The sequence below is a fragment of the Spirillospora sp. NPDC029432 genome (genome assembly GCF_040703975.1).
Lineage (GTDB): Bacteria > Actinomycetota > Actinomycetes > Streptosporangiales > Streptosporangiaceae > Spirillospora.
Genome location: NZ_JBEZWH010000022.1, coordinates 57,672 through 115,342, shown reverse-complemented (window position 1 = coordinate 115,342; position 57,671 = coordinate 57,672). Strand labels below are relative to the sequence as shown.

43 protein-coding genes and 1 pseudogene (2 of these 44 cut by a window edge) are annotated in these 57,671 nt (G+C 70.9%); 21 read left to right on the top strand and 23 right to left on the bottom strand.

All coding sequences use genetic code 11. The features are described from left to right. From AB0881_RS19640 to AB0881_RS19580, 13 genes and pseudogenes are all read right to left on the bottom strand, one after another. Positions 1-122, bottom strand: partial view of a response regulator transcription factor gene (locus AB0881_RS19640; RefSeq protein ID WP_366618442.1) — the beginning only. Its footprint begins 529 nt before the window's first position; 122 of the gene's 651 nt are visible here — the first part of the coding sequence; its start codon is at positions 120-122; the stop codon falls past the left edge of the window. Then, the gene (locus AB0881_RS19635) at positions 113-1,303 is read right to left on the bottom strand and encodes a histidine kinase (RefSeq protein WP_366618440.1); all 1,191 of its coding nucleotides are present in this window, start codon (positions 1,301-1,303) and stop codon (positions 113-115) included. The genes AB0881_RS19640 and AB0881_RS19635 overlap by 10 nt, the downstream gene beginning before the upstream one ends. Continuing rightward, positions 1,287-2,207, bottom strand: a complete 921-nt coding sequence (locus tag AB0881_RS19630; protein ID WP_366618438.1) for a DedA family protein — start codon at positions 2,205-2,207, stop codon at positions 1,287-1,289. The genes AB0881_RS19635 and AB0881_RS19630 overlap by 17 nt, the downstream gene beginning before the upstream one ends. A 116-nt stretch (positions 2,208-2,323) precedes the next feature. Then, positions 2,324-2,569, bottom strand: a complete 246-nt coding sequence (locus AB0881_RS19625) for a hypothetical protein (protein ID WP_366618435.1) — start codon at positions 2,567-2,569, stop codon at positions 2,324-2,326. A 73-nt stretch (positions 2,570-2,642) separates the two neighbouring features. Further along, complete coding sequence (locus AB0881_RS19620) at positions 2,643-3,905, bottom strand: HAMP domain-containing sensor histidine kinase (RefSeq protein ID WP_366618432.1); 1,263 nt, start codon at positions 3,903-3,905, stop codon at positions 2,643-2,645. Positions 3,906-3,984: 79 nt separating this feature from the next. After that, positions 3,985-4,665 (bottom strand): annotated as a pseudogene (locus tag AB0881_RS19615) (response regulator transcription factor); the annotation flags it as partial. A gap of 30 nt (positions 4,666-4,695) precedes the next feature. Beyond that, on the bottom strand, positions 4,696-5,643 hold the full coding sequence (locus AB0881_RS19610) for a trypsin-like peptidase domain-containing protein (protein ID WP_366618430.1): 948 nt from the start codon (positions 5,641-5,643) through the stop codon (positions 4,696-4,698). Between the two features lie 28 nt (positions 5,644-5,671). Next, on the bottom strand, positions 5,672-6,619 hold the full coding sequence (locus tag AB0881_RS19605) for a VWA domain-containing protein (RefSeq protein ID WP_366618428.1): 948 nt from the start codon (positions 6,617-6,619) through the stop codon (positions 5,672-5,674). Next, positions 6,616-7,515, bottom strand: a complete 900-nt coding sequence (locus AB0881_RS19600; RefSeq protein ID WP_366618426.1) for a DUF58 domain-containing protein — start codon at positions 7,513-7,515, stop codon at positions 6,616-6,618. The genes AB0881_RS19605 and AB0881_RS19600 overlap by 4 nt, the downstream gene beginning before the upstream one ends. Positions 7,516-7,715: 200 nt before the next feature. Beyond that, positions 7,716-8,738: an AAA family ATPase gene (locus AB0881_RS19595; protein ID WP_366618424.1), complete on the bottom strand. Its 1,023-nt coding sequence runs from the start codon at positions 8,736-8,738 to the stop codon at positions 7,716-7,718. Beyond that, positions 8,735-8,989: a hypothetical protein gene (locus AB0881_RS19590; RefSeq protein ID WP_366618422.1), complete on the bottom strand. Its 255-nt coding sequence runs from the start codon at positions 8,987-8,989 to the stop codon at positions 8,735-8,737. Before AB0881_RS19590 ends, AB0881_RS19595 begins: the two co-directional genes overlap by 4 nt. Before the next feature lie 86 nt (positions 8,990-9,075). Next, on the bottom strand, positions 9,076-12,294 hold the full coding sequence (locus AB0881_RS19585) for an FtsK/SpoIIIE domain-containing protein (protein WP_366618420.1): 3,219 nt from the start codon (positions 12,292-12,294) through the stop codon (positions 9,076-9,078). Continuing rightward, positions 12,291-12,539: a hypothetical protein gene (locus AB0881_RS19580; RefSeq protein ID WP_366618418.1), complete on the bottom strand. Its 249-nt coding sequence runs from the start codon at positions 12,537-12,539 to the stop codon at positions 12,291-12,293. The genes AB0881_RS19585 and AB0881_RS19580 overlap by 4 nt, the downstream gene beginning before the upstream one ends. Here AB0881_RS19580 and AB0881_RS19575 point away from each other — a divergent pair. Both AB0881_RS19575 and AB0881_RS19570 read left to right on the top strand, forming a co-directional pair. Further along, positions 12,532-13,053, top strand: a complete 522-nt coding sequence (locus tag AB0881_RS19575) for a hypothetical protein (protein WP_366618416.1) — start codon at positions 12,532-12,534, stop codon at positions 13,051-13,053. The two genes, AB0881_RS19580 and AB0881_RS19575, sit on opposite strands and share 8 nt — an antisense overlap. Before the next feature lie 109 nt (positions 13,054-13,162). Continuing rightward, a complete protein-coding gene (locus AB0881_RS19570) occupies positions 13,163-13,393 on the top strand; it encodes a DUF5999 family protein (RefSeq protein ID WP_366618414.1) in 231 nt (76 codons plus the stop codon). 40 nt (positions 13,394-13,433) lie between these two features. Here AB0881_RS19570 and AB0881_RS19565 read toward each other — a convergent pair whose 3' ends face one another. The 3 genes from AB0881_RS19565 to AB0881_RS19555 form a co-directional block, all read right to left on the bottom strand. Next, a complete protein-coding gene (locus AB0881_RS19565; protein ID WP_366618413.1) occupies positions 13,434-15,596 on the bottom strand; it encodes a molybdopterin-dependent oxidoreductase in 2,163 nt (720 codons plus the stop codon). Between the two features lie 129 nt (positions 15,597-15,725). Further along, positions 15,726-15,971 carry a hypothetical protein gene (locus AB0881_RS19560; RefSeq protein WP_366618411.1) on the bottom strand — a complete coding sequence of 82 codons (246 nt, stop codon included), beginning with the start codon at positions 15,969-15,971 and terminating at the stop codon, positions 15,726-15,728. Positions 15,972-16,051: 80 nt separating this feature from the next. Next, positions 16,052-16,621 (bottom strand): YdcF family protein, encoded by a 570-nt coding sequence (locus AB0881_RS19555; RefSeq protein WP_366618410.1) that lies wholly within the window; start codon positions 16,619-16,621, stop codon positions 16,052-16,054. A gap of 189 nt (positions 16,622-16,810) precedes the next feature. On the opposite strand from AB0881_RS19555, the gene AB0881_RS19550 reads away from it, so the two are divergent. Further along, the gene (locus tag AB0881_RS19550) at positions 16,811-17,137 is read left to right on the top strand and encodes a hypothetical protein (RefSeq protein ID WP_366618408.1); all 327 of its coding nucleotides are present in this window, start codon (positions 16,811-16,813) and stop codon (positions 17,135-17,137) included. A gap of 48 nt (positions 17,138-17,185) precedes the next feature. On the opposite strand, the gene AB0881_RS19545 is transcribed toward AB0881_RS19550, so the two are convergent. Beyond that, positions 17,186-18,229, bottom strand: coding sequence for a hypothetical protein (locus AB0881_RS19545; RefSeq protein ID WP_366618406.1), 1,044 nt, complete (start codon positions 18,227-18,229; stop codon positions 17,186-17,188). Positions 18,230-18,533: 304 nt separating this feature from the next. On the opposite strand from AB0881_RS19545, the gene AB0881_RS19540 reads away from it, so the two are divergent. The 4 genes from AB0881_RS19540 (at position 18,534) to fxsT (ending at position 26,231) form a co-directional block, all read left to right on the top strand. Then, positions 18,534-18,926 (top strand): hypothetical protein, encoded by a 393-nt coding sequence (locus tag AB0881_RS19540; protein WP_366618404.1) that lies wholly within the window; start codon positions 18,534-18,536, stop codon positions 18,924-18,926. Next, the gene (locus AB0881_RS19535; protein WP_366618402.1) at positions 18,907-20,394 is read left to right on the top strand and encodes a hypothetical protein; all 1,488 of its coding nucleotides are present in this window, start codon (positions 18,907-18,909) and stop codon (positions 20,392-20,394) included. The genes AB0881_RS19540 and AB0881_RS19535 overlap by 20 nt, the downstream gene beginning before the upstream one ends. A 159-nt stretch (positions 20,395-20,553) precedes the next feature. Then, positions 20,554-21,705 carry a MoxR family ATPase gene (locus AB0881_RS19530; RefSeq protein ID WP_366618400.1) on the top strand — a complete coding sequence of 384 codons (1,152 nt, stop codon included), beginning with the start codon at positions 20,554-20,556 and terminating at the stop codon, positions 21,703-21,705. 83 nt (positions 21,706-21,788) lie between these two features. Beyond that, positions 21,789-26,231 carry an FxSxx-COOH system tetratricopeptide repeat protein gene (fxsT, locus tag AB0881_RS19525; RefSeq protein ID WP_366618398.1) on the top strand — a complete coding sequence of 1,481 codons (4,443 nt, stop codon included), beginning with the start codon at positions 21,789-21,791 and terminating at the stop codon, positions 26,229-26,231. 33 nt (positions 26,232-26,264) lie between these two features. Here the strand turns inward: fxsT and AB0881_RS19520 are convergent, their stop codons facing one another. Then, positions 26,265-26,471, bottom strand: a complete 207-nt coding sequence (locus AB0881_RS19520) for a DUF397 domain-containing protein (protein ID WP_366618396.1) — start codon at positions 26,469-26,471, stop codon at positions 26,265-26,267. Between the two features lie 437 nt (positions 26,472-26,908). Beyond that, positions 26,909-27,124: a DUF397 domain-containing protein gene (locus AB0881_RS19515; RefSeq protein ID WP_366618394.1), complete on the bottom strand. Its 216-nt coding sequence runs from the start codon at positions 27,122-27,124 to the stop codon at positions 26,909-26,911. A gap of 516 nt (positions 27,125-27,640) precedes the next feature. Here AB0881_RS19515 and AB0881_RS19510 point away from each other — a divergent pair. Then, positions 27,641-28,453 (top strand): SAM-dependent methyltransferase, encoded by an 813-nt coding sequence (locus AB0881_RS19510; protein ID WP_366618392.1) that lies wholly within the window; start codon positions 27,641-27,643, stop codon positions 28,451-28,453. A 97-nt stretch (positions 28,454-28,550) separates the two neighbouring features. Here the strand turns inward: AB0881_RS19510 and AB0881_RS19505 are convergent, their stop codons facing one another. Continuing rightward, positions 28,551-29,333, bottom strand: coding sequence for an SGNH/GDSL hydrolase family protein (locus AB0881_RS19505; protein WP_366618390.1), 783 nt, complete (start codon positions 29,331-29,333; stop codon positions 28,551-28,553). Positions 29,334-30,372: 1,039 nt separating this feature from the next. On the opposite strand from AB0881_RS19505, the gene AB0881_RS19500 reads away from it, so the two are divergent. The 3 genes from AB0881_RS19500 to AB0881_RS19490 all read left to right on the top strand — a co-directional run bounded on the left by AB0881_RS19500 (position 30,373) and on the right by AB0881_RS19490 (position 34,286). Next, on the top strand, positions 30,373-30,864 hold the full coding sequence (locus tag AB0881_RS19500) for a hypothetical protein (protein WP_366618389.1): 492 nt from the start codon (positions 30,373-30,375) through the stop codon (positions 30,862-30,864). 350 nt (positions 30,865-31,214) lie between these two features. Next, positions 31,215-32,060 carry an SAM-dependent methyltransferase gene (locus AB0881_RS19495; RefSeq protein ID WP_366618387.1) on the top strand — a complete coding sequence of 282 codons (846 nt, stop codon included), beginning with the start codon at positions 31,215-31,217 and terminating at the stop codon, positions 32,058-32,060. Between the two features lie 150 nt (positions 32,061-32,210). Then, a complete protein-coding gene (locus tag AB0881_RS19490; protein ID WP_366618385.1) occupies positions 32,211-34,286 on the top strand; it encodes a UvrD-helicase domain-containing protein in 2,076 nt (691 codons plus the stop codon). On the opposite strand, the gene AB0881_RS19485 is transcribed toward AB0881_RS19490, so the two are convergent. Continuing rightward, positions 34,283-35,803 (bottom strand): serine/threonine-protein kinase, encoded by a 1,521-nt coding sequence (locus tag AB0881_RS19485; protein ID WP_366618383.1) that lies wholly within the window; start codon positions 35,801-35,803, stop codon positions 34,283-34,285. The genes AB0881_RS19490 and AB0881_RS19485 overlap by 4 nt on opposite strands. Before the next feature lie 176 nt (positions 35,804-35,979). On the opposite strand from AB0881_RS19485, the gene AB0881_RS19480 reads away from it, so the two are divergent. The 10 genes from AB0881_RS19480 to AB0881_RS19435 all read left to right on the top strand — a co-directional run bounded on the left by AB0881_RS19480 (position 35,980) and on the right by AB0881_RS19435 (position 53,579). Next, positions 35,980-36,336, top strand: a complete 357-nt coding sequence (locus tag AB0881_RS19480; protein ID WP_366618381.1) for a nucleotide pyrophosphohydrolase — start codon at positions 35,980-35,982, stop codon at positions 36,334-36,336. Between the two features lie 135 nt (positions 36,337-36,471). Further along, positions 36,472-38,373, top strand: a complete 1,902-nt coding sequence (locus AB0881_RS19475; RefSeq protein ID WP_366618379.1) for a DUF2075 domain-containing protein — start codon at positions 36,472-36,474, stop codon at positions 38,371-38,373. Positions 38,374-38,553: 180 nt separating this feature from the next. Further along, complete coding sequence (locus AB0881_RS19470; protein ID WP_366618377.1) at positions 38,554-40,521, top strand: DUF2075 domain-containing protein; 1,968 nt, start codon at positions 38,554-38,556, stop codon at positions 40,519-40,521. 230 nt (positions 40,522-40,751) lie between these two features. Next, positions 40,752-42,389, top strand: a complete 1,638-nt coding sequence (locus AB0881_RS19465; protein WP_366618375.1) for an integrase — start codon at positions 40,752-40,754, stop codon at positions 42,387-42,389. A gap of 442 nt (positions 42,390-42,831) precedes the next feature. Continuing rightward, positions 42,832-44,721 carry an ATP-dependent endonuclease gene (locus AB0881_RS19460; RefSeq protein ID WP_366618373.1) on the top strand — a complete coding sequence of 630 codons (1,890 nt, stop codon included), beginning with the start codon at positions 42,832-42,834 and terminating at the stop codon, positions 44,719-44,721. A 57-nt stretch (positions 44,722-44,778) separates the two neighbouring features. After that, complete coding sequence (locus AB0881_RS19455) at positions 44,779-45,048, top strand: hypothetical protein (RefSeq protein ID WP_366618371.1); 270 nt, start codon at positions 44,779-44,781, stop codon at positions 45,046-45,048. A 20-nt stretch (positions 45,049-45,068) separates the two neighbouring features. Next, positions 45,069-47,213 (top strand): AAA family ATPase, encoded by a 2,145-nt coding sequence (locus tag AB0881_RS19450; protein WP_366618369.1) that lies wholly within the window; start codon positions 45,069-45,071, stop codon positions 47,211-47,213. 5 nt (positions 47,214-47,218) lie between these two features. Next, positions 47,219-48,415 carry a hypothetical protein gene (locus tag AB0881_RS19445; protein WP_366618367.1) on the top strand — a complete coding sequence of 399 codons (1,197 nt, stop codon included), beginning with the start codon at positions 47,219-47,221 and terminating at the stop codon, positions 48,413-48,415. Between the two features lie 88 nt (positions 48,416-48,503). After that, entirely contained in the window at positions 48,504-51,551 is a 3,048-nt protein-coding gene (locus tag AB0881_RS19440) for an AAA domain-containing protein (RefSeq protein WP_366618365.1), read from the top strand. A gap of 153 nt (positions 51,552-51,704) precedes the next feature. After that, positions 51,705-53,579 carry a DUF2075 domain-containing protein gene (locus AB0881_RS19435; RefSeq protein WP_366618363.1) on the top strand — a complete coding sequence of 625 codons (1,875 nt, stop codon included), beginning with the start codon at positions 51,705-51,707 and terminating at the stop codon, positions 53,577-53,579. Positions 53,580-53,744: 165 nt separating this feature from the next. Here the strand turns inward: AB0881_RS19435 and AB0881_RS19430 are convergent, their stop codons facing one another. After that, positions 53,745-57,047, bottom strand: coding sequence for a DUF4132 domain-containing protein (locus AB0881_RS19430; protein ID WP_366618362.1), 3,303 nt, complete (start codon positions 57,045-57,047; stop codon positions 53,745-53,747). A 41-nt stretch (positions 57,048-57,088) separates the two neighbouring features. Continuing rightward, positions 57,089-57,671: the final stretch of a globin domain-containing protein gene (locus tag AB0881_RS19425; RefSeq protein WP_366618360.1), read on the bottom strand. 623 nt of this gene lie beyond the right edge of the window; the window shows 583 of its 1,206 coding nt (coding positions 624-1,206); the start codon falls outside the window, past its right edge; it ends in the stop codon at positions 57,089-57,091.

Sequence of the window (57,671 nt, the reverse complement as noted above, 5' to 3'; positions counted from 1 at the left end):
ACCGCCGCCAGCAGCGCGGCGGCGTCGCCGACCGCCGCGACGATCTCGTGGCCCTCCTCCGCGAGCAGGCGGACGAGCCCCTCGCGCAGCAGCGTGGAGTCCTCGGCGAGGATCAGGCGCACGGCAGCTCCGCCGCCACCACGGTCGGGCCGCCGGGCGGGCTGTCCACCCGGAAGGCGCCGTCCAGCGCCGCGACCCGCCGGGCCAGCCCGGCCAGCCCGCCGCCCGCCGGGTCGGCCCCGCCGCCGCCGTCGTCCTCGATCCGCACGCCGATCATCCTGCCGCCCGTCCCCTCGTCCTCGCTCACCCGCACCGCCACCCGCGTCGCCCCGGAGTGCTTGGCCGCGTTCGTGACGGCCTCGCAGACCACGAAGTACGCGGCGGTCTCCACCGCGTGCGGGGCCCGGCCGCCCGGCTCGTACTCGATCGCGACCGGCAGCGCGGAGCGCTCCGCCACCGTCTCCAGCGCCGCCCGCAGGCCCTCGCCGTCCAGGGCCGCCGGGTAGACCCGCCACGCCACCTCGCGCAGGTCCGCCAGCGCCCGCTGCGACTCCTCGTGCGCCTGGCGCAGCAGCTCGCGGGCGCGCTCCTCGTCGCCCGCCCGCCGGGCCCGCCCGATCAGCATGCCGAGCGCCACCAGCCGCTGCTGGACGCCGTCGTGCAGGTCGCGCTCGATGCGGCGGCGCTCGTCGTCCACGGCGTCCACGACCTCGGCCCGCGACACCGACAGCTCCGCGATCCGCCGCTCGTACGCGGCCAGCGGGCTCGGCCCCAGGCAGCGGCGGGCGATCTTCCGTTCCAGCGCCACCACCCCCGCCAGCCCCTGCACGGCGACGAACAGCAGGACGGCTCCGGCGATGCCCGTGTACGCCACGATCCACGGCTCGGGCGGGATGCCGTCCAGGTAGTCGCCGGTGATCCACCAGCTGACCGCCAGCCCGGCCGTCATCACCGCGCCGTACGCGATCAGGAACAGGACGGCGCCGCCGAGCAGCCCGATCGGCGCCCGCAGCGCCAGGTACGCCAGTGCCCGCCCCGGCCCGAACTCGGCGGCCTCGCGGTACCCGAAGAACACCGCGAGCCTGCGGCGCTCCAGCCGCGCCGCCGCCATCGCCGCCGTCGCCGCCACGCCCGGCACCTTACGGCGGCCCCCGGGGGACGCGAACGCGTACGCCATGAACGGCGCGGCCGCGGCCAGCAGGACGAGCCCGGCCCCGGCCGACGCGGCGCCCAGCAGCAGCCCGGCCGGCGCCTTCAGCAGGCGCCGGGACGCGCCGCCCCGGCCGTCACCAGGTCCCGTCACCCTGCCATTCCCGCCCGCCGTGCCCGCTCGGAGGCGCCGCGTGCCGGCCCTGCGGCGCGGGGGCCCGGCCGTACTGGGCCTGCTGCCCGTAGCCGTTCTGAGGGCCGCCCTGCGGGCCGTTGTGGCCGGGCCCCGGCGGCATGCCCTGGTCGGGCCGGATCACCGGGAAGCCGTCCACGCGGGTCTCCACGGCGGCCTGGTCGCCGCCGCCCGGGCCACCCGGGCCGCCCGAGCCGTCCGACCCGTTGCGGCGCGACTTCACCACGCGCATGACGATGAACACCACGACCGCCAGCGCGACCAGGGCGACGATCGCCTTGGAGTAGACGCCGACGTACTCCTCGACCTTGTGCCACTGGTCGCCGAGGCCGTACCCGGCCATCACGAAGATCGTGTTCCAGATGGCGCTGCCCAGCGTGGTGTACAGCAGGAAGAGCGTGACCGGCATCCGCTCGACGCCCGCGGGCACCGAGATCAGGCTCCGGAAGATCGGGATCATCCGGCCGAAGAAGACCGCCTTGCCGCCGTGCTTCTGGAACCAGGCCTCGGTACGGTCCAGGTCCTCCAGCTTGACCAGCGGCAGCTTGGCCGCCAGCGCGCGGACCCGGTCGCGGCCGATCACGGCGCCGATCCAGTACAGCGCGAGCGCGCCGACCACCGAGCCGACCGTCGTCCAGATCAGCGCGGCGATGAGGTTCATGTCGCCCTGCGAGGCGGTGAATCCGGCCAGCGGCAGGATGATCTCGCTGGGAAGGGGCGGGAAGAGGTTCTCCAGGGCGATGGCCAGCCCCGCGCCGGGAGCCCCGAGCTTCTCCATCAGATCGGTGGCCCAGCCCGCGATCCCTCCGACCGGTTCACCGCCGTTGGCCGCGGCGGCGACCGCCATCTGTGTCGTAGTGAGCATGGATAGCAAACTATGAGATGGCGGGACCGCTCACCACGAAGGCCACCGCCGATGTGACCGGGCGCACACCCCACCCGTCACCCTGCGGAAAACCGCACCCCCGCCGCACCGGCGATTCAGGCGTGCGCCGGGCGCGCGCGGTCGCGTGTCGTCAGGTACGTGCCGCGCTCGTTCTCGTCCGCGAACTCCAGGACGGTGACCGTCCGGGGCCCGCCGCCCGCGCCGGCGGGGACGATCAGAAGATACGGGACGCCGCCGCGCTCCGCGAGGTAGGTGATGCGCTCGCCGTCGTGCTCGTACGACCGGGCGCCCGGGAAGCGGGCCAGGACCTGGTGGTCGTGCGGGAAGGTCTGCTCGCGCATGAGGGCCCTCTGGTCTGTCGGGTGCGCCGTGCCGGTTGCCCTCATTCCCTCATGCCCGTGTGACGGACCCGTGTCACCGTGGTGACGCGCCGCCGAACGCGGGGTCATCGCGGCGGGCGAGCGGGTTCGCGGCCGGCGGGGCCTGCGGGGCGGCGGCCTCACCGGCGGAGACGGGGAGCCACAGGACGAACGTGCTGCCGACGTCCGGGGTGGAGAACAGCCGCACGTGGCCGCCGTGGGCCTCCACGATGTGCCGGACGATCGCCAGGCCGAGGCCGGTGCGGCGCTCGCGCGAGCGTCTGGTCTCGCCGCCGCGCCAGAACCGGTCGAACACCCGGGCCTGCTCCTCCTCGCCGATGCCGGGCCCGGCGTCCTTCACCGCGATCCACTGCCAGCCGTCGAGGCGGTCGGCGGCGACGGTGATCCGGGAGCCGGCGGGCGCGAGCCGCACCGCGTTGGACAGCAGGTTGCCCACGGCGCGGCGCAGCGCGTCGTGATCCCCGATGATCACCAGGCCGCGGCGCAGCTCGCGGTCTATCGCGATGCGCCGGGCGGCGGCCAGCGAGTCGAACTCCTCGGCCGCCTCGCGGGCGACCACGGCCAGGTCGACGTCGGTGTCGTCGAACGCGGGCGCCGAGCGGCGGGCGGTGGCCAGCAGGTCCTCGACCAGGCGGGTCATCCGGGTGGTGGCGCGGTCCACCACCTGGACGCCGCGGCGGCGGTCGGCGTCGTCGGCGTCCGGCGCGGTGAGCACGGTGTCCAGATTGGCCCGGATGATCGCCAGGGGGCTGCGCAGCTCGTGCGAGGCGTCGTCGATCAGCTGCCGCTGCGCCCGGAACGCGGTGTCGAGCCGGTCCAGCATCGAGTCGATGGTGTCGGCGAGGTCGCGCAGCTCGTCCTTGGGGCCGGTCAGCCGGATCCGCCGGGACAGGTCGGTGGCCTGGATCTCGGCGGCGGTACGGGCGATCGACCGGACCGGTTTGAGCGCCCGCCCCGACAGCACCCAGCCGATGCCGAGGCTGGCCGCGAACAGCCCGGCCAGCATGATCAGCGAGTAGTTCTGCAGCGCCTGCTGGGTCTCGTAGTTGACCGCCTGCTCGACCTGCTGGACCTTGACGACGTCGACCTCGCCGAGCTTGGTCGTGGTGCCGTCCGGGAAGCGGTAGAGCTTGTCGGCCTTGGCGGTCTCGGTGATCGGCTGGGCGTCGGTGCTGGCCGCCACCCCGGCGTAGATCCCGCCCAGCACCAGCGCGGTGAGCACGAACAGCAGCGTCGAGTACATCACCGTGAGCCGGAACCGGATCGAGTGCACGAACCCCGGCAGCCTGCGCGTCATGTCAGTCGCTCATCTCTGGCGTCCTGGCGCCGTCCGCGCCGGTGTCGGCCCCGTCGCCGCCGTCGCCGCCGTCCTCGCGCAGCCGGTAGCCCTGCCGCACGACGGTCTCGATGAGCTGCTCCTCGGGCTCGACGGTGAGCTTGCGGCGCAGCGTCCCGATGGTGACGCGCACGGTGTTGGTGAACGGGTCGGCGTGCTCGTCCCACACGTGTTCGAGGAGGTCCTCGGAGGAGACGACCTCGCCGGGCCGGCTCATCAGGTAGCGCAGCACCGCGAACTCCTTCGGCGTCAGCTGGAGCCGCCGCTCGCCGCGGAACGCCTCGTGCCGCCCGGTGTCCAGCCGCAGCTCCCCCACGTCCCAGACGGCGGAGGCGGCGGTCCCGGCGTCGCGGCGCAGCAGCGCGCGGACCCGCGCCAGCAGCTCGGGGAACGCGAACGGCTTGACCAGGTAGTCGTCGGCGCCCAGGTCCAGCCCGTGCACCCGGTCGGCGAGCCGGTCGCGCGCGGTCAGCATGAGGATCCGCAGGTACGGGCCGCTCTGCCCGTCCAGCTCGCCGCGCCGGATGGAGCGGCACAGGTCCATGCCGTCGCCGTCGGGCAGGTTCAGGTCGAGGATCATCAGGTCGTACGCGGCGGCGTAGAGCTTCTCCGACGCCTGCGCGATGTCGTAGGCGACGTCGACGGCGTAGTCGGCGCGGACGAGCCCGTACCGGAGCGCCTCGACGAGGTCCTCCTCGTCCTCCACCACCAGAACGCGCATGGACGCCCCCTTTCGGTCGGTTCGATCCTGTCAGCGAATGAGGCGGCGCGCCCCGTCCACGGCCCGGTCGACCGGGATCGCGAACCCGATGCCGATCGATCCGCCGCTGCCGCCGCCCCGGCTGAGCGTCGCGATCGCGGTGTTGACGCCGACCACCTCGCCGCGCGCGTTGACCAGCGGGCCGCCGGAGTTGCCGGGGTTGATGGACGCGTCGGTCTGCAGCGCCGTGCGGCGCTCGCCGTCGCCGAGCCGGACCTCGCGGTCCAGCGCGCTGACGATGCCGCCGGTGACCGTCCCGGCCAGGCCGAGCGGGGAGCCCAGCGCCATCACCGGGTCGCCGACCCGCACGTCCGCCGAGCGCCCGAAGACCAGCGGCGCCGGGCTGTCGCCCGGCGGGATCGCCAGCACCGCCAGGTCCTGCGCCGGGTCGGCGCCCAGCACGCGGGCGGCCACGCGGCGCCGGTCGGACAGGATCACCTCGACCTCGCCGGCGCCCTCCACCACGTGCGCGTTCGTCAGGACGTGCCCGGCGCGGTCGAAGACGAAGCCCGAGCCGCCGTTGCGGCCGCTGCCGGACCGCACCTCCACCGACACCACGCTCGGCTGCACGCGCGCCGCGACGTCGCTGAGGTCGCCGGGCCCGCCGACCGGACCGGCGCCCGACTGCGCGATCGGCGCCGCGGTGCGGTCGCCGGCGAACCACCCGGCGCCCGCGCCGGCGGCGCCGCCCGCCAGCGCCGCCACCAGCACCGCCGCGACCAGCACCCGCGGCCCCTTCGCGCCTCCGGCCCCCGCCGCCCGCCCGGCCTTCCGGAGCGCCGCCGGTGCCGTCCACGGGGCAGAGGGCACGAGCGGCGCGAGGAACGGGTCGGTGTCCCCGGAACGGGGCGTCCACGGATCGGGCGGCGGGGACGGCGCGAAGTCGGGGCCGCGCGGCTCCCCCAGCCCGAACATCGGGTCGGCGCCGTGATCGTTCATCTGACTCCTTCACGTCCTTCCGGGCCGCTCACGGCAGCCGCGAGAACCACAGCAGCGAGGCCCCGGCCGTCACGCAGGCCAGCAGCAGCCCGGCCGCGATGAACCACGTCCAGACCTCGCGGCGCTCCGTCCGGTAGCCGACGCTGCTGCCGATGTCCTGGTAGACCTGCCGCAGCTCGCCGCCGGTGGCGGCCTCGTAGAAGCGGCCGCCGGTCTCGCGCGCGAGGCGTTCCAGGGCGGGTCCGTCGACGGGGACGGGGACCGCCCTGCCGTTCTGGTAGAAGACGCCCTCGGCCGTGCCGTACGCGATCGTCGAGACGGGGATGCGCGCCTGCCGCGCCCGCTCCGCCGCCACCTGCGGGGTGCGGCCGGCGGTGTTGGTGCCGTCCGACAGCAGCACGACCCGTCCGGGCGGGGCGGACTCGCCGTACTGCGCGCCGAACGCCGTGATCGCCTCCAGCGACGCGATGACGCCCTCGCCGATCGCGGTCCGCGGGCCCAGCGCCAGCCGGTCGATCCCGGCCCGCAGCGCGCGCCGGTCGGTGGTCGGCGGGACCGCGACCGTCGCCGCCCCGGAGAACGACACCAGCCCGACGTTGAACCGCGCCGGCAGGTCGTCGAGGAACGCCCCGGCCGCCCGCTTGGCCGCCTCCAGCCGGTTCGGCTGCACGTCCGCCGCCTCCATCGACTGGGAGACGTCCACCGCGACCATGATCGTCGCCTGCTCGCGCGGCACCCGCACCTCGGTGGCCGGCCGCGCGAAGCCGGTGACGAACAGGCCCAGCATCAGCAGGAACGCCGCCGCCGGCAGGTGCCGCCGCCAGCCCGGCGTCACCGGCGCCACCTTCTCCAGCAGGGCCAGGTTCGTGAACCGCACCGCGTACCGGCCGCGCCGCACCTGCACGGCCACGTACGCGGCCAGGAGGAGCAGCAGCGCGATCAGGAGGAGCAGGCGGCCCGGCGCCAGGAAGTTCACCCCGCACCTCCCCGAAGCGGCGCGGCGGCCGGGGCGGGGGCCGCGGCCGCGGCGGCCGTGCGGCGCTGGGCCAGCACGTGCTCGACGATGTCGCGGATCCAGTCGCGGTCGGTCCGCAGCCGCAGATGGGCCGCCCCCGCCCGGCGCAGCGCCGCGCCGATGAGCGACCGCTGCTCGGCCGCGGCCAGGGCGTACCGCTCGCGCAGGCGCGGGTTCGCGGTGGAGATGTCGCGGCGGCGGCCCGTCTCGGGATCGACCACCGGCAGCAGCCCCACGTCCGGCAGGGTCAGCTCGCGCGGATCGACGACCTCGACGGCCAGCAGCTGGTGGCGGTGCGCCAGCAGCTTCAGCGACCGCTCCCACGACTCCACCGGCTCCAGGAAGTCCGAGACGACCACGGCGAGCCCGTGCCGCGCCGAGGTCGTCCGCAGCATGAGCTCCGCCCCCGGGCCCAGCCGCGGCCGCTCCGCGCCGCCGGGCTCGCCGCGCGGCACCTCCAGGAGCGCGCGCAGCAGCCGCAGCACGTGCGGGCGTCCCGACCGCGCCGGTACGTTCCGGAGCCCGCCGCCGTGCAGGATGTGCGCGCCGACGCGGTTCCCGGTGCGTTCGGTGAGGAACGCGACCGCGCCGACCGCGAACACGGCCAGGTCGCGCTTCTCCACGCTTCCCGTACCGAAGTCCATGCTCGGCGTCGCGTCGACCAGCGCCCACGTCTCCAGCTCACGGTCGGCGATCCGGTCGCGGACGTGGGGCACCGGCATACGGGCCGTGAGGTTCCAGTCCATGGCCCGCACGTCGTCGCCCGGCAGGTACTCGCGCCCCTCGGCGGACTCGGTGCCCGGGCCGGGCAGCAGCCCGAGGTGGTCGCCCTGGAGGAGGCCGTCCAGCCGCCGCACGATCAGCAGTTCCAGTGCCGTGGGGGGGGACGACCCCCCTCGCCCCCCGAACCCGGGGAGGGCGCCCTGCGCTCGTTCCTCGCTCCGGGCACCCGCCCCGGGGCAGGGGGCTCCGCCCCCCGCGCCCCCCGCTGGGGACTTCGTCCCCTCGACCCCCTCTTGGGGCTTCGCCCCTCGCCCCCATACCTTGCTTCGCTCTGTCATGCCGCCTCGCCCTTGGCCAGGTCTTCGCGGTCGTCGTCCTCGTGGGGGGCGATCCGGGGGGCGGGCACCGCCGACACCACCCGCGCGACGATCGTCCGGGCGTCGACGCCGTCGGCGAGCGCGTCGAACGACAGCACCAGCCGGTGCGCCATCACGTCCTGCGCCAGATCGCGCACGTCCGGCGGCAGGACGTAGTCGCGGCCGCGCAGCAGCGCCAGCGCCCGCGCCGCCGCGACCAGCCCGAGCGTGGCGCGCGGCCCCGCCCCGTACGCGATCAGCCGCTCGGCGCCGTCCGCCCCGTACGCGACCGGGTCGCGGGTCGCCGCCACCAGCCGTACCGCGTACCGGGCGACCTCGTCGTGCACGAACACCCGCTCCGCCGCGCGCCGCAGCCCCGTCACCAGCTCGGTGTCCAGGACGGGGGACGGCGCCGGCGGGTTCACGCTCATCCGGTAGAGCATCGCCAGCTCCTGCTCCTCCGTCGGGTAACCGACGTCGATCTTCAGCAGGAACCGGTCGCGCTGCGCCTCCGGCAGCCGGTACACGCCCTCGGACTCGATCGGGTTCTGCGTGGCCAGCACCAGGAACGGCGCAGGCACCGGGAACGTGCGCCCGCCGATGCTCACCTGCCGCTCGGCCATCACCTCCAGCAGCGCCGACTGCACCTTCGCCGGCGCCCGGTTGATCTCGTCGGCCAGCACGACGTTCGCCATCACCGGGCCGGGCTCGATGTCGAAGCTCTCGGTCGAGGGCCGGTAGATGCGGGTGCCCATGATGTCCGCCGGCACCAGGTCGGGGGTGAACTGCAGCCGCGCGAACGTGCCGCCGGCGACCGTCGCCAGCGTCTGCGCCGCGAGCGTCTTGGCGACGCCCGGCACGCCCTCCAGCAGGCAGTGGCCGCCCGCCAGGACCGCGACCAGCATGCGCTCGATCATGCGGTCCTGGCCGACGATGATCCTCTTCATCTCGAAGAGGGCCCGCTCGGCGAGCGCGCTCTCGGCGACCTCCGGCCGGTTCATCGGCCGTCGGCCGCCTGCGCCGGCTCGGGGGTGGCGGTCCGCTCCGGGCAGTCCTTGCCGGGGTCGTGCGCCGTCCAGCCCGCCTCGGCCCCGGTCTGCGGGGCGTCGCGGTGGCCGCTGACGATCTGCAGCTCGACCCGGCCGCCGTCGCCCGGGTCGGCGAACGCGACCGCGCCGCCCGTCCCGATCGCCGCCGCACCGGCCACCCCCGCCACCGCGATGGCGATCCTGGTACGCGTCCTGAGAGCCATGCCCGTTTCCTTCCGTCTTCGGAACGACAGGCACGATCACAGCAAGCGGGAGCGAAAGCGGACTTAAGGACCGCCGGGCGGCCCCGTCACGACCGGGGTATCCGCACGGCCCGCGTCCGGCCGTCCCGGCCGACGAGGCGGCCGGAATCCGTCAGCAGGCACGGCCGGATCGCCGTGAACGCGTCGTCGCCTCCGGCGGCGGCGACCACCAGGTGCAGCCCGATCTCCCGTGCGTGCGGCAGCAGCGCGGCCAGCGGCTCCAGCGGGTCGCCCTCCGGCGCGGCGACCCGGTCGCGGTCGGCCACGACCACGAACAGCTCCGCGCCCGTCCACGCCTTTTCACCGGACGCGGCCAGCCGCCGGTCCATCGACGCGCGGATGTCGTTCACCAGCGACGCAGCGCCGAGCGCGGTCGCGGCGTACCCGATCCGGTGCGCGGTACCGGCCGCGTCCACCAGCGAACGGCCGTAGTCGATGAAGACGATCCTGGCCCGGTCGGGCGCGTAGCGCTCGGTGATGCCCTCCGTGATCCGGCGCAGCACCGCGGTCCTGCCGGGCCCGGCGCTCCCCCTGACGAGCAGGTGCGGGTCCTCGGCGAAGTCCGCGTACACCGGCCGGCCGGTGCTCCCGAGCGGGATCGCCATCGGGGACGCGGGCTCCCTCCACAGCTCCTCGACGTCCGCCGTCGCGACGCGGAAGTGCGCGCCGTCGCCCGCCAGCCCGCGGCCGGGGCGCCCGGCCGGGACGTCCCGCGCCCGCTCCGCGTCGACGCCGGACCCGTCCGGGTCGGGGAGCCGCAGCTCGACGCGGGAGCCGAACAGCTTCCGGACGTCCTCCCCGAAGTCGTCCCAGCAGGCGGCCGACGCGACGACGTGGACGCCGTACGGGAGGCCGCGTGCCGCCAGGTCGGTCACCGTCCGCGCGACGGGTTCGAAGTCGCGGGACAGCGCCCGCCACCCGTCGACGACCAGGAACACGTCCGGCCCGCGCGCACCGCCGTCCCCGCGCTCGCGGGCCTCCAGAACGGACCGGACCTCCTCGACCGTGCGCCGCGGCCGTTCGGGATCGAACCCGGTCGTCACACCGGCCACGTGCGGCAGCACGTCCAGGTCCGCGAGCGCGCCGCCGCCGAGGTCGACGCAGTGGAAGCGCACCTCGTCCGGGCCGCGGGTCAGGGCCAGCGAGGCGACCAGCGTCCTGATCGCGGTGGTCGTCCCGCTCCTGGGCCCGCCGACGACGGCCACATGCCCGCCTTCGCCGGAGAGGTCCAGCCAGTACGGATCGCGGCGATGCTGGAAGGGCCGGTCGACCAGCCCGAGAAGGGCCCGCAGGCCATCGCCGTCCGCGCCGCCGTCGTGGGCGTCGAGCAGCTCGTCCAGCGGGGGCGTCTCGTCCAGCGGCGGGGTCCAGATCCGGTACGGCTCCTCCGCACCCGGCCCGGACAGCTCCTCCACGAGCGTGCCGAGCAGATCGCCGGGGGCGGCGACGGCCCTGAACCACGTGGCGGGTCCCGCGCCGTGCCTGAGGAAGCCCTCGGCCGCGTCGCCGGCGGTGGCGGGGCCGTCCGGCGGCGGGCCGCCGAGCAGCGCCAGCGCGTCCGCCTCCGGCGCGGTCCGCAGGGCGATCCGGTAGCCCAGATGGCGGTGCACGCCGTGCAGCCGGGCCTCGTCGTACCGTTCGGTGCCCGCCAGCAGGTGGACGCCGAGGGCGGCGCCGGTCCGCCCGACCCGCGCGAGCAGCCCGCCGAGATCGGGCCTGTGCTCGACCGTCGCCGCGAGGTCCTCGACGACCACGAGCAGATCGGGAAGCGCGGCCAGGGACGCGTCCGTCTCGCGGGCCTTCGCGTAGTCCCGTACGGAGGGCAGGTCACCGGCCGCGCGCAGCGCCTCCCGGCGGCGCGCCAGCTCGCCCGACAGCGCCTCGCACACCCGGACGGCGTTCGCGTCGCCCACCGCGATCCGCGCCGTGACCTGCGGAAGCGCGTCCATCCCGGCGGTCGCCGACAGCCCGTCGTGCGCCAGCAGCAGGATGTTGAGCGCCTCGGGCGGCCGGGTCATCGCCAGCCCGAGGACGACCGCGCGCAGCAGTTCCGCGTTGCCCGCCCCGACGACCAGCCCGTGCTCCTCCAGAGCGATCTCGGCCGGCCGTCCCCGCTCGTCCACCCCGACCGGCACCGCCCGCCGCTCCACCGACCAGCCCGCCCGGCCCTCCCCACCCGGCGGCAGCAGCCGAAGCAGGGTCGCCTCCTCCCGCTCCCGGCCAACCTGCGGCACCGCAGCGGCCATGAGCTCCGCCGCCTGGTCACGGCCGTCCGCCGGCACCTCCGCGAGCAGCTCCTCCCGGGGCTCGGCGAGCAGTTCCTCGCGTGCCTCCACGAGCAACTCCTGCCCAGCTCCCGCCGGCGACTCTTCACGCGCCGATGCCAGCGGCTCTTCATGAGCCCCCGTCAGCAACTCCTCGCGGTCCCCCGCCAGCGACTCATCGCGCACCGACGCCAGCAGTTCCTCGCGAGCCCCCGCCAGCAACTCCTCACGCACCGAGCCCAGCAACTCTTCGCGAGCCCCCGCCAGCAACTCCTCACGCACCGAGCCCAGCGACTCCTCGCGGGCCCCCGCCCGCAAGTCCTCCCGGACCGACGCGAGCAGTTCCTCGCGAGCCCCCGCAAGCGACTCCCCACGCACCGACGCCAGCAGCTCCTCGCGGGCCCCGGCCAGCAGCTCCTCGCGAGCCCCCGCAAGCAGTTCCTCGCGAGCCCCCGCAAGCAGTTCCTCGCGGACCGAGGTCAGCAGCTCTTGGCGTGCCTCGGCGCGTAGCTCGTCGCGGAGTTTCGCCAGCAGTTCCTCGCGGACTTTCGCGATCATCTCCTGCACCGGGCCGGGAGTGACCACCGTGCTGTCGGCGTTCGGTGCGCTGCTCTGCAGGGCGTCGTTCAGCGTGGCGTCCGGGTCCAGGTCCGGCGGCAGCGGGAGCGTCATCTCGCGCGTCGTGCCCGACCGCGTTCCGGTCGCCGCGCGAGGCGTTCCGTGGCGGGCCGCGGCCGCCAGCCAGGGGCCGGTGCGGCCTTCCGGTACGCCGCACGCCCGCAGGAACGCCGCCAGTCCCGCCTCGTCCGGGAACCGCCGCCCGGTCAGCAGGTCCGAGATCGCCTGTCCCGGCAGCCCGCTGCCCGCCTCCAGCTCCCGCATCGACCGGCCGGCCCGATGCCGCAGCTCCAGCAGCAGCCCGCCCAGCCGCGCCGCGGTGGAGACCGACGCCAGCGCCGCCTCCAGATCATCGGTGCGCGGCCGCCCCGCCTCCTGGTTCACACACGCCCCTGTCCGAGAGCATCCGAATCCGCCCCAACAGCGTAGAGGTCGGGACGATCATGGACATCCATCTCCCGGGGACCCGGGGTTTCGGACATCCCTAACGACACCGCCGCCGCGAAGATTCTTTCGAGATCGACTTTTCCGTAAACAGCCTTTCTTGTAGCGTTCGCAGCGTTTTGTGAACGGAATTCATGATCCGCCCCGCCCGAAACAAGATCATGAAAGGAAGCCACGATGGCCACGGCGACAGGCTTGGCCGCCACCGCGCTCCTGTGCCTGCTCGTGCTGCTGGCCAAGGCACGGCGCAAAGGACAGGCCGCCGCCCCCGCGGCGGCGCCCGCCGCGGACGGTGCGGCCCGGCATCCCGAGTCGCTCACCGCGGTCCTCGATCCGGGTTCCGAGGAGTACCTCGCCTGGCTCGCCGACCACCTCTGGCCCGCGGACGAGTATCTTGACCTCGAACTGGAGTGGCGGAACGAGTACGCCTCCACCGAGCTTCCCGAGCCCTACGAGGAGCCCCTGTGCCCGCACTGCCGGCTCCGCCGCGAGGACGTGTGGCCCTGCCACCAGTGCGGCCGGCTCCTGCACCCCTCCTGCGGCCACGGCATGCGCCGGCGCCGTCTCACGCACCCGTACCGCACACAGGCACCCGATCCCGAGGCCGTCATCGCCGAATGGATCTGCACGGGCTGCCTGTCGATCGTGGGACTCGACGTCGACCATGGCGACGAGGCCGACGACGATCTCCGCCGTTGATCGTTCTCACAGCGGAAAAGTAAAGAATTCCCCATCCACTTGCATATTACGGTCACCCGTAGGCAAGCTGCACTGTGTCCTAAATCAGGGCGCAGTGGAGGTTCATCCGATGTCGACCCGACCGATCGATCGTTCCGAGTCCGCGTCCGCCGGCTGCCGGCACCAGCCGCCGTGCCCCGCGCCGTACGGCCGGGACCGCGAGGCCGCCCGCATCGTCGCCAGCCATCCCGAGCAGGGCTGGAGCCTCCTCTGCAACGGCACCGTCCTCTTCGAGGACACCGGCGAGCTGCTCCCCGACGGTCGCGTGATCGCCCCGCACCGGCCCGTCCAGCCCGCCTGACCGCCCGTTCGGAGGCGGCCGCCCGCGGCCGGACCCTTTCCTAGTCCTCCCGGGATTCCGCCGGCGCGATGGCGACCGGGACGGCGTTGAGGTGGGCCATGCCCGCCAGCGGTTCGAGGCCGTGCGGGTCGGGCGAGGCGAGCAGGTTCACGTTCGCTCCGCCGGACGCGTTGGCCAGCTTCCAGCCGCCCTTGTGGCCCCAGCCGTGCGGGACCGCGACCGTGCCGGGGGTCATCTCGTCGGTGACCCTGGCGGGCAGCTCGATCTCCCCGTGCTCCGAGGAGATGCGGCACAACGCACCGTCCCGGATCCCGTACTCGGCGGCGTCCTTCGGATGGACGCGCGCCGCGTGCTCGCGCCGGCCGCTCATCAGCCCCGGGGCGTTGTGCATCCACGAGTTGTGCGAGCGCAGTTCCCGCATACCGATCAGCCGCAGGGGACGGCCGGGCGGCGGGGCGGGGGCCGCCGCGAGCCGTTCGATCTCCGCGGTGATCTCGGGCGGGGCGAGGTGGACGCGCCGGTCCCCGTGCACGATCCGGCGGCGGAGCGTCCCGGTCCGGTGGTGGTCCGCCAGGACGACGCCGTGCGGATTCCTCCTCAGTTTCCGGATGCTCAGCCCGCCGGGGCGCAGGCCGTACCAGTCCCCGCGCGGTCCCGTGCGCAGCAGCGCGTCGACCAGGAGGCGGGGCGACGGCCGGACGCCGAGCCGGTGGGCGAGCCGCTGGACGGGGAAGGCGCCGATGCCGAGCCTCATCCGGCGCGCAAGGGCGTCGACGATCTCCCATTCCTGGCGCGCCTCGCCGCGCGGGCGCACGACGGCCTCGGTCCAGGTCACGTAGGGCGTGAGGTGGTTCTGCAGGAACGGCAGCGGGAAGTCCTCGCGCTCCAGGAACGTCGTGGCGGGCAGGACGTAGTCGGCCTTGCGGGCGGTGTCGGACACGTACAGGTCGATGCACACGAGCAGGTCCAGCTCGTCCAGCGCGGCGTCGAGCGCGGCGCTGCCCGGAACGCTCTGGACGGGGTTGCCCGCCGAGACCACCAGCGCCCGCAGCCGCCCCGGCCCCGGCGTGGTGATCTCCTCGGCCATCACCCCGGCCGGGAAGGTGCCCAGGACGTCCGGGTACGCGCCGACGCGCGACCGCGTCCTCCCGTACGTCGCGAGCCCGGACAGCCGCAGGATCTCGTCGACGCGCAGCGGCGACGAGCCGAAGATCCCGCCGCCCGGCCGGTCGAGGTTGCCGGTCACCAGCGTCACGGCGTCGATCAGGAACGCGGTCAGCGTGCCGTACCGGCCCAGGCAGGTGCCGGTGCGCCCGTACACCACGGCGCGCCCGGCCGCCGCCAGGTCCCGCGCGAGCCTCCGCGCGTCCTCGGCCGGTACGCCGCTGTGCTCCCGCGTGCTCTCCGGCGTGAAGTCCGCCGCGAGCCGCCGCAGCGTCTCCGCTCCGCTCGCCTGCCGCTCGCACGCGGCGCGGTCCTCCAGCCCCTCCTCGAAGATCACGTTGAGCAGGGCGAGCAGCAGCCAGGCGTCGCCGTCCGGCCGTACCGGCAGGTGCTCGAAGGCGCGCGCGGTCTCGGTACGGCGCGGGTCGCCCACCACGACGCGCCCGCCGCGCCGCACGATCGCCGCCAGGTCCTCCCTGATCCGCGGCGCGGAGATGATGCTGCCGTGCGAGACCAGCGGGTTCGCGCCGAGCATGAGCAGCAGGTCGGTCCGTTTGAGATCGGGGATCGGGACCAGCGCCGGCGACCCGTACAGCAGCGCGCTCGCCGCGAACCGGTTGTTGACGTCCTGCGACCCGGCCGAGTAGAGGTGCGGCGACTTCAGCGCGGCCATGAACGAGTTCAGCCACAGCGGATGGCTGTAGGAGAACGTGGCGGGATTGCCGAAGTACCACCCGATCGCGTCGCCTCCGTACCGGCGGCGCAGCGCGTTCAGCCGCGCGGCGATGCCGTCCAGGGCCTCGTCCCAGCTCACCTCCTCGAACCCGCCGCCGGGCCGGCGCCGCAGCGGCCGCACCACGCGGTCCGAGTCGTTCTGGATCTCGGTCATCGCGATGCCCTTGGGGCAGGCGAACCCCTTGGACAGCGGGTGCCCGCGGTCGGGGCGGATCCGCTGGACGGCGCCGTCCTCGACGGTCACCTCCAGCCCGCACAGCGGCTCGCAGATCCGACAGTAAGTGAACACTTGCCTCGTCCCCATGCCGCCGATTGTGCCCGTCCCGCCTCCATCCGGCCAGTGCCGCCGGGCGCCGCCGTCACCGGCGCGCGGCACCGTGGCGTCGGGGGCGCCGTCCCGCCCCTGTCTGGGACGGCGCCGCGGGCAGGCGGGTCAGGCTGCGATCAGCTGGTGGCAGGGGGCGTAGGCGCGGTCGACGGTGTCGAGGGCCCAGCGCATGCGCTCGGCGTACTCCTGCGGGTGGTCGCCGGCCTCCTGGGCGACGTACGCGGCGAAGCGGGCCGGGTCGCCGGCGCGGAGCCGCTCGCCGATCGCCTCGCGCACCCGCTCGTCCGTGGGATGCTCGGACGCCTGCAGCGTCGTGGTGAACAGAACCTGTGCCAGATCCGAGGCGTTCATGGTGGCCTTCTCTCGTGGCGTTCGCTCTACCCGGAACGCTATCCGGCGGGTCTGACATTTTCGGAGGCGCCCGCCCTCGCTCACCCGGTCAGGTAGCGCCCGTACCCGAGCCTCGCCAGTTCCTCGTGCGCCGCCCACGCCTCCTCCGGTACGGGCATCGGGACCTGGAAGCCGCGCTCGGCGTACACCGCCATCCGCCGCAGGTCGCCGACCATGAGTTCGAGGAAGCGGCGGCCGTCCGGGCCGTCCGCGTGCGCCTCGTACCCGACCTCGGGCGCCGAGGCCAGCCACTCGACACCGGGCCACTGGCGCATCGCGGTCGCCAACGAGCGCCGCGTCATGTACGGCTTGGCGACGAGGATCCCGCGGCGGATCTCCCGCCCCTCCAGCAGGCGGCGGGTGGCGGTGATGTTCTCGCCCGTATTGGTCGCGGTCTCCTCCAGCAGCAGCGCGTCCTCGGGCACGCCGTGCTCGCGTACGGCACGGGCGAACACCCGCGCCTCCGTCTCGGCCCAGCCCGACGTCACCTTCCCGCGCCCGCCCGACACCACGACCAGCGGCGCCCACCCCTCGTGCCACAGCCGCGCGGCCTGCACGGCGACCCGCACGTCGTGGCAGCCCATCGCGAGGACGACGTCGGCACGCGCCATGGGGGTCACGAAGACCAGGTAGTCCCAAACGAGGCGCCCCAGCTCGCGCGCCTCCCGCCAAGCGGGAGAAAACTTCCCGGCATCACTCTCCCCCGCACGCGGCATGTCGTTGCCCTTCCGAAACATCCGGCTAGTAGCTTTCAACTGCTTTGCTCCTTACGAAAGGCTCTTACGGAAGGACAGCGTGGTGTGATCACGGCCCTCGTTCTCACCTCCCTGGCCGGCCTGCTCGTCCTGAGCCTGCCACGCCGGATCCGCCGCCTCCGCCGCTCCCGCGAGCCCGGAACGGCGCGCCCCGGCCTCGCCCCGCGCCCCGCTCCGCCGGACCGCCGCGCGGCGGAACCGAAGCCGCCCGGCCCGTACCCCGAGTCGATGACGGCCGAGCTGGAGCCCTGGGAGGAGGAGTACCTCGCCTGCCTGGCCGACCACCTGTGGCCGGAGGACGAGTACCTCGACCAGGAGCACCGCCTCGACCACGACGGCGACGGCGACTGCGGTGGCGGCCTGTGCCGCTGATCCCGCCGGGCGCTTCCCCGCCCGTGCGCGTGCCGCCCGGACCGGCGGCTACATGCGGCGCAGCTCGTCCACCATCTTCTCCAGCCTGCCCAGGCTCTGGGTCGGCCCGGCGAAACCGCGCAGGACGGCCAGCAGCTCCTCGATCCCGCCATGGTGGTCGAGGCACGTCCGCACCAGGGAGTAGGCGTCCATCCGCGGATCGGGCTGGCGCCTGACCGTCCGCGCGATGTCCTCCCGGAGCGCTCCGATCACCTCGCTCCGCTGCTGCTCGGTGGCCATCACCGGAAGGTCGAGGAGCTGCTCGGAGATCGCGAACAGCACCCTCGGCGGGATCCGGACACCCGGTTCCACGAAGCCGCCCTCGGGCACCTCGGTCCCCGGCCAAGCCGCCGGGTCCGGGGCGGCGGGCGTCGCCGCGGGCTCGGATCCGGTACGGGGCGCCGGCGCGCGCTCCGCAGGCTCCGCGCCGTTCCCCGTGCCGAGCAGGCGGTACCAGCCGGTCGTCTCCGTCTCCTTGGAGGAGACCGCGAGCCGCCGGTACTGCGCGGGATCGATCAGCCCTTCGCCGTGCTGGACGATCTCGTCGTGCAGCACGGCCGAGACGATCAGCGCCACCCGCGGGCGCTCGGCCGCGACGACGGACTTGAACGACGGCGCGTCCAGCAGCCGGAACGTGTGGTCGACCGCCTTCCCCACGATGCCGTGGCCGTCGTGGACCACCTCGCCCGCGTGCAGCGCCACCCGCAGCCGGATGGCCGCCAGGTCGCTGGCGACCTCGTGCTGCCGCCGGAACTCGGCGTCCAGCCGTTCGGTCAGCGGCGAGATCAGGACGGCGGTGGGCACCTCCGGCGGCGGGACGACGACGGCGCCGTCGCCGCGGTCCTCGACGTAGCAGCCGTCGAGCGGCACGCCCGCCGCGCCGAAGGACCGGCCGAGCCGCTCGTACAGCTCACCGCGCAGGTGCCGCTGGATGTGGTTCACCCGCCGCGGGTCGCCGAACGAGGTGATGTCGCAGGCGAAGACGGTGCGCCTGCCGGAGGGGAGCCGGCCGGTGCGGGCCTCGTTGGTGCCGCTCGCCATGGTGGTCGTCACGCCTCCTCGCGGTGGCCGGGGGCCGGGGAGCCACCCTCACTGTGCCGCGCGCTCCGGGGCGGGGCAAGCGACGGCGCACCGGCACGGTCGCAGCGGAACGGCGGCGAAACGTCGCCGGAACCGTGGCGGGGGACACAGAAATTCCGGTGATCATGCCGTTGGCTGGAAAGAGCAGGTTCTCCCGATCTTCCCATCGGTCATGGTTCACTGTCGGGCATCGGGCCGGCGCGTTCGGCTCCGACCGTTTCGCACGATTTTCATGAGCACGATTCCCATGAGCACGATTCCCATGAGGACGAACGTCGTGACAGATACGGCACACCCCGGACCGCGCGGCGGCGCGGGACCGCCCGCCGCGCCGGCGCCGGGGGACGTGCTGTTCCGCCTCGTCGAGGCGGTGGCGGCGCTGCCGGCGTTCCAGCGGCGCGACACCCGCGAGCTGGTCACGGGATCGCTCCGCCCCGACATCGCCATGGCGGCCCGCCAGGACGAGCGCCCGCTGATCGCCGCGCTCGGTCTCGTCCAGGCCTGCCTCGACCGGGAGTCCGGCCTGCGCGAGCTGCTCGAGACGCTGCACCTGGTGGAGGGCGATTCCGAGCCGATGCGGCGGGTGGTCGAACTGGCGCTGGCACTGCCGCCCGAACGCGGGCGGGCGGAGCCGCGCGGAGGGGACGGCAATGGAGGCGAACGCCCTTGAGATCGCCGATGCGCTGACCCAGGTACGCGACCTGCAGGACGAGCCGGGTCGCGCCGCCTTCGTGCAGCTCATCGGCGAGGCGCTGGGCGCGCCGCTGTTCGTCCCCTCCGCCACGAGCCCGAAGATCTTCCTCTACAACCTCGTCCGCGCGTGCCTCGACCAGGTCGGCGGCATGGACGCGCTGCTGCGGGCCGTCGACTTCCTCGCCGGCAGCACGCACGCCGCCGCCCTCGTACGCCGCCACGCCGGCCCGGCGCGGGAGCTCCTCCAGCCCGCCGCGGAGGTCCGGATCAAGGAGGTCCTGCAGGGCCTCACGCTGCCGTCGCTGGCGCGCATCCACCACGTGGCCGCGGGGACGGCCGTCGCCGCGTCCCCGCCGCGGCTGGAGGACGCGTGGCAGGCGTTCTGCATCCTGCTCGACACCAACACCGGGCCGGACGGCGTCCCGCCGCACCTGCTGTTCGTCGAGCTGCTGATCCGGGCGCTCGACCGCGAGGCGGCGTCGGACGCGCCCCGCCCGCACGCCGCCGGATCGGCCGCGCGGCTGCGGATCTGGATGGCCGGTGAACTGGACGCGCTCCGCGCGGAGGGGGCCGAGGCGGTCGTCGAGCAGCTGGAGCGGATCAGGTCCGAGAAGGAGCTGCAGGTGGTCAAGAACGACCTGCCCATCCACCTGATCATCCAGCTGGAGCCGGTGGACGGCCGCACCCCGGGGCGCAGCGAGATCCGCGTCTCGCACTGGCGGCAGTTCCACCCGTTCGAGTGGCGGCCCGTCCGTGGAACGGACCGGATCGTCGCGCGCGAGGACGTCCACGATGAGGTGCGCGCGCTCGTCCAGGAGGCCGAGGGCGGCTGGGCCAACCAGCTGGACGACTCGCTCGTCCTCGAGTTCGTCCTGCCGTACGGGCTGCTCCATCTGGCTCCGGACGAGTGGACCCGCGATCCCCCCGCCGAGCCGTACCCGACGCCGCTCGGCACGGAGTACGAGGTCATCGTCCGCAGTTACGAGCGCATGTACGACCTCACGATGCACCGTGCGTGGCGGCAGCGCTGGCGGGTGCTGCTGGAGGCGATGGAGTGCCTGGTGCACTGGCCGGAGGGCGACCGCCCGGCCGAGCCGCACCGGTTCCGCAACCGCCTCATGAGCCAGCGCAACGTCGTCGCCTGCGTGCTCGGCTCGCCTCCCGACCGTGAACCGGGACGCACCCAGCTGCGTATGGCCATCCGCACGGGAGTCCCGGTCGTGCTGTGGGACCGCGGCGAAATTCCCATCAAGGAGCTGAGGGATGTGCTCAGCGAAGTGATAGAACGCCCGGATATGAGGTCGCTTCCGACCGATCTCAAAAGATTGCGCCGGGAACGCTCGGTGGCCGCCGAAAGTTCGGCCGGAGTCGATTCGGTGTCGCTTATTTTTGACGACCCGGCCCATTTCCTGGACGAGGTCCAACGCTTCCGTCCGCCCGAGTGAAAGGCGTCCAGGTGCAGACACATCCGGTTGTCCGCGATTGGGCAGTGAACTCTTACCGGGCGGGCCTTGCGCACCGGCGCCGATGGGGAGGATGCTCTTGGGGGACTCTGCGGCGTGCGGGCCAAACCACCGTCCGGCCACCCACGAGGGGCGTCTTCGATGAGCGCTGACGAGCGACCCGACATCCCGGCCCCGGGTGATGGCCGACGATTCGACGGCAGCGCGGCGGAGGCGTCCGCCGATGGGAAAGCGCCGGCCTGGTGGATCTATCGCGGCACCGGACGGCCGCTGCACGATATCGATCTGCGCGCGCTGCTGCCGCCCGCTCCGCCGTGGCGGCGTTTCGGCGGCTCCGAAACGCAGCCGCCGCCGGCCGAGGACGACGAGGACCTCGCCCGCCGGCTGGGGCCGGTGGACAACGTGCGGGGCGTCCCGGCCGATCCCCGCGAGATCGACGCGGTGAACGCGGCCCTGTATCTCCGAAGGCCGCTCCTGGTCACCGGAAAGCCCGGGGTGGGCAAGTCCACCCTCGCGTACCGGATCAGCCGCGAGCTGCGCCTCGGCCGCGTCCTGCGGTGGCCGATCTCCAGCCGCAGCACGCTGCGTTCCGGCCTTTACGAGTACGACGCCATCGGCCGCGCCCAGGAGGCCGCGGCCTCGCGAAGTGCGGGCGATTCACCCGGCCGGCCCGACGAGGGTTCCGGAATCGGGAGCTATCTGCGGCTCGGCCCGCTGGGAACCGCCCTGCTCCCGTACGAACTGCCGCGCGTGCTGCTTATCGACGAACTCGACAAAAGCGATATCGATCTGCCGAACGACCTGCTCGACGTCTTCGAGGAGGGCGAATTCACCATCCCCGAGCTCGTCAGAATAAGCTCCCGCGAGCCGACTGTCAAGGTCCACACGGCCGATCCGGAGGTAAGGGCTTCGGTTCGAAACGGACATATTCGCTGCCAGGCCTTCCCGGTTATCATCATCACCAGCAATGCCGAACGCGAGTTCCCGCCCGCCTTTCTCCGTCGATGTCTGCAGTTCCATTTGAGGGAGCCCGATGAGGAACGGCTCGCGAGCATGATCGCCGCCCACTTCGCCGATCGCGCCGATGAGCATTCACTGGAGATGGTCTACGAATTCCTCACGCATCGCCGGCTCCACGGCGGGCTGGCGGCCGACCAGCTGCTGAACGCCGTTTACCTGGCGACGTCCGGCGCACACACCGCCGGCGCGTCCTGGCAGCGGATCCTCGACCTGCTCTGGCAGCGGCTGGACCAGGGACAGCACGAAGGCCGCCCCGAGGCGGTCGCCGAGTGAACGAGTGGGCCTACGATCTGCCGCCTCCGGGCCCGGCGCGGGCACCGGGGCGGGAACCCGTCGCCCGGCCCACCTCGCGCGAGATGGCGGACTCCCTGTGGCTGGCCGCCGTACAACACGCCGCGGAACGCGCCGCCACGGCCCGCCCTGGCGGCTCCGACCCGCCCGGCCAGAGCAAGGACCGTCCCCCTAAGGACCCGGACACGTACCACGCCCCCACCGGCCCGACGCCGCCATGGCCGGAGGGGGCCACCCCCCACGCATGGCCCCGCCCAGGTGTTACAAGAGACTCTTCTGTTGGCGGAGAGACGTCTGGGGACCAAGAGGCGATGCCGGAAACGGTCGGTCTCCGGCCCGTACAGGGCCGGTCGTGGGCGGCGTCGCCCGCCCGCCCCCCGGCGTCGGTCTCCGTACTGCGCGCCCCCTCCTCGCTCCCGGACCTCCTCAAGGGCGTCCCGCCGCTGCTCGAACGGCGCGCCATCGCCCGCGCGATGCGTCCCCTCAAACGCGCGGCCGAGTCCCGGACGGGCGAGTGGGAGTTCGACGAGGAGGCGACCGCGCAGCAGGCCGCCGAGGACGGGCTGTGGCTCCCCCGCACCAGGCCCGCCCGGGAACGCTGGCTCGACCTGGACATCGTCATCGACGACGGCCGCTTCGCGAACCTGCACCGGCCGGTGTGCGACCAGCTCGTCGACAGCATCACCGCGTCCGGCGCGTTCCGGGACGTGCGGATCCACCTCCTCGACACCGACGTCTCCCACGTCCGCGACCTCCGGCTGCGCGGCGCGGCCCGTCCCGGCGGCGCCGGACCGGGCCGGCCGGCCTCCGCGCTGACGCACGACGGCCCGCCCGGCCGACGCCTGCTGCTGGTCCTCACCGACGGGGTCGGCGAGGCGTGGCACTCGTCCGCGGCCCAGCGCGTCCTCGCGCACTGGGGACGGACCCGCCCGGTCGCCGTGATCAGCGTCCTGCCGCAGCGCCAGTGGCGCCGTACCGGCCTCGGCACCCGGGCCGCCTGGCTGACCGCGCCCGCCGCCGGCGCCGGCAACGGCCGCTACAAGGCCGAGTTCCCGTCCTCCCCCGACCGTCCCGGCCACGAGCCCGCCCGCCGCCTCCCGCCCGGCCGGGTCTGCGTCCCGGTGCTCGAGATCGCCCCTTCCCAGCTGCGGCGCTGGGCCGCCCTGGTCGCCGAGGACGGCCATCGCTGGTACGGCCCGGTCGCGACCTGCGGCGGCACTCCCGTCGAGGCACCGCCGCCGCCCGGCCCCGACTCCGTGCCGTCCCCCGCCGAGCTGGTGAGCCGCTTCCGGGCGACCGCCGAGCCCGCCGCGTTCGCCCTGGCGGTCCATCTCGCCGCGGCGCCCCTGAACATCCACGTGATGCGGCTCGTGCAGCGCGAGATGCTCCCGCACTCCCGGCCCGCCGACCTCAGCGAGCTCATGGGCAGCGGCCTGCTGCGCCGGACGACGGCGCGCGCCCGGCCGGCGACCGCGGAGTCGCCGGACGAGATCACCTACGACTTCGTGGACGGCGTGCGCCCCGAACTGCTGGCCGCCGGCCGCCGTTCCGAGACGGCCAGGGTGCTCACGACCCTGGGCGCCCACCTGGGAGAACGGATCCGGGTCCTCGGCGACCTCGCCGACACGGTCAGGGCACCGGCCGACGCCTCACCGCCGACCCTCACCCGCGAGAACGCCGCCTTCGCCGAACCGGCGATGCACGCCCTCCGCGCCCTCGCCGGGCCTTATCGGCATCCGCTCCGAGAACTGGAAAGGTCCCTTTCCCGTGTCCACAAAGGGACGTCCCGCGAAGAGAAACTTTCGGCAATTCCAGACGGCGGCTCGGCAAAGTCGGACGTGCCCGGATCCGACCAGGGTACCGGTGCAGGCATGATCAACAACACGCTCGGCCGCGCGCGCGACACCACCCGCGACGCCATCGAGATTCGCCCGAACACCGACCGGCCAATCATTCCCCCGGGAGTCGGCGTGACGATCAGGAATACCCCCCTCGCCCCCGAACGAGGCCCGAACGATCCGCCGCCGGTCTGGGGAAACGTCCCCGCCCGGAACATCAATTTCGTCGGCCGCGAGAAGATACTCGACGACCTGCACCGCCGCCTTTCCAAGGGCACCACGGCGGTCCTGCCCGAAGCATTGCACGGAATGGGCGGCGTGGGCAAATCCCAGATCGCCATCGAATACGTGCACCGGCACACCGCCGATTACGACCTCATTTGGTGGATCCCGGCCGAGCGCACCGGCCAGGTCCAGCAGGCGTTCGTCGAACTGGCCGCGCAATTGGACCTCAAGGTGAGCCAGGAGGTCAACGTCGCGGTACCCGCCGTACGCGAGGCACTGCGCCTCGGCCGCCCCTTCCGCAACTGGCTGCTGGTCTTCGACAACGCCGAGCAACTCGACGAGATCCGGCAGTTCTTCCCGACCAACGGCCCCGGAAAGATTCTGGTGACCTCCCGGAACCAGGCATGGACATCGTTCGCCAGTTCACTGGAGGTCGACGTCTTCCAGCGCGAGGAGAGCAAATCGCTGCTCAATCTCCGCGGCCCCGAACTGAGCGACGAGGACACCGACGAGATCGCCACACTGCTCGGCGACCTGCCGCTGGCCATCGAGCAGGCCGCGGTCTGGCTGTCGGAGACCGGAATGCCGGTCGCCGAATACCTGACGCTCTTCAAAGAAAAGCATGAAAGGGCCGCCGAACTTCTCGGCGGCGTCGCCCCGGCGGCCTACGAACTGCCCGTGGCGGCCGCCTGGAACGTCTCTCTCGACCGGCTGCGCGAGTCCGATCCGGCCGCCCTCCAGCTGCTGCAGGTATGCGCCTTCTTCGCGCCGGAGCCGATCTCCCGCCGGCTGCTTTCGGGCGCCCGCGACATCGAGGGCCCGCCGGAACTCATCGAGGCGCTCGGCGACCCGATCAAACTGGCGCGCGCCATGCGGGCCATCAACCAGTACGCGCTGGCCAAGATCAGCCACCGTACCGGCACCCTCACCCTGCACCGCCTCGTCCAGCGGGTGATCGTCGGCCAGATGTCGCAGCAGCAGCAGGCCGAATTCCGGCACTGCGGCCACCAGTTGCTCACCAGGTTCGACCCCGGGTCCCCCGATCTCAAGCAGCAGTGGACGCAGTACGCCGAGATGCTCCCGCACGTGCTGTACTCCGAGATCGTCGAGTGCGACGACCAGTGGGCCCGCCAGCTGGTGCTCAACCAGATCGACTTCCTCTTCCACTGGGGCGACCACCAGGGCTTCCTCGACCTGTCGCAGCAGGCCGTGGAGGTCTGGACCGCCAGTCTCGGCGAGGACGACGAGCAGACGCTCTCGGCCCGGCTCCGCCTAGGCCGCGCGCTGCGGATCCTGGGCCGGTACAACGAGGCGTACGACCACCACCTGCGCGCACGCGACATCTTCCTCGGAAAGCACGGCCCCGAGGACGAACGAACGCTGGAGGCGCAGCGGCTGCTCGGCGGCGACCTGCGCTATCTGGGCCGGTTCGAGGAGGCCCGGGAACTGGACAGCCACTCCTTCGAGGTCATCCGGCGGCGGTTCGGCCCCAGCGAGCCCATGACGCTGGACCAGGCCCATCTCTACGCCATCGACCTGCGGCTCACCGGCGACGCCGCGGGCGCGCTCGAGATCGACACCGAGACCGCCCGCAAGAGGGGCTTCGAGCTGGGCGACGACCATGTAGGCACGCTGGGGACACGCCTGGCCATGGCCGTCGACGAGCTGGAACTGGGCAACTACTTCGAAGCACGCAACCTCGCGCTCCAGCTGGAGTCCCGCTACCGGACGCTGTACGGCAACGAGAACCCTGGGACGATCGAATGCCAGACCGTCCTCTCGGTCGCGGAACGCAAGACCGGTTCGCATGAGCGGGCCCTCGAGCTGTCGGCGCAAGCCCTCGCCAGTTCCCGGCAGCGGTACGGCGCCAAGCACCTGAGCACGCTCTCCGCGGCCCTGAACCACGCGATCAACGTGCGCCAGAACGGCGACCTGGCGGGGTCCATCCGGCTCGCCGAGGAATCGCGGCAGGACTACGTGGACCTGTTCGGGCCCGACCACCCGAACTCGCCCACCTGCGATGTCAACCTGGCGGTGAGCCTCCGGCTGACGGGCCAGGCCGAACGCGCGCTCGAGATGGACCGGGCCGCGCTCGCCAAGCTCACCGACCTGCTCGGCGCCGACCACCCGCGGAGCCTGGTCTGCGCCGTCAACCTCGCCAGCGACCTCGCCGCCACCGACCGGCGGCAGGAGGCGCTCACCGTGGGCGAGGAGACGATGGAACGCCTTCAGAACACGATAGGCCAGGACCACCCGATCGCCCTGGCCTGCTCGCTCAATCTCTCCCTGGACCTGCGCGCCAACGGCGACGACGCGGCCGCCAAGCCCCGTTTCGCCGACACGCTCACTCGCTATCGCAACGTCTTCGGGGACGCCCATCCGGCGACGGTCGCGGCAGGGCAGAGTATCCGCGCGGACTGCGACATCTTCCCCATTCCGGTGTGAGTTCCGCCCGCCGAACGCGAAAGGGCGGTCCGCTCACATGTCGTGGTCGCCGTCCTTGATGGCCTGGACAAGCTCGCGGAACGCCGGCACCCCGAGGATGACGGTGCGCCGGCCCCGGTCCTTACTGTCCCTGATGGCAGCGAATCCCCGGATCACCGCAACGCTCACACAACTCGAACCCGCCTCAGACCTGGTGCTCTTGCGCCATGTGACACGATCCAGTTCACCGTGGCTGATCATTTACCTCTTCCGCCCTACCGTGAGGTGTAGTCGACCAAGTGAATAAAGGACGCCGCTGTCCATGTCGCGCACCCGCTGAGGCGCGCGCTCTTTTCAGTTGGAACGATCAAGTTCCAGGGGTGGCCTGCAAACTTCTAATGCACATAAGGATATTCGGGTCAACGAATAACATATTTCCGTCCACTGTAGGACGCCCTGATCGCCTTGTCCAGTATTGGAGGTCAAGTCTTACTTGACAGGGCTATGTAACGGGCGGCCCCAAACCCCGTATTTCATTGAGCCCGCAATGGCGGTATTGCAAGGTCGTTCCTGGTCGAGTGGCGAATGGCAGCGCAGGGACATTCGCGTCTCCGCCCCCCCTGATCGAGGCGGGGCCAGCCGGGAGGAGGTACGGACATGGGCGCCCTTCCTCCCGGCCTTGCGCGGACGAACCGGAGCTAGAGTTCGCCGGACTTGATGGACGTGATCAGGGTGCGCAGCTCGCTCACCGAGAACGTCAGCATCGGACCGGTGGGGTTCTTGGAGTCGCGAACGGCACGCGAGCCGTCCATCGCGGCGACCTCCACGCAGGTACCGATCGACGGGTCGCCGCTGTAGGTGCTCTTCCGCCACTTGAGCCCGGCCACGCCGGCGGATGTCGCCCGAACCACCATGATTCTCCCCTTTTTGACAAGGGGTGCCCGGAACCATTCGGGCACCCCGTACACACTCTGGCGCCGGACAATCTACAGCCGCCATGGTGATCGCCGAGCGGAATCCACGGACGACACACCACCTCCAAAATCCGCAGGCCCAGGGATTATGAAACCGGATCATCTCTCACATTTACCCAGAGACATTCCCCTCAATGAGGACTTCTCCGGCGAGGCTCACGAGCCAGCGACACACCAAAACCAAATCCCCCCACATCCCCCCTTGCTCAACATTTTCCTTGCAAAGGAATTTCAACCACTATCCAGACATCAACTCCAAGTCTCTCCTCGCCGCCGTGCCCGCAACCTCACTGCACGCGATCGGCCGTGCGCATTCAGGCCGGATCCGGTAACCGTCGGCCGCACCCCAACGCGAACCGCCAACCGATCACCCCCACTTGCACAATGTGGCCAAACCGCCCCTTCCGTACCACTCCGCGGCTAGAGTGATCGCCCCGGCCGTCCAGGAACGGAGGAATGGTGGACACCCAAGGGGCACCCACCGACCTGCACACCGACCGCCCCCACCCGGCGCGCGTCTACGACTACTGGCTGGGCGGGAAGGACAATTTCGCCGCCGACCGGGAACTCGCCGAGCGGATGCTCCAGGTCAGCCCGCTCATTCCAGGCTCGGCCCGTGCCAACCGCGCGTTCCTGCGCAGGGCCGTGCGGAAGCTCGTCGAGGAGGCCGGCATCCGGCAGTTCCTCGACATCGGCAGCGGGCTGCCCACGCAGGAGAACGTTCACCTGGTGGCCCAGCGCCTCGCCCCCGAGTCGCGCGTCGTCTACGTCGACAACGACCCCATCGTCCTCTCCCACGGCCGCGCGCTCCTGCAGAGCACGTCCCAGGGCAGGACCGAGGTCGTACACGGAGACGTGCGCGACCCCGACGGGATCCTCGGCGATCCCGTCGTCCAGAGCGCGCTCGACTTCGACCGCCCCATCGGCGTGCTCATCAACGCGGTCCTGCACTTCGTCTCGGACGACGAAGATCCCGCGGGCCTCGTGGCGCGCTACCGGGACGCGGTGGTTCCCGGAAGCCACCTCCTCATCGCCCAGTCGTCCTGGGAACTCCACCCGCCGGAATCCGTCGAGGCCGCGCAGCGGGAGACCCAGAGAACCGGTTTCACCGTCCGCTTCCGGGACCGCGACGAGATCCTCCCGTTCTTCGACGGCCTGGAACTACTGGATCCCGGCCTGGTACCGATCTGCGACTGGCATCCCGACGGCCCCGTCCCCGACGACCACCGCCTGGCGACCCTCTACGGCGGCCTGGCCCGCGTACCGTGACTCCCTCGTCCCACCACACACCGGCCACCAGCGAACGCCTGCTCCCCGGAACGGGAACTCCGCGGACGACCCGAGGCGCTGACCTAGCGGCGGCGGGCTAGGACTCTTCGTGGAGGGCCAGCGAGCGCCGGGCGGCCGACTTGAGGGCGGGCAGGTAGCCGTTCGCATGGCCGCGCGCGGTCGGGTGGTACGAGTCGCCGATGGGAAAGGTGACCGAGTTGAGCCAGCCGTCGCCCGAGCACAGTTCGTGCCCGGAGAAGTCGTCCCGTACATCGGAGAAGACGAAGCCGGCGCGCGCGACGGACTTCTCGATCGATGTGTTGAGCGTGTCGGCGGCCCGGTTGAGAACGGTCCGCTTGGTCTGGTTGAGCCCGACGCACCCCGCACTGTTCTTCAGGTACAGCCGGGGGTAGCCGAGGACCACGACGCGCGCCGACGAGGCCCGGGAACGGATCTTCCCGTACAGGGAGTCGAGCTTGCCCGGAAGCGTGTCCTCCATGTAGCCCTCGGCGTTCTTCACCGCCGTCTCGCACGAGGCCGTCGACCGCAGCACGCACGTCTCCATCACCTTGGCGAACCCGGCGTCGTTCCCGCCCACGGTGATGCTGACGAACGTCGTGGACGAGCTCAGCGCCCCCAACTGGCCACTGGTGACGGTCGAGGTCGTCGCCCCGGAGCAGGCCACGAACTTGAACGAGTCGGGCGAGTTCGCCGCCGCCCACTTCTTCGGGTATGCGTTGGCGCTCCGATTGCAGGCGCCGGCACCCGGGTCATAACTCCCCGCCCCCGTTCCTGAAGAGTACGAATCCCCCAACGCGACATAGTTCGTCGCGGCCGCCGCCGCGGCCCCGGAGACGACGACAGAACCAGAAGTGAGCATGAAAGCACTCACGGTGACAACAGTCAGGCGGGAGGCGTACATAGAAGCTCCAAGGGGACGGGACGTTTGCTCACCTCCGCTTATACCCGTGCCGCCAAATACCGATACCCCAAGATGATCAGCAAGTTTTGTCAACCTTCGCCGTTTATATCCCTCAATTTACCTGCATGCCGATCACCGTCCCAGCAACGCATAGCGGAACACCCAGCCGACTTCCACCACTCCCAAGGAGCTCTCGAGAGCAAGGACGCACTGTCGAGCACGCCATGAGACGATCCCGCTTCGCTCTCTGACCCCAAGAAGCCCCGCTGCTCACCACGTCCGGCTATGCCCGCTCTGCGACGGACGCTGATCTGACCGGACGCTGACAAGCCGGTTGCGCGCATGCTCGTAGAGGAAGAACCTTCCCCTGACTGTGAACGTTCCGGGGCGTGACGAGTCAGGCGCTGGACGCCTGCGGCACCCGCAGGCTTCTCCCGGCAACAGCCGCGCTCAGCCTGGAAGCGCGAAACCACACCGGCGCCCTGCATGTCTTGCCAATGGAGATGTCACTGATTACAGCGATGCCCAAAAGCGCGGAAGATGCCGTATCTCACCCGCGCTTCACCGTCTCGCGCGCGTGCTAGCGACACATCAGGACAATCAGTGACGATCACCCCATACCAGCCGCCCCGGAACCTACCGGCGCTCTCAATGGCCATCCTTTTCGCGACGAAGACTGGACAGCCATGCTGATCGCGCACTACGGTCATTGCCCGGATTGACACGGCAAGTCATGACTTGGATCTACTCACCCCCACCACGGACCAGCAGAAGTCTCGGTCTGTCCAACTTGGGTGGTGCTCATACCCGGAGCATTTGCCAGCGACTGCCAGCGACATTGTCGACAAGAACAAGTGGAATCATGACCCTAACTAGGCCGGCCCAGCCACGCAGCCTCACACAGTGGCCCATCCAGGCGACGTTCATGGCACTTGCCGTCTTGGCGAGTGCCAGTGCATGCAGTGACGCTGGCGAGACGGAGGCCGCATCGAGGTTCGTGGACACGAAGATCACTGTGCCCGACCCGTGCAGCTTGATCAGTTCTCCTCTTTCCGAGGAACTGATCGGTGCCGCCTCCGGTACCCGAGAGAAGGAAGGAGACTCGCCAGGGAACACTCAGCCGAGCTGTAATTGGAAGGTTCGACGTTCAAGCGGCACGGCTTGGAAAGAAGAGTCCATCGCCGTCCATGTGTCCGCCACAACGAAACGACTGAGGCACGGCGACAAGTTCCTCGCGCCCAAGGCGGCCTACAACGCCCACTCTTCAGGGAAGAGCTGCAAGAAGATCCAGCTCCCCGCGACCGAGTCGTGCTGGTATCACAACGCCAACTTCGACCTCGCACTGGTCCTGCGCAAAGAATATGTGGTTGCGTGGGCATACGTCACGGGGGAACACTCTCCTGCTCTCCGACAGGACAGTCTCGAAGCCACCGCACAGCGGATGGCGGCAGATATCGACAAAGGCCTTTCCCAAGCCCAGAAAGAGTAAGTTGACGTCCCCGGTTGGCTCGTCACAACATGGTGGTTCACAGGCTTCGCCTGGAATGCAGTCTCCTGGTTCGCCGGGCGAGCGGATCTCTCGCAGGCAAGAGAAGCGGAAGATGACCGTGGCGCTTCGCCGCCCTCCATCTCACGCACTCCAATGCAATGAGCCGGACATAGACTGCTCGGACATCTCAGCCACGATGTCCCAAGCGTCGACTCCCCCGCCAAGCCCAGACCCGTCAGGTGCCGTGCCCTCGAAGTGCTTCACCAGTACGCGCCTTTTTGCTGCCGGTTGTGCGGTTGGCTCTGTAGCCTGCCCGTGTCCGAATCTCCAGCGGAAGCAGGTGTCACGCCTTGGCCACTGAGAGTTCCATTCCCGAGATCCCCACGGACGTCCCGACATCGGCGCGGATCTACGGCTGGATGCTGGGCGGCAAGGACAACTACGAAGTCGATCGGGAGCTCGCGATCGCGGGGCTGCCCGATTTCCCGGAGATGGTGGACGTCGCCCGGCAGAATCGGCTGTTCCTCTATCGTGCCGTCCGTTACCTGGCGGTCGAGGCGGGGATCCGGCAGTTCATCGACCTCGGGTGCGGGCTGCCGACCGACGACAACGTCCATCAGGTCGCCCAGCGGTTCGTCCCCGACGCCCGTGTGCTCTATGTGGACATCGACCCGATCGTTCTGGCGCACGCCCGGGCCCTGCTGGCCGGCGACGGTTCCACCACGGTCATCACCGCCGACATGCGCGACCAGGAGGCGATCCTCGCCCATCCCGAGACCCGCCGCCTGATCGACTTCGACGAGCCCGTGGCCGTGCTGTTCCTGTCGATCGGGCACCATCTGTTCGATTCCGACGATCCGCGCCGGGTCCTGCACACGATCATCGACCGGGCGGCGCCGGGAAGCCACCTGGCTTTCACGCAGGTCGTCGGCTCCACTCCGGAACGGGTCGCGGAGTTCAACGCCAGGACGAACGAGGCGGGCATCCCCTGGCAGACCCGCAGCCGCGAGGAGGTCGACGCGTTCCTGGAGGGACTGACCCCCGTCGAACCGGGCCTGGTCGACATCTCCGAATGGCGCCCCGACCCCGACCAGCCGCCGCTGGCGCCCGTCCCGGAGGAACTGGCGCAGTTCGCCGGAGCGTCCAGGTTCGGGGCGGACCTCTACGAGTACGGCGGCGTCATGATCAAAGCCTGAGCTCCAGGGCCTCGCGGGCGGCGGTCATGACGGCCACGTTCCCGTGTCCGGGGGTGGACAGGGCCGCGGGGGCCGGGACGAAGTTCGCGCCCATTTTTCGCTTCTAGGATGTGAGCGACATCCGGTCGGGTGGTTGAGGAGGCGCGCGTAGTGGCGCAGCTGGCTGTCGCGGACTCGTTCATGCCGCAGTACGCGAAGCTGGAGCCGAAGGTGCGCAAGGGGGTCGAGGCGGCGTTCGCGAAGTTCGCGGAGCACTCGCACGCCGGGCTGCATCTGGAGAAGCTCAGCGGGGCGCGGGATCCGCGGATCCGGACGATCAGGATCGACCTGTACTGGCGCGGAGTGGTGCTCGCGCCCGACAAGGGCGACGTCTACTGCCTGCTGTCGGTGCTCCGGCACGATGAGGCGATCGCGTACGCGAAGAGCCGGAAGTTCACGGTCAACCAGGCGATCGGGGTGCTGGAGGTCCGGGACCAGAAGGCCCTGGACGACATTTCGCCGGCGCTGGAGAAGGCGGCGGAGAGCAGCGAGTACCGGCTTTTCGAGCACCTTTTCGACAAGGACCTGCTGAAGCTCGGAGTCGACCGGGAGCTCGTTCCACTGGTACGGCTGATCACGACCGAGGCGCATCTGCAGGCGCTGGAGAAGTATCTGCCGGAGCCGCAGTACGTCGCGCTGCTGGCATTGGCTCAGGGAATGACCGTGGACCAGGCGTGGGGCGAGGTCGCCAAATGCCTGCCGGCCGAGCAGCCGCCGCCCATGGTGGATCCGGACGACATCGTCACGGCGATGCGCCGTACCCCGGAGCGGGTCGCTTTCGTGAACGGGCCGGAGGAACTGCGGGACATCCTGGCGCACCCGTTCGACACCTGGCGGATCTTCCTCCATCCGGTGCAGCGGAAGGTGGCGCTGCGGCCGTCGTACAGCGGTCCGGCGCAGGTCACCGGGGGTGCCGGTACGGGCAAGACGGTGACGGCGCTGCACCGGGCGCGCTTTCTGGCGCAGGCGGATCCGCGGGCGCGGATCCTGCTGACGACCTTCACGAAGAATCTCGCGCAGGCGCTGGAGAAGCAGCTCGCCCTGCTCATCGAGGACGCGAAGGTGCGGGACCGGATCGAGGTCGTGAACGTCGACCGGGTGGCGTACGGGATCGTCGCACGGCATCACCGGCCGGGAATCGCCGGCGCGGACGTGGTGGATCCGCTGTGGGAGGAGGCGGCCGAAGGGCTGCCCTTCTCACCGACGTTCCTGCGGCGGGAATGGGAGCACGTCGTACTCGCTCAGGAATTGGCGAGCGAGGACGAGTATCTGGCGTGCAGCCGCGTCGGCCGCGGCGTTCCGCTGGGGAAGGCGCAGCGGGCGGTGGTGTGGAAGGCCATCGACCAGGTGGTGACCTCGCTCAAGGCGGAGCGGAAGTCCACCTTCCCGCAGTTGGCGAACGAGGCGGCCGATCTGGTGCGGGCGCCCGAGTACGACCACGTGATCATCGACGAGGCGCAGGACATCCACCCGACGCAGTGGCGGCTGCTGCGGCGCCTGGTCGCGGAGGGGCCGGACGACCTGTTCATCGTCGGGGACCCGCACCAGCGGATCTACGACCGGCACGTCTCGCTGGCGGGCCTCGGGATCAACGTGCGAGGGCGCAGCGCCAAGCTGAGGCTCAACTACCGGACCACGCAGGAGATCCTCGGCTGGGCGGTGCCGCTGCTCGGGCTCGTTCCGGCGCAGGGCCTGGACGACTCGGCGGACACCCTGGACGGCTACCGCTCCCCCATGCACGGCCGGCGTCCCGTGGTCAGGCGGTACGAGGACGTCGACGGCGAGCTGGACGGCCTGGTCGAGCAGGTGCGGGCCTGGCTGGACGACGGCGTCGAGCCGAGCGCGATCGGTGTCGCGGCCCGCTACACGTACCTGGTGAAGAAGGCCGCGGGCCGGTTGAAGGCCGCCGGGATCACGGCGTTCCAGGCGCCGAGCAAGTCCGACGGCGTGCAGATCGGGTCCATGCACCGGATGAAGGGGCTGGAGTTCCGGTGCGTCGCGGTGATCGGGGTGGACGAGGCGTCCGTCCCGTCGCCGTCGGCGATCGCGGCCGAGGAGGAGGACCCCAAGGCGCACGCGCAGGACGTGCAGATGGAGCGGTGCCTGCTGTTCGTCGCGTGCACGCGGGCGCGCGACCATCTGTACGTGTCGTACGCGGTGGCGCCCAGCGCCTTCCTGCCCTCCTAGCCGGGGAGTTCGGCTAGGAGTTCCACGAGTTCCGGGACCTGCGGGTGGTCGTCGCCGTAGTGCGAGCGGATGTCGGCCAAGAGGGCGGAGAGTTCGTCCCTGCTGCCGGTGCCCGCGGCCAGGCGGAAGCGTCCGGTGCGTACGCGGAGGCGTAGGGAGAGGTCGTCGTACGGGTCGGAGATGTCCGCGAGCAGGGCCTCCTGTAGACGGATGGCCTTGTCGGTCTCTCCTAGCTGGGCCTCGCAGACGGCTTCCTGCTCGCGGCAGTGCAGGACCTTGTCGTCGTGCGGGCCGTACCACTCGGACAGACCTTTGGCGGCGACCCGGTAGGCGGGTATGGCGCGGCGGTAATCACCGCCCTGGTAGAGCACCTCGGCGAGGTCGAGCCGCAGGTGCAGGACCTCGGCGTCGTCGTCGCCCAGGGAGAGCTGGGCGGGTTCGGCCAGGTCGGAGAGGAGTTCGGCGGCCTGGGTGAAGCGGCCGGCGGAGGCGAGGTCGGCGGCCTCGACGCGGGCCCGGGACACCTCGCCGTGGGACGGCAGCCGCACCGGCCCGGCGGCCCGCGGCGGAGCCGGCGCGGGCCGCGGCGTGTCGGCGACCCGGATACGGGCCTGCGCCCGGCCGTACAGGGACGGCCGGGCCGCCGTGTCGACGGCGCCCGGGAGCGGCTCCAGGTCGGTGACGAACTCCAGCACGCGCTCGTACGTCTCGTGCGCGTCGGCCGGCCGGTCCGGGGACTGCTTAGCCAGCATCTGCAGTACGAGCGAGTCCAGAGCGGCCGGGACCTCCGGCCGTAGCTCGCGCAGGGAGACCGGTACGTCGTCCTCGTGGCGGCGCATGACCTCGTACGGCGTCTCCCCCGGGAACACCGGCCGTCCCGTCAGCAGCTCGTAGAGAACGCAGCCCAGCGAGTAGAGGTCGCTCTGCGGCGTGGGGCTGCCGTACATCTGCTCGGGTGCGGTGTAACCCGGCGTGTACGGGGCGCCCGCTCCCGTGGACGTCCTCCGTACGTCATCCGGCGCGAGCCCGACCGCGACACCGAAATCGAGGACCTTCACCGAGCCGTCAGGGCACAGCATGAGGTTGCTGGGCTTGAGGTCCCGGTGCACCAGCGGCCGCTGATGCGCGACCGCCAGTACGGCGCAGACCTGCGCTCCTATCAGCGCGGCCCAGGAGACCGGCAACGTTCCATGCAGGTCGATGAGATGGTCCACGGTCATGCCCTCGACGTACTGCATCACCAGGTAGAGGGAGTGCCCGCGCACGTCGTCGTCGTGCTCGCCCAGGTCGTACACCGCGGGCACGCCGGGGTGGTCCAGCCACGCGGTGCTGCGGGCCTCCTGCTCGAACCGCGCGATCAGGTCGCCGCCGGCGTCGCCGGGGTGCACGAGGATGAACTTGACCGCCAGCCGCCGGTCGAGGAGCTGGTCGTACGCCCGCCAGACCTCGCCCATGCCGCCGCGCCCGATCGCCTGGTCGAGTTCGTAACGCCCCGCCAGCACGAGCCCCCGCCGCACATCCGCCTCCTCCGGCCCGCCGGCCCCGCGCCCAGTCTCCTCCCCACCCGCCCTCCGCGCCACAAGACGTTCCCGTAAGGCCCCGGCGCCAGACGGGCGTGCGGCAGCCGTGACACTGGCCGGCCCCTGCGGGAACGCCGCAGTAAGGCCCTTCCCCGTGCGTCTAGCCTGGCGGGATGGAGGAGATCAAGCAGCTGGCGGAACGGCTACGCGAATTCGCGGCCGAACGGGACTGGGAGCGGTTCCACACGCCCAAGAACCTGACCATGGCGCTCAGCGGTGAGGTGGGCGAGCTGGTCGCGGAGCTGCAGTGGCTGACGCCCGAGGAGTCCACCGAGGTCATGAAGGATCCCGAGGCGGGCGCGCGGGTACGCTCCGAGCTGGCCGATGTCTTCATCTATCTGACCCGACTCGCCGACATCCTCGGCGTCGACCTGTTGAGCGCCGCCGACGGCAAGATCCGAGAGCACGAGCGGCGCTATGGCGTGGAGACCCATCGCGGATCCGCCCGTAAGGCTCCTCCGTTGTTCTGACTCGTTATGTCAGCAAGTGTCGATAGTCTGCTCCCACAGTTCGCGGCCCGACGGGCTTCCGCCGATCGGCTCTTCGACCGGTACCGGACATGCCCCCTACCGCACGAGAATTCCGTGCTGCATGGGAGTAGGTCTTTGTCGGTCTTCCGCCGTACCGCCGAGTCATTGCTGTCGCCGGTCGAGAGCCGTTTCGCCGATGTTCTCGCCGAGCAGATGAGGATGCGGGACGGCATCACGGTCTCGGCGTCCGAGCGGCGGTCGTGGGAACGGAGCCTGCCCGTCCTGGCCGAGGACCTGGTCGAGGCCGGGCTGGGCCAGGTCGAGATGCTGATCGAGTACCGGCTGCCGCTGACCAGCAAGCGGGCGGACGTGGTCCTCGCGGGCGTCGATCGGCGCACCGGCGGCGACGCGTACGTGATCGTGGAGCTCAAGCAGTGGAGTCGCGCGGAAGTCTGGGAGGAGGACCCGACCCGCGTGCTGGTGCACAACATGTCCGGTAAGCCGAAGCTACACCCCGCCCTGCAGGCGAAGGGCTACAGCGACTACATCTACGACTTCGTCAGCGTCCTGGCCGATCACCGCGACGCCGTGCACGCGGTGGCCTATCTCCACAACGCGGCGAAACTCGACGTCGTCGACCTCTACGACGCGGTGGTGGACGACCGCACGAGGCTGTTCACCCAGTCCACCCGCGGCGCACTCGTCGACTACCTGCGGGACCGGTTCGCACCACAGCCTGGAGCCCCGGCGGCCGATCGACTGCTGACGAGTGCCGTCCGGCCGTCCAAGCAACTGCTGCGATATGCGGCGGAGGAGATCAAGATCCGTGAGCAGTTCGTTCTGCTGGACGAGCAGCGGCTCGCGTTCGAGATGGTCAGGCACGCGGTCGACCAGGCACGCCGCGAGGACTTCAAGACGGTCGTCGTGATCACGGGCGGTCCGGGCAGCGGCAAGAGCGTCATCGCCCTGTCGCTCCTGGGGGAACTCTCCCGCCAGGGCTACTCCGTACTGCACGCCACCGGCTCGAAGTCCTTCACCGGGACGATGCGGCGCTACGTGGCCAAGGGATCGCCCAAGACCAAGGCCATGTTCAAGTACTTCAACAACTTCATGGAAGCCGACAAGAACGAACTCGACGTACTGATCTGCGACGAGGCGCACCGCATCCGCAAGGTCTCGGCGAGCCGTTTCACGCCCGCCCGGCTCCGCACCGGCCGCCCGCAGGCGGTGGAGCTGATGGACGCCGCGAAGGTGCCGGTCTTCCTGCTGGACGAGCACCAGGTCGTACGCCCCGGTGAGATGGGAACGCTGGCACAGATCCGCGAGCACGCGAAGGCCAAAGGCCTGACGGTGCGCGAGGTGTCGCTGGCGGAGCAGTACCGGTGCGGCGGCAGCCGCAAGTACGAGGAGTGGGTGTTGCGCCTCCTCGGGCTTGACGGCGGCCCCCCGGAGCCTTGGACCGGCGATGACGGCTTCGAGGTGACCTTGGCGGAGTCCCCGTACGACTTGGAGGCGCTCCTTCAGGAATGGTCGGAGCGCAAGGACCCGGGCGATGGCACGGTGCGCAGGTACACCGCCCGGATGACCGCGGGTTTCTGCTGGCCGTGGAGCGATCCCCAGAAGGACGCCACCGGACGGTCGTTCTCTCTGGTGTCGGACGTGATCATCGGCGAGTGGGCGCGCCCTTGGAACGTGAAGGGCGACCGGGCCGTGGGCGACGCCCCGCCCAGTGAGTTGTGGGCGACGCACGAGGGCGGCTTCGGGCAGGTGGGCTGCGTCTACACGGCGCAGGGCTTCGAGTACGACTGGAGCGGCGTCATCATCGGCCCCGACCTGGTCTACCGCGACGGCCGGCTGACCACCGTCCGAGCCGCGAGCAAGGATCCGGCGCTCAAGCCGCGCACCGTGTCCGACGAGGAGGCCGACCGGCTGATCCGCAACACCTACAAGGTGCTGCTGACGCGCGGCATGGTCGGCACGGCCCTCTACTCGGTCGATCCGGAGACCCAGCGATTCCTCGCCACCCTCGTCCGCTGAACCACCACCACACCTCGCCACCGGCAGGAGACCGGTCCGGCTTCCATCCCGCGTCGGAGATCAATTCCGCTGCGCCTGGCTGACCAAATCGGTAATGTCCCCCATGTCCTAATACGTGACCGCATGGGGGCCTCCAGTGTGCACTGGAGTCGGACGGGTCCCCCGGCATGGGGGTGGATCGTGACAGTGGCGCCTCAGCCTGCGTACCGGGCGTCTGCCGAGAACCTGTACAAGGACCTGAGTAATCCGGACTCGGCGGCGGAGAGGGCCTTCGTCGACGCTCTGACCGAGAATCTGAAGAAGAAGGCTCAGTCATCGCGCAAGGTGACCAGGGCCCAGAAGCTGGCGTGGCAGAACAGCCTGACCGCCCTGGTGCACACGATCGTGGACGCCGGCCTGGGAGGAATCGAGGTACTGGTCGAGTATCCGATGCCCCACCAGAAGAACAGCCAGGCGGACGTCGTCCTCGCGGGAGTCGACCGCCATTCGGGCGGCGACATCTTCCTCGTCGTCGAACTCAAGCAATGGGAGTCGGTGGAGTTCTACAACGGTGACGAGCACCAGGTCCAATGGGACCGCCGCCGGAAGCCCGTCGAGCATCCCGCCGACCAGGTGGCAGGCTACCGCGATCAGATCTTCGCCTTCTGCCAGGCGGTGGAATCGCATCCGGACTCGGTACGCGGGCTCGTCTTCATGCACAACATGGCGGCTCACGAGGCCGCCAAGCTGCATGGGCTGGCCGACGAGCTGGACGTCGGCCTGTTCACCCAATCCGATCGCGACGACCTCATACGCCACCTTCGCGGGCGCTTCTCCCCCGCCGGCGGAACGGCGGCCGCGGACCGCCTGCTCAACAGCCGGATCAAGCTCCGTCGCGGTTTCATCGAGCAGGCGGTGGAGGCGCTCAACGGCCGGGACGGCTTCAACCTCCTCGACCGGCAGATCGCGGCCTACCGCGCCGTGCTCCATGCGGTCGAGGAGGCTCATCGGGCGCCAACGAAGCGGGTCATCGTCATCTCCGGCGGGCCGGGCACCGGCAAGAGCGCCATCGCACTCGAACTCCTGAAGGCGCTCCTCGCCCGGGGACGCGAAGTCAGGCACGCGACCGGGTCGAGCGCCTTCACCAAGACCCTCCGGGCCCGGGTCGCCCGAGGGAAGGAACAGCAGCAGCTGTTCACGTATTTCAGCGACTACGGCGTCCCCTCCGAGCACGACCTGGACGTGCTCATCGCCGACGAGGCCCACCGCGCCCGCAGCAAGACCTTCAACCGGTGGCAGCAAGAGAAGAAGAGCGACCGGCCGCAGATCGAGACGATGATCGAGTCGGCACACGTGCCCGTCTTCCTTCTCGACGAGAACCAGACCGTGGGCCGCGGCGAGCTGGGCACGATCTCCGCGATCAAGTCGCATGCGCAGAGCCTCTCGATCCCATTCCAGCACATCCCGCTGACCGGCCAGTGGCGCTACGGCGGCAGCATCGCCTACGACCAGTGGGTACGGCGCCTGCTCGGCCTTGGAGACGAGGACGGCGCATGGGACGAGGACAAGCCGCCCGCCCCTTGGCAGGGCGACCCGGACTTCGCCGTCGTGCTCGCCGACTCCCCGGCCGAGATGGAGACGCTGCTGCGCTCGAAGATGGACGCCGGGGCGTCCGCGCGGATCGTCGCGGGCTACTGCTGGCCGTGGAGCGCACCGCGGCCGGACGGGACGCTGGAGCCGGAGGTCGTGATCGGCGACTGGGCCCGTCCGTGGAACGCCAAGTCCGACTCCCGGGTGGGGGACGCGCCGCCGAGGGCGCTGTGGGCGACCGCCCCCGGCGGCTTCGAGCAGGTCGGCTGCGTCTATACCGCCCAGGGGCTCGAATTCGACTGGACCGGCGTCATCATCGGAGAGGACCTGGTCGCCCGCCGGGGGCGCCTGGTTCCGGAACGGGAGAAGAACAAGGATCCGGAACTCGGGCAGCGTAAGGTCAGAACTCTTCCCGAAGAGGAGTTCAGGCGACTGCTTCGCAATATCTACAAGGTGCTGCTGACCCGAAGCCTTCGCGGAGTGGTCATCCATGCCGTCGACACGGAGACACAGGAGCTGCTCAGGTCGTTGATACCGCCGCATTCGGTGGCGGCTTCGGGGCCGGTCGAGCAGCCATAAACGCCGGACATCCGATGTTCGGGTCCTATACTCATTCCCACCACTTGACCGCTTCGGGTCACGCTTCTGGCGTTCGTACCCGATAATCGGAGTACTCGCCGCCCAGCGCCTAAGCGGTAGCTAGTCGCGTTGCGGCGGCGAGCTGAACAGGGGCGACACGCCCCCGAGGGCGCGATCCGGTGGATCGCGCCCTCTCCTTTTGCCAGGAAGACCGCTGCAGGAAGCCGCCCATGACCACATCGCCTGAAGGCCGGGATCGCACGTCGCTGTACTCCCGCCGGCTCGCGGCCCGGATGCTGGACTTCACGAGCCCCACGACGCCGTGGGTTCGCAGGCTGTGGGACGTCGGCACGTTCCTCGCTCTCGAGGAACTCCACGAGGCCGGTGAATGGGTCGACGGCGGTGTCCTGCACGCCGCGGCCGTCGAATGGCCGCGCCTGGCCATGGAGAGAGTCCTGGGCTCGGACCCCGCGATCGGCTCCAAGGACGTGCGCCGGCAGTTCCAGGCGGTTTTGAAGACCGAGCTCACGGTGGCCGGCGACGGAAGGCGCAAGCTCCGCCACCTCATCGACGCGGCGCGTCCCAGGTACCTCGACCGCTGGGCCGCCGAGGTGGCCGACCGGACGTCGGCGGGCGCCGAACGGGTGGCGCGTGCGGTGACGGCGCATCTGCTGGACTCCGGGCACAGCGCGGCCGGAGTGCACCGGTGGCTGCAGGCGGGCGCCGCGAGGCTCTCCGCCGCCGACCTCATCGAGGAGGCCGCCGCACTGCTCGCGCATCCGCTCCGGCCCTGGACGGTCACCGTCTTCTTCAAGAACCTCCCGGACTTCGAGAAGCAGACCTCCGCCCTGAAGCACTGGATCCCCGCGGAGCAGGCGGAGGCTCTGCTGCGGAAGGCGGGCCCGGCCGACCGGGCCGCGGCCGTGGTCGGGGGCATGAGCTACACGGTGGAGGCGCGTGACCCGGAGCGCGCCGTCGAACTCACCTACGACCTCGTCGAGCGGCTCCAGGCGCGGGCACGGTTCATGGCGGACGCGGGCAGGGTGGTGCCGCTCGCCCAGGTCCTGGTCGACGGCTGGGACACCCCCATGCTGCTGCATCCTCCCGCCCGCAAGGCGCACGTCCACTCTCTCGTCGCCGAGAAGCGCCTGTACGCCGTCGGCCAGAAGCCCCGGCGGCACGGCCGCGACGACCGCGACCCGCTGGACGACGCCCTGGAGATCGCCTCGGCGCTGAACGGGGGAGCGCTCGCCCCCGCGGTCGCGGGCGGGTGGACGGCGCTCGAGTCGCTGCTCACCGAGGCGCGCGATCCCGACAAGCGCGGGAAGGTGGTCGCCGCGGAGCGGGCGGCGGCGCTGGTGGCCTGCTCATGGACGAGAGCCGAGATGACGGCGCTGTCGTACCGGGTGCGCGAGGCCAAGGGGGACGATCTCCATGCCCGCCTCGACGCCTGCGAGACCAACCGCGAGCGCGCGCTGCTCGTCGCCGAGCGGCTCCGCGAGAGGCGCTCCATGCCGCTGGTCCACGCCTGGCGCCTGGAGAGCGACGTCGCGGCACTACAGCGGATGCTGGAGGTGCTCGACGACCCGCGTACGACCCTCGCCAAGGTGCGCCGGCACGTGGAGATCTCGTTGCGGCGGCTCTACCGGAGCCGCAACATCGTCCTGCACGGGGGCTCGACCGGGGGTGTCGCCCTCTCCGCGACGCTGCGGACCTCCGCTCCGCTGGTCGGCGCGGCCCTTGACCGCATAGCGCACGCGCATCTCAGGAACGGGACCAAGCCGCTGATGCTGGCCGCCCAGGCCGACACCGCGCTCCAACTGGTCGGCGACGAGGCCGGGCGGCACGTGTGCGAGCTGATCGAGTAGAGGAGCCGGCCACGAACCGCACGGGCTCTTCGAGTGCTTGTGTCGCGGTCAGGACGGCGTTGGCGCGGAATCCGGCCCAGGTCCACCAGCGGACGTCGGTGTCGCCGTGGCGGGTGATGACCGTCCCGCCGGGTTGGACGGTACCGGTGTTGCGCTCGCGAGCCTCGGCCAGGTCCCGTACGGCGCGCTCGGTGAGCAGCATCGGGTCGGTCCGGCCGACCTCATTCCCTCCGTCCCGTGCCTCACCGCGCCGCTGCGTGAAGCAGGATCATAACTTCGGGCATGCTCGCACCCTTAAGGCGTTTCGGGAGACATGCCCGGTTCACACCGACCGCTTTCGGACGGGAGTCGAAGGCCGACCGAAAGCGTCCAAAACGATCACTTCTGGGCGTTGGCGCTATTTCGGTTGCGCGGAGCCACGAGTGACCGATGGGGTGCGACGGTGCGCATCCGACGGGTGAGGATCCAGGGGTACCGGTGTCTGCGGGACGTGGACATCCGGTTCGACGACATCACGACGTTCATCGGCCCCAACGGAGTCGGCAAATCGTCGGTACTCCGCGCCCTTGACTGGTTTTTCAACGGCGACCGCGGCCGTCCCCTGACCGATGAGGACGTGTCGGCCGACTCCGCCGACCGACGCATCAGCGTCGAGGTCGAGTTCGGCGACCTGAACCCCCTCGACCGCCTCACCCTCGGCAAGTACGCCGCAGACGGCCGCGACACCGTACAGCTGTGGCGGCGCTGGGAGGACGGCGACGACAAGCTGTCCGGCCACGCCCTCGCGTACCCGCCGTTCGAGGCCCTCCGGCAGATCCCCGGAGCGCGAGAACGTCGCGCCGCCTACAACAGGATGCGTACGGAATGCCCCGAGATGGAGCTGCCGGCCGTCCGGAACGCGGCGGAACTGGACGAGGCGCTGGACGAGTGGGAGCGGACGCACCCCGAACTGCTGGAGAGCACCGAACTGGACGCCGCCAACCACTTCTTCGGCTTCGCCGGTCAGGCCAAGATGACCGGCCTCTTCGACTACGTCTTCGTCAGCGCCGACCTGCGCGCCGACGAGGAGGGCCGCGACGCCAAGGGCTCCGTCATCGGGCGGATCCTCGACCAGGCCATCGACCGTACCCAGGCCGAGCAGGAGATGGCCGACTTGCAGCTCATGGTCAACGCCACCCGGGCGACGATCCAGAGCACGCACTTCGGTGAGCAGCTCGAGACGCTCTCCGACGACCTGACGGCCGCCGTCTCCGAGCTGACCAGCGGGCGCAGCGTCCACGTCTCACCGCTCGTCCAGGAGCTGCGGCTCCCTCAGGTCCAGTTCCAGGTCTCGGTACGCGACGGCAGTGCCCGTACCCGGATCGACCAGCAGGGACACGGCTTCCAGCGCGCTCTGCTCATCTCCGCGCTGCGGCTCCTCGCCGAGAGCCGGGCCGTCGAGTCCGACCGAACCATCTTCCTCGCCATCGAGGAGCCCGAACTCTTCCAGCACCCGGTGCAGGCGCGGGCGTTCGCGGCGGTGCTCCGCAAGATCGCACGCGAGACCGGCCGGGGCGTGCAGATCGCGTACGCGACGCACAGCCCGTACTTCCTGGAGACCGAGGGCTTCGCCCAGGTCCGCCGGATGACGCGCGACGTCTCGGACGGAACCGCCTCGGTACGAATCGCCTCGACGACCGCCGACACCGTCGCCGACCGGCTCGCCGGCGTCCTGGATCCCAGCAGCTTCCGGCGCCAGTTCATGCAGGTGTGCCTGCAACGCATCCCCGAGGCCCTGTTCGCCCGCGCCGTCATCCTGGTGGAGGGACCCACCGACCTGGCGGTGCTGGAGGGCTGCGGGCTGCGCGCCGACCCGCTCAACCGGAACGGCATCGTGGTCGTCGACCTCGGTGGCAAGAGCCGCATCCCGCTGGCCCACGCCCTGCTCACCGAACTGGGCGTGCCCTGCTACGCCGTGTTCGACGGCGATGCCGACTTCGAGCGGCGCGCGAGGGCGCGCCAGATGGCCCCGGACAAGATCGCCCAGGCGATGGCGGGCCACCGGCAGGAGAACCGCAGGCTAGTGGGCTACTTCGGCGGCGCAGTCGAGGACCACCCGGCCACAAAGGTGCACGAGCACTACGCGGTCGTCCACGACTGCCTGGAGACCTACCTGGAGAGCGACTGGCCGGAGTGGGAGACCGCGCGGTGGCGGCTCGTCGAGGAGGGTCGCGGCCTGGACGGCAAGCACGAGGACACCTACCGCCAGGCGACCGTCGACGCCGCCGCCGGTCCGCCCGCCTGGCTGAGCGACATCATCAACCGCGTCATGGACCTGTGCGCGGAGGACTGATCCGTTCCCACTCCGGCATCCAGAGATCGGCGGAGGACAATGCCCGAACAACGATGCATGCACGAGCTGATCGTCGGCCAGTGCGGCGAGGCGCAGTGCGCTCCAGTACCGCCGGGGCTCGCCGCCCATGTGTACGTGACAAAGGGCGGCGACTGCTTCCACCGCACACCGCGCTGCGGAGCACTCCTCGACGGACAGAGCTACGCCGAACGGCTCGGCATGAACGTCCACGACCCGGCCCGCACCGCCCTGCCGGTCGCGCAGTCCCAGGGCTACACGGCGTGCAGCCACTGCTTCCCCGCCCAGGCCGCGCCGCCTCGCCGCTGACCAAGAAGGAAGGACCGATCGTGGCCGACGAAGCCGAGACCGTCAGGGTCGCACTGTTCGTGCGCACCACGCTGGAGGTGCTGCGGGACGCCCCCGACCCCCTGCACGTCCAAGAGGTGCTCAGCCGTGTGCTCAAGCGAACCGGTCCTCCGACCCGATACGAGATGGAGTCGTACAAGGACGGCAGCACCCGGTGGGAGGTGCACCTCAGATGGTTCTCCGGCGACGCCGCGACCATCGGCTGGATCACCAAGCGCGGCGGCTGGGCGATCACCGAGGCCGGCCTCACGGCGCTGGAGACCTATCCGGACGGCGACGACCCGCTCCACGACCCCCTGATCACCGAACTGAAGGCGCGCTACCGGGAAATCGACCAGAAGCGGAAGGCCGCCCACAAGAACTTGAGCGAGGTCCAGCGGTTCATCGCCCAGGCCATCGACCAGGTGACGCCCGGCTGGTGGACCGCGGACGCCGACATCGCCGAACTCACCGGGTCCACGGCGAACGAGGTCCGCTTCTTCCTCGCCGCCGGGCGTACCAGGCTTCCAACCTCGTACCGGGTGCTCACGGTCGAGGGAGCGATTCCGTCCGAGGGCATGCTGCACTCGAGCTTCAGGAACGTCTCCCTGCAGCAGCGCATGGAGAACGAGGGCGTGGACTTCGACGAGGAAGGGTTCGCCGACTCGAACCAGCGACTCACCGCTGACTCCCTCAAGGAACTGCTTGAGCGCTCCCAGAGGGAGGGCATGGTTACTGCACCCATCCAGCGCGCCTGGATGGTCCGCGAACCGAGGACCGGAAATCGCCCCCTGGTCTGGGGTTGGCTTGAGGCCGGATTGGTCACTCTTGACGTCCCGCCAGAAGTCGGATACGGGTCGGTCTCTTCACCCGAGGAACTCCGGCAGCTCGTTCGGAATTCCTACTCCCACAAGTCCTACGCCTTCCAGGAGCGGAGGTTCGTCGAGTACGACCGGTTCCTCAACCAGATGACCACGGGTGACCTGATCGTCACTACCTCACGCGGCAGCGTCTTTCTCGGTACCCTCGACGACCCATCCGCCAAGCGACTCCCCGGCACCGTCCGCACCTCCCTGAGCAGGTCCGTGGACTGGCTCAACGGAACGAGGCCTCTGGATTTGCGCACCCTCTCCGGCCCGCTCCCGGCGCTGCTGACCAGCCAGGAGCATGTCGTCGACCTCACGACCGCCCTCGACGATCTCAGGGAACTGTGCCGCAGCTACAGGGAAACACCGGCCGCGGCTCCGCGCCCCGCGCGCGAAACACCGCAGTTCCGGCATGTCGACGACAACCTGGCTGACCGTCTCCTGCTGGACGACGTCGACTGGCTGCGCAGGCTGGAGTCGCTGCTCATGCGGCGCAAGCAAATCATTCTGTACGGGCCTCCCGGCACCGGAAAGACCTTCCTCGCGCAGGAGTTCGCCCGGCACCTCACCGAGGACCAGGCTGTGAAACTGGTCCAGTTCCATCCGTCGTACGCCTACGAGGACTTCATCGAAGGCTTCCGGCCGAAGAAGGGCGAGGACGGCACCATCTCATTCGAGCTGTCCGCCGGGCCGTTCCGTACCCTCGCCGAGGAGGCGCAGGACGACCCGTCCACGCCGTACATCCTCGTCATCGACGAAATCAACCGGGCCAACCTGGCGAAGGTCTTCGGTGAGCTGTACTTCCTGCTGGAGTACCGGGACCGCCGCATCCACATGCAGTACACGCCCAATGAGGGCTTCTCCCTGCCGGAGAACCTTTTCATCATCGGCACGATGAACACCTCGGACCGCACGATCTCGCTCCCGGACGCCGCGATGCGTCGGCGCTTCGCCTTCGTCGAACTACATCCCTCGGAGCAGCCGACACGGGGGCTGCTGCGCCGGTGGCTCAAGAACAACGACCTCGACTCTGAGATCCCGGCCCTGGTCGAGGAACTGAACCGGCGGATCGAGGACGACCTGCCCGAAGGACGGGATCACGCCATCGGCCCCTCATATTTCATGCACGACCACATCTACGAGGAGGCCGGCGGTCTGGAGCAGGTGTGGAGCACCGACGTCCTGCCTCTACTGAGAGAGATGCACGCAGCGTCCGGAACCGACGTCGAAACCCGCTACGGGCTGAACGCACTGCGCGAAGCGATCGGCAGCGGAGACTGACGGCCATGGGCGTCGTCGTTCGAGTGAGCGAGACCGGCAAGTGCCACCCGCAGCACCTGACCGCCGCGGACGCCTCGGTCATCAACGGCTGTCCGTACGCCACGGCGAAGCAGGCCCCGGACGGGCACTGGCTCGTCAAGCCCACACGCCCGAAGGTCGGCGCGGTCAGGGTCGGACATCTTGACCTGCACTTCAGTCCGAAGCTGCCGCTCAAGCGGGTGCTGTTCATGCTCGGGTACGGGGTCGGCCGGATCGACTGGGACGCTCATGCGGGCAGCGACTCGCTGGGCGACGCGGACGGGCTCGTTCCGGCGTTCGCCAACATGCTGGGCCGCCAGGCGAAGCAGGCTCTGGACCAGGGCGTCCTGCAGGGATACCGGACCGCCGACGCGACCTCGACGGTGTTGCGGGGGCGGCTGCGAGTAACGGATCAGATGCAGCATGGGATGGGCCGGCCCGTGCCGCTGGAAATCCGTCATGACGAGCTGACCACCGACATCGCGGAGAACCGGATACTGCGGACCGCGCTCGAGCGCATGCTCGGCGCAGCGGGGCTCCACCGGGACGATGAGGCCCGCAAGCTGCTCATCCGGCAGTTGCTTCGGCTGCCGGGGGTGACGCCGATCCCCCGCAACAGCGGGATGCCACATTGGTCGGAGAATCGACGCAACAGACGCTATGTCCCCGCTCTACGCCTTGCGGAGCTGGTCCTCCGCGAGCGTTCGATCGAGCAGGCGGAGGGCTCCTTCACCGGCAACGGCTTCCTCGTCGACATGGAGGACGTCTTCGAGGACTTCGTCTGCCTCGCCTTCGCCGACGAGTTCACCCGGACGCTGGGCGGGCGGCGTCGCACCGCCAAGGTGCATCTGGACACGGCCGGGCACCTCGAACTCAAGCCGGACCTGACCTGGGAACGAGGCGGGAAGCCGATCGCCGTCCTCGACGCCAAGTACATGTGGGAGCGGAAGAAGATCGGGGGGACCCGGGACGCGATTTTCCAGATGCTGGGCTACTGCACGTCGCTGGGCCTGGAGCGTGGTCACCTCATCTACGCCGCCGGGCATCAGGATGCGTGGACGTACACGGTCGGCGCCTCGGGCATCGAGATCGTCTGTCACTCGCTCGACCTCGACCTGGAGCCGGCGGACGTGCTCGCCCGGATCCGCCACATCGCCACGCTCATCTGCGATTCGCTGAGTTGAGCGCATTGAGGCGAAATCAACTGACAACCCGTTGACCGATGAGTAAATTCCACGCTGGAGTCGGAGCCGAGGGGGCTGGGGAGTGACCGTGGATCGTGCCGTGCCGGACCCGGTCCCCGATCTCCTCCGCGCGGTGCGCTCCGAGATCCGGGCCATGCTCCACGACGAGCTGCGCAACGCCGAGAAGGTGTCACTGCGGGACGGCCGCGTGGAGCGGCTCGCAGGCGACGAACGCGAGTACTTGTTCTCCTGCAAGAGGTGGAACGAGTCGTTCAGCGTCAAGGACCTCGTGATCCGGCGCGTCCGTTCCAGCGAGCCCTGGGCACGCGCCCAGGTTCAGCGCATGCCTGATGGCAAGGTACGGGTGGTCACCGGCGCGGATCTGGGGCCCGCACCCGTGAGCGCCGAACTCGCGGAGGACGAGACGGCGGGCCTGGCGACGCTGGCCGAGCGGCTGGAGAAGGCGGCCGGCCCGGACTCGCCCGTCAATCTCTCGTCGGCCGGATGGGTCGTGGGCCAGGGGCGTCCGCGCACCGCCCGGTCCGGCGACGCGGACCGGCTGCTGCCGGGCTACCGCGGCCGGCGGCTGAACGGGCGGCAGCGGCAGGCCGTGGAGCAGGCGCTGGCGAGTGAGGCGACCTTCGTCTGGGGGCCGCCGGGGACGGGCAAGACCGAGGTGGTCTCCTGCATCGTCGAAGGCTGTTACCGGCAAGGTCTCCGAGTGCTCTTCCTGGCGCCCACCCATGTCGCGGTGGACCAGGCCATGGAGCGGATGTGCGATCTGCTCTCGGGCGAAGAAGGGTTCGACTCGGGACTCGTCCAGCGTGCTGGAGAGATCGCCGTCGCCTCGTTCTCGACGAAGTACCGGGAGCGGGTCAGCCCGGACCTCATCGCCGAGCGCCTGGCGAGCTCACTGGACGCGCAGATCACCCGGATCGCGGCGGACCTGAAGCCTTTGCGGGAGGGCATCGCGCGGCATGAGGAGGCCGCGGCGGCCGTCACCGAGGCGGGGCGGCTGCAGAACCTTCTCCGTTCGACCGACCATGAGATCGGCGAGGCCGAGCGCGGGGGTCAGACCGCGTCCGCGCATCTGCAGCGGGTGGGCCAGGAGATCGCCGCCATCGGCACTCCGAGTGGGCTCTTCGCTCAGCGCAAGCTGGACAGGCTCCAGAACCTGCAATTGGAGTACGCGCGGCATCATCATGCGTTCGAGCTCTTCCGGCAACGTCACGAGACGGCGCTGCGCGACCGTTCGCGCCATAGTGCGGCTCTGGAGGCGGCCCAGAGGACCCTGGCCCCTCTCATCGAGAGAGTCCGTTCGCTGCCTCCTGTCCAGGAGCTGCGCGCCGTGGCCGAGGCCGCTCAGAAGGAGCTGAACCGGCTGCAGGACGAACGGCAGAAGATCGCGGACGCGGTCCGCGGCCGCTGCCGGGTGATGGGGACGACCGTCTCCAAGGCCGTCCAGTCCCGGAAGCTGATGGACACCGTGGACGTCGTCGTCGTCGACGAGGCCGGAATGGTCAACCTCCCCTCGGCCTGGTACGCGGCGGGGATGGCCGCCAAGCGGGTGGTCGTGGCAGGCGACTTCCGGCAACTGCCCGCCGTCACCCGCGGATCGGGAAGCAGGACGGCGTCGCCGGAGGACCAGAGGCATTCGCTGCAGTGGATGGACCGGGACGCCTTTCACGCCGCCGGCCTCGTGGACGCTCAAGGCACCGCCGTCCACGGCGATCCGAGGATGGTCGCCCTCAACGAGCAGTACCGCATGCGCCCGGCGATCTGCACCCTCGTGAACGAGGTCGCCTATCCCGACTCTCCCCTGCTCACCGGCCGCGCGGACGGCAGCAGCCTGCCTCCCTCACCACTGATCGAAAGTTCACTGGTGCTGGTCGACACCTCCGCTCGCACGCTCAACGGAACGGGCCGGGACGCCCACCTGTCCAACCCGGTCCACGAGGCGGTGATCCACGAGCTGATCCGGGGACTCCAGTACGACACCGTGCTTCCCGCCCGCAAGGCGGAGGGAGCGCAGCCGACGAAGCGGCTCGCGGTCATCTCCCCGTACCGGAGCCAGAAGCAGGCCCTCAACGCCAGTCTCACGTACCGGTTCGGTGCCGAATACGACGGGCTCGTGGACACCGTCCACCGTTTCCAGGGGAGCCAGCGGCCGCTCGTCATCATCGACACGGTCACCGGTGCGGGCACGAAACTCGGGCATTTCTACGAGGGCACGGGGCTCTCGTCCGCCACGTGCCGGCTGCTCAACGTCGCGCTCAGCCGCGCCCAGGACCACTTGGTCGTGGTGGCCAACGTGGACTTCATGAGCCGCATGCTGAGTCGCGGCAGTGAAGCCGGGAGGATGCTGCGGCATCTCGAGCGGCACGCGCAGCGGATCCCCGTCGACGACCTCGTTCCGGTGCGCAGCGCCGCCGATCTGGGCGGCCTGGACGAGGAGGAACTGGCCCGGCCCGCCTTCTTCCCCGCCGACGAGGTCGCGCGGGCCGTCGAGTGGGACATCGTCCACGCGCGCGGGAGCATCGACATCTACTGCGCCTTCCTTTCGGCCCAGGCGGTACGGCACTGGCTCCGCCACCTGGCGCCGCGGGCGGCGGAGGGCGTCCGCGTCACCGTGCACACCCGGCGCCACGAGCCGGGCACGCAGGAGGCCGAGCTGGTCAGGCTGCTGGAGACGTCCGGCTGCCAGGTCACCGCCCGTGAACGTATGCACGAGAAGGTCCTGATCCTCGACGACACCGTCCTCTGGCACGGTTCTCTCAACCTGCTGGCGCACAGCGGATCCACCGACCTAATGATGCGCATCACCGACCCGGCCGCCTGCGAACGGGTCCGGCACATCGTCGAACGCGCCCGCATGGACCGTCCCGCGCGCACCCCACCGCGGCACACGAGCAACGGCGACCGCGGAAGGTCGGGCGGCGGAAGGTCGGGCGGCGCAGACACGGTACGGCCCGGGAGCATCGTCGGCGACCGGCTCTACCTCGCGGTCCCGTACGAAGAGAGGCATGAGGCCAAGCGGGTGGCACGAGCGAGATTCGACTGGGATCGGAAGCTGTGGCACGTCGACGTGAACGTGCCGAGGGATAGCGTCCGGCAGTGGCTCCCCGGTAACGGGTGAATATCTGTTGCACCGCCCAGGACTGGAGTCAGGCCGAACTGTCAGGGAGTCTCGCTAACCTCTTCCGTCAAGGAGTTGCGGCCCGCCGGGCTTCCTCCGGCCTTCTGTGACCGGCCGGGGACACGCCCCCAAACCGCGCGAAGTCTTCGTGCTGTGGGGGTCGTCCTGCTGGCATTCCGTCGTACCGCCGAGGCGCTGCTCTCCCCCGTCGAGGCGAGGTTCGCCCACGTCCTCCGCGAAGAGATGAAGATGCAGGGCACGTCGGTCTCCGACTCCGAGTTCAGGTCCTGGGAGCGCAGCGTGCCCGTCGTCGCGCGGGACCTGGTCGAGGCGGGCCTCGGCCAGGTGGAGATGCTCATCGAGTACAAGCTGCCCATGACCAGCAAGCGTGCGGACGTGGTGCTCGCGGGAGTCGACCGCAGGACCGGCGGTGACGCCTTCGTCGTCGTGGAGCTCAAGCAGTGGAGCCGCGTGGAGGTATGGGAGGACAACCCCAGCCGCGTCGTCGTGCACAACATGACCGGAAAGCCGAAGCTCCATCCGGCACTGCAGGCCAGGGGATACACCGACTACATCTACGGCTTCCTCACCGAACTGGCGAACGCCCCCGACGCCCTCCACGCGGTGGCCTACCTGCACAACGCCGACCGCGGAGACGTGATCGACCTCTACGACGCGGTGGAGGACGCACGCACCCAGCTCTTCACACAGACCACCCGCGGCGCGTTCGTGGAGTACCTGCAGGACAAGTTCGCGCCCCTTCCCGGCCGCAAGGCAGCGGACCGGTTCCTGAACAGCGAGGTGCGACCGTCCAGGAAGCTGCTGCGGCATGCCATGGAGGAGATACGGAACAGGGATCAGTTCACGCTCATCGCCGAGCAGCGACTGGCCTACCAGCTGGTCCTCGACGCGGTCGGCAAGTCACGCCGCAGTGACCTGAAGACGGTCGTGGTCATCACCGGCGGTCCAGGCAGCGGCAAGAGCGTCATCACGCTGTCCCTGCTCGGCGAACTGGCCCAGCGCGGCCACTCGGTGCTGCACGCCACCGGGTCCAAGTCGTTCACCCAGACGATGCGCCGGCATGTCGCCGGAGGAGGGCAGACGGCCGAGCTCTTCAAATACTTCAACCATTTCACGAGAGCGGAGAAGAACGGGCTGGACGCTTTGATCTGCGACGAGGCCCATCGCATCCGCAGGGTGTCGAACAACGCGTCGTCCCCGGGCCGCGGACAACGGCTGCAGATCGACGAGCTGATCGACGCGGCACGGGTACCGGTGTTTCTCCTGGATGGGCAGCAGAACGTCCGTCCCGGTGAGATGGGGACGCTGCGGCGGATCCGTGAGCACGCGGCGGCCAGGGGCTTGAACGTCGAGCACGTACCGCTGGACGAGCAGTTCCGGTGTGGTGGCAGCCGGCGTTACGAGGACTGGATGCGCAAGCTGCTCGGGCTTCACCCGGACCCGCCCGAACGTTGGATGGGCGACGACGACTACGAGGTGACCGTCGTGGACTCACCCGCTGAGCTGGAGTCCGCGCTGCGGCACCACCACGAGAACGGTCGCACCGCGCGCATGACCGCGGGCTTCTGCTGGCCTTGGAGCAACGCGCGCAAGAATCCGCGGACCGGCCGGCCCGAACTCGTTCCCGACGTGCGGATCGGTGAGTGGGAACGCCCTTGGAACGTCAAGGACAACCAGGGTGTGGGCGACGCACCTCCCAGCGACCTCTGGGCCACCCATCCAGGCGGATTCGGGCAGGTAGGGTGCGTCTTCACCGCCCAGGGTTTCGAGTACGACTGGAACGGCGTGATAGTCGGCCCCGACCTCGTCTACCGTGACGGGAAGCTCGTCACGGTACGCGGTGAGAGCCGCGATCCGGCGCTCCTCTCACCGGAGGTGTCCGATCAGGAGGCCGACGTGCTCATCCGCAACACCTACAAGGTGCTGCTGACCAGGGGCATGATGGGCACGCTGCTTTACTCCGTGGACGAGCGGACACAGCAGTTCCTTGCCAAGCTCCAGCGCTGAACCCATGGCGTTCATTGGCCCGACAGGGTTGAAGGCGGGCGGGTCTCACACCGCAACCGACGCTTGCGGAATCTCGGCCACGGACGCGGTGCCGCGCTAGCTGATTGGCAGGCACGCGTCGAACTGGCGGGCGGTCTTCTGCACACGCCGGCACGCCCGGCGGTCTCAGGGTTCGAGGGTCGTGAGGGTGGTGAGGAGTTCGGAGGCGGTGGCTGGGTGGAGGGTGCACAGGGGGCGGGCGCGGGCCGGGGAGTAGGGGCCGGGGTGGTCGGCGCACCAGATGTGGGTGACGCGTTCGGTGCGTTCGGCGTGGTGGGTCGTGTTGAGGACGAGGAAGCCGGACGGGGGTGCGGGGCGGAAGAGGCAGTCCTCCACGTAGGCGCCGTCGGCGGTGCGGCGGGTCCAGCCTCGGGCGCGGAGGGCGGTGGCGCCGGCGGGGTCGATGAGCAGGGGCGTGGGGCGGGTCAGGCGGGTGGCGCGGCGTTCGGCGGGGGTGAGGGTCTGGACGGGGCGGTCCAGTTGGGGGAACGGCTGGAGGAGTTCGTAGTCGTCGAAGGTCTGGCGCCAGTCGCGGAGGCGGTCGCCGAGGTCGGCGGGGTGGGCGAGGCCGATCTCGGCGGACTCGGCGAGGGTGAGGACGGCGTCGTCGGCGTCGGCGAGGGTGCGGTCCTCGGCGAGGCGGAAGGCGGTGGTCTTGCCGCCGTCCTCGCTGAGCCAGACGAGGCGGCGGACGATGTGCCACAGGAGCGGGTGCGCCGCGAACAGGTCGCGGAACTCGGCGGCGGTCCAGCGGCGGCGGTCGACCATGGCCGCTTCGAGGCGCCGTATCTGCGTCTCGGCGACCGTCTTCACTTCTTTCTTGAGGGCGGTGAAGCGCTGCCGGGCGGCGGTGGCGAGCTGCTGGTCGTCGGTGGCCGAGGCGCGGGGCAGGAGTTTGCGGCGGGCGCCGTTCTCGTCGGTGATGTACGGGTCGAGCTGCTCGCCGAAGCCGACGATGAAGCGGCGCGGGCCGTAGTCGAGGGTCATGCCGCCCTCGGCGTTCAGGCCGAAGTCGGGGACCATGCGGTCGGCGAGCTGCAGGGGTGTGAGGCCGCGCGCGGCGGCGATGTCGTCGATCTTCTCGGCGGCGCGGGCCTTGAGTCCCTTGAAGCGGAGCCGGCGCGTGCAGCCGTGCAGGTGGGTCAGGGCGACGTCGGTGCCGATCTCGGCGAGGACGTCCAGGCCGGTGACGGCCTTGCGGTGGCCGCCCTCGCCGGGCCAGGAGCGGATGAACGGGGTGAGGCGGCGGACGGTGCGGTCGTTGCCCGTCCAGCCGAGCTGGTGCAGGGCCCAGGCGTGCCGGGAGGGTTCGCCGTACGCGCGCCAGCGCATGAACAGGGACCAGCCGAACTCGGCCAGGGATTCGGGGTCGCAGGTCTCGCGGACGACGTCCAGTCCCGCGTACGCCTCGCCCGGCTTGGAGATCGCCAGCATGACGAGGAGCGGCTCGGTGGTGGGGAGGGCGCGGGTGCGGCCGTTCAGGAGCACTGGCGGGAGGACGGCGGGGTCGGCCCAGGCGGGGAGCTTGGGGATCCGGGGCGGGAGCACTTCGAGGGGGTCGGTGGACAGCAGGGCGGCTATCGCGTCGGCGGGTTCGGCGCCGTAGGAGCGGGCGGCGTCGATGACCGCTTCCTTGCCGATGTCCGAGGCGATGAGGCGGAGCGCCCGCTCGGCGTCCTGGCGGCCGGCGCGGGGGGCGGCGCGGGGTGCGTCCTTGGAGGCGAGGGCGGACGGGACGAGGGCGCGGGCCGCCGCGGCGCCGTGGCGGGTGAACCAGGCGATGGCCGCCGGGCGGGCGCTCTTCAGGCGCGACAGCCAGCCTGCCATCAGGGCGGCGACCTCGTCGTCCAGGTAAGGGAGGAGCAGTTTTCCGCAGCCGCCGGGGTTGGCGCGGGCGGCGTGCAGCGCCACCGGCAGGGCGTCGAGGCCGTGGCGGGCGACGACGGCCCGCATCCAGACGCCGTCGGCGGCCTCCCAGCCCCTGGCGTGCCACCGCCATTCGGACAGCAGGGGCCGCACCAGTTCTTCGGGGCCCTCGGCGATGAGGTGGCCGATGGCGAGGCCGTCGGGGTTCTCGCGGCAGGACTTCACTTCGGACGGCCAGTCGCGGGCGGTGCCCGCGAACCAGCGGCCGCTCGCGGAAGAGGCGGCGCGCCAGGCGTCGCGCTCTCCCGGTGCCCAGACTTCGGCGCGGTCGCCGGGCGGGGCGAGTTCGATGGCGGGAGGTTCGCCGGGTTTCTTGCGCTTGCGGGTCCAGGGCGGTTCGGCGAGGAGCCGCGGAAGGTCGCCGGGGGCGGCGGGTTCGGCCCGGGTCTCGGCGGCCAGGACGCGGGCGACGGCCGGCCGGTGCCGTTCGGCGGCGGCGAGGTCGGGACGGGCCCGCACGAGCCAGGTCAGCAGCTCGGCCGGCAGGGTGTCCTTGCCGGCGCCCGCGGCGGCCTCGGCGAGGAGGCGCAGGGCCCGTCCCGGGTAGCGGTCCATCGCCGCGGTGAGCGCTTCTAGGGCGTGCGTCTCCGCGCGCCACTCGATCAGTGCCGTGAGGGCCTCGTCGGACGGCATCGCGCCCAGGACCTCAAGGAAGACCCTGCGGTCCGGGCCGGGGTAGGGGTGCTTGCTCAGGGCCCGCAGCAGTGCGGGGACGAGGCCCGCGCCGATGCCGTCGGCGACGGTGGCCAGGACGTCCAGGCTCGGTTCGCCGTTCTCGTCCCGGGGCAGGCCGCGCATGCGGGCGGCCTGACGGGCGTCGCCGAAGGCGCACCAGAGCATCCGGGTGTACGGGCTTCGCGGTTCGGTCAGGACGCGGCACTCGTCCACCCAGTCCTGCCTGGTGGGCACCATGAAGGAGACGATGACGCGCTGCGGCTCGGTCCGGCGGTGGTCCGCCAGGCGGGTGACGGCGTCCCGGTAGTCGTGCTCGTCCGCGGCGGCCAGGATCGCCCGCATCCGCGCGGCCGCGGCGAGGAAGCCGTCATCGGTGGAGGGGAACGCGGTCGCCCGGCCGATGCCGGAGGCCGGGTTCATCCGCTTGTCCGCCTGCCAGGTCTCCGCCGTCTCCAGCGCGCACAGCTCCGCGCACGCCGCCGCGGCGAACGGGACGCCGAGCTCGGTCACCCAGGCGTCCACCAGCGGCCGCGGCGAACGGTCGTCCACGGCCGGGTACACCAGGCGCGCGACGGCCGCCGCTCCCAGCGGGACGGGCCGGCCGGCCAGCTGGTCGCGGATCGCCTCGACGATCTCCGGATCGCCGCCCGTCCCGGCGCGTACCCGGTCGAGTTCGGGCCGTTTCCGGGCGACGAGCTCGCGCAGGGCCGCAGCCGCCGAGGCGTCGATCTCGATCGGCGGCCCCGGCGCGCCGCCCCGCCTCGGATGCAGGATCCGGCGCCACGCGTCCGGGATGACCAGGGCGTCTTCGGCGGGGGGCTCGTCCATGGCAGGCAACCGTACGGCCCGCCACCGACATTCTCCGGGGTTCAGCCGGCCGGGCCGGCCAGCCAGAGGTCGGGGCCGAAGACCTCGTAGTGGATGCGGGACGCGGGGACGCCGCGCGCGAGGAGCTGCCCGCGGACCGACTTCATGAACGGGACGGGCCCGCACAGGTAGGCGCGGACACCGTCCGGGATCTCCACGCCGGCCAGGTCGGCCAGGCCCGTGTACTCGGGAGCGCGGGGGCTCTCGGGCCGCTCGTACCAGACATGGACGTCGGCGTCGGGCAGCTTGCCCGCCAGCAGGTCGAGTTCCGTACGGAACGGGTGGGTGCTCTCGCTACGGTCGGCGTGGACGACGGTCACGCGCCGTTCCGAACCGGTGGCGGCGAGGTGGGCGAGCATGCTGATGGTCTGGGTGCCGCCGATACCGGCGGACGCCAGCAGCACTGGGGACTCCCCCTCGTCCAGCACGGTGTCGCCGAACGGGGCGCTGACCGTGAGCACGTCCCCTTCCTTGACGTTCGCGTGCAGCCAGTTGGAGACCTCGCCGTCCGGGGCGCCGTCGGTACCGGCGACGCGCTTCACCGAGATCCAGCGGTCCGTGCCATTGGGCGCGCAGGAGAGGCTG

What these genes read in the sequence shown, in the direction of transcription:
- fxsT (WP_366618398.1), top strand. Translation starts at nt 21,789, where the DNA reads ATGGCGGACTCCCTGTGGCTGGCCGCCGTACAACACGCCGCGGAACGC.
- AB0881_RS19480 (WP_366618381.1), top strand. Translation starts at nt 35,980, where the DNA reads ATGGAGGAGATCAAGCAGCTGGCGGAACGGCTACGCGAATTCGCGGCC.
- AB0881_RS19510 (WP_366618392.1), top strand. Translation starts at nt 27,641, where the DNA reads ATGGTGGACACCCAAGGGGCACCCACCGACCTGCACACCGACCGCCCC.
- AB0881_RS19565 (WP_366618413.1), bottom strand. Translation starts at nt 15,596, where the DNA reads ATGGGGACGAGGCAAGTGTTCACTTACTGTCGGATCTGCGAGCCGCTG.
- AB0881_RS19610 (WP_366618430.1), bottom strand. Translation starts at nt 5,643, where the DNA reads ATGAACGATCACGGCGCCGACCCGATGTTCGGGCTGGGGGAGCCGCGC.
- AB0881_RS19570 (WP_366618414.1), top strand. Translation starts at nt 13,163, where the DNA reads ATGTCGACCCGACCGATCGATCGTTCCGAGTCCGCGTCCGCCGGCTGC.
- AB0881_RS19630 (WP_366618438.1), bottom strand. Translation starts at nt 2,207, where the DNA reads ATGCTCACTACGACACAGATGGCGGTCGCCGCCGCGGCCAACGGCGGT.
- AB0881_RS19625 (WP_366618435.1), bottom strand. Translation starts at nt 2,569, where the DNA reads ATGCGCGAGCAGACCTTCCCGCACGACCACCAGGTCCTGGCCCGCTTC.
- AB0881_RS19535 (WP_366618402.1), top strand. Translation starts at nt 18,907, where the DNA reads ATGGAGGCGAACGCCCTTGAGATCGCCGATGCGCTGACCCAGGTACGC.
- AB0881_RS19505 (WP_366618390.1), bottom strand. Translation starts at nt 29,333, where the DNA reads ATGCTCACTTCTGGTTCTGTCGTCGTCTCCGGGGCCGCGGCGGCGGCC.
- AB0881_RS19430 (WP_366618362.1), bottom strand. Translation starts at nt 57,047, where the DNA reads ATGGACGAGCCCCCCGCCGAAGACGCCCTGGTCATCCCGGACGCGTGG.
- AB0881_RS19620 (WP_366618432.1), bottom strand. Translation starts at nt 3,905, where the DNA reads ATGACGCGCAGGCTGCCGGGGTTCGTGCACTCGATCCGGTTCCGGCTC.
- AB0881_RS19590 (WP_366618422.1), bottom strand. Translation starts at nt 8,989, where the DNA reads ATGGCTCTCAGGACGCGTACCAGGATCGCCATCGCGGTGGCGGGGGTG.
- AB0881_RS19515 (WP_366618394.1), bottom strand. Translation starts at nt 27,124, where the DNA reads ATGGTGGTTCGGGCGACATCCGCCGGCGTGGCCGGGCTCAAGTGGCGG.
- AB0881_RS19555 (WP_366618410.1), bottom strand. Translation starts at nt 16,621, where the DNA reads ATGGCGCGTGCCGACGTCGTCCTCGCGATGGGCTGCCACGACGTGCGG.
- AB0881_RS19560 (WP_366618411.1), bottom strand. Translation starts at nt 15,971, where the DNA reads ATGAACGCCTCGGATCTGGCACAGGTTCTGTTCACCACGACGCTGCAG.
- AB0881_RS19575 (WP_366618416.1), top strand. Translation starts at nt 12,532, where the DNA reads ATGGCCACGGCGACAGGCTTGGCCGCCACCGCGCTCCTGTGCCTGCTC.
- AB0881_RS19455 (WP_366618371.1), top strand. Translation starts at nt 44,779, where the DNA reads ATGCACGAGCTGATCGTCGGCCAGTGCGGCGAGGCGCAGTGCGCTCCA.
- AB0881_RS19595 (WP_366618424.1), bottom strand. Translation starts at nt 8,738, where the DNA reads ATGAACCGGCCGGAGGTCGCCGAGAGCGCGCTCGCCGAGCGGGCCCTC.
- AB0881_RS19530 (WP_366618400.1), top strand. Translation starts at nt 20,554, where the DNA reads ATGAGCGCTGACGAGCGACCCGACATCCCGGCCCCGGGTGATGGCCGA.
- AB0881_RS19445 (WP_366618367.1), top strand. Translation starts at nt 47,219, where the DNA reads ATGGGCGTCGTCGTTCGAGTGAGCGAGACCGGCAAGTGCCACCCGCAG.
- AB0881_RS19465 (WP_366618375.1), top strand. Translation starts at nt 40,752, where the DNA reads ATGACCACATCGCCTGAAGGCCGGGATCGCACGTCGCTGTACTCCCGC.
- AB0881_RS19520 (WP_366618396.1), bottom strand. Translation starts at nt 26,471, where the DNA reads ATGATCAGCCACGGTGAACTGGATCGTGTCACATGGCGCAAGAGCACC.